Raw genomic sequence first — 57,671 nt, forward strand, 5'->3', positions numbered from 1 at the left:
TCAATAATTTTTCTTTTGGAACAGCCCCCAAAAAACAGGTTGTTTTAAAAGAAAAATTATGGGGTGAGGCTTGCTTTTTAGCTCAGTTCTTTGTTATAGCCAGTTTTTTATTCATCTCCAGTCGTAATTATTGGATAATCTTTAATTCTATCTTGCGTAGTGAAATACTCCTTAAGCACTTCTTTTTTATTTATTTTGATAGTCCATAAACCAATTTCTTTTTCTTTATCAACCCATTTGAATCTCAATTCACCATTCTCCGGTTTTTCTCCATTCAGTCTTGCACCAAACGTATATTCTCCGTTACATTCAAATGAATTTAATTTCGATGAAAGGTATTTCTCAATATTAAATACAATTAAACTTTGGTCTGCTATAAGTTGTACTTGCATTGAGTCTCGAATTTGTAAAAATGTACTTCCCATATCATAGTGAGTCTCATGAATAAAACCAGAGTCTGTTTTAGTTAGATTTACCCAAGTCTCTGGAAGTTCTTCGACAGTCAAATGTCTCTGAGCAGAACAACTTGCTACTATTAGAAGAAATATTGGTATTACGATATTCTTCATTTTCAAAATTGGCTATAACGGTCACTTGTATGTGGTCGGGCGGGATTTCGAAGAGAAATCCTGTCAGACCCGCAGGAAAGTGGGCAGAAGGTTTGACTTGTCAAACCGAGATGACCCCCGCCTGCCATATTACAATATGTTACCTGTAGTTGTTTTTTCATTTTTTTAGTAGAATTGGAATAATTAATTCGGAAGCAACAGGTTTGTTTGCTTCGTATCCAACTTTCCAAGTCCCTGTGTCCCTTAATATTTTTGATATTTGATTTTCTATTGCGATTAATTCATTTGTCTTATTTGAGCCATAAGCCCCATTGGCATGAAATTCACCGTTCTTGTCTATTATTGCTTTGATATGAATTAGGTATGAATCTCCACAACTCATAAAAGTCGGGGGAATAACTAAATTCTCATTTACAATTTTATTTAAGGTCTTGAAGTCTAAGGTATTTTGTGGGAGTCTGTCACAATTTGACATATACTCAAGCCCGTCTTTTGTTTTTCTTAGATTCTTTTCAGGCCTTTGAGCGGGATAGTCCAGGGGATTTAAAACCAAATTTTTTATGTATTGATAATCGTATTTTTTCTTTTCCTGTTCGTAATTCCATCCAAATATTTTTCCAGTAACTTTTCCGTTTTCCACAGGGACATAGAATTCTCCACAAATTGAAATTTCATACTCAACTTTTCCCTCCTTATTCAGTTTGTTCAGAGCAAGAATCCAATTTGTATTTGGTTTAAAATGTTCAATGTATGGTCTGCAATCAGCACCGTTATCACCCCAGACAATTATTGTGTCTCTATTCTCAATACCTCTCAATTTTTCTTTGATTAGGAATTTCATTGAATAGGGATTATCTGGAGAGTCGTGTGTCCCAATAGAATCGTATTCTAATACAGTTCCATAGACAACAATATCTGCCGCCTGATTAGAATAAACGAATCCTCCAAGATAACCGCAATCACATGCAATTGCCTTGAAACTTCCAATCAATAAAATCAGTGTCAATATGTGGATTCTTTTTTTCATTCAATTACAGGTAACGTTTATAATATGGGGCGTTTGGCACTTCAAAGCTCCAAAGTATCAAACCGCTATATGTTTTATTAAATGTATACATGCTTAAATTTAGCTCTATCTGCCAAATGACCTATATTTAGTGTTACCAAACGTTTTACTATGGAATGAATATCAATCTTTGTTTCACACCATCTGAATCAATTAACCAAGTAATTCCATACCCTCCAGCTCCATCACTATTCCATTGATCAACTATATAGGCGTCCAAATATTTGTAAACTTCAAATTTATTTGAACACTCAAATAAATCAGAAAATAAAATTTTTGGGACAGATATTTCTTTTCCACCCATAATAATTTCTATTGATTTAACTTCAATCTTAGGAGTTTCACCATCTGTTCCATAATAACGCCTTCCATTTATTTTTGAGATCCATTTATCATCAACATAGTCGACAATCTTGTTTTCAAATGAAAATGAGTCAAGTTTATATTTAAAACTAAAATCGTCTCCTTCGTATTTTTCTAAATCATAGATGTCAATAATCCGAGATGAATGCATATAGCCTTTAATATAATCCGATCCATCACAACCAAGAGCAAATTGATTTTTGGGGATATAAACTTCTAACCAATTTTCATTATTCTTTGCAGCCTCAAAAACAAAAAACAATTCAAAATTTTCTACTTTATAAATTACTGTAGAATCGTTATTCGGTCCACTCCTTACATTTGTAAATCCATCTTTATCCTTAATCATTGCAACTTGGGAAAAACTTGTAGTTGCAAGAAACACTAAAATTGCGAAAATGAAAATCTTTGTCATTATACAATGTTTAAAGTTTGGCACTAACCTAATGTTTGGTAACTAGTTTATATGTGTACTAAAAGTACCCAATATTTCCAATACGGGCGTGTTATGTGCACCTTGGGTATCTTATATATCAGGTCAGCCGAGTGGATTCTTAATCTTTTCAATAGGCTTCGGTCTGTCGTCATTTTGTTGGTTGTTAAGGCTCATCCAAGTTAACAAAAAAATTATTCGTCCATGACATGTTCTTGGTGCAACAGGGGAAGGGGTTGGGACAACTTCCGAAGTATTCAGGAGCACCCCAAAACTCGTTAGGACAAATGCAGAAGTCTTTGGGAGAACATCCGAAGAGTTTCGGACAACCGCAAAAGTGTTTCTGAGCGGAAGCGAAACCGTCAGGACAACATCGGAAGTCGTTAGGAGAGGTTGGAAAGCCTTCAAGGCAGGTGAAGAAGCCCTCAAGACGGGATTAAATGGCTTTGTCAGCAGCATTGAGCACTTTTGATGTGGCTTCAACGACTTCGTGTGATGCTTCAACGACTACAACCCATTCTTCAATGGCTTCGATTGATGTGTTAACGACTACAGTTCAGTCTACAACAGGTACGACTCAGTCTTCAACGGCTGCAAACCATTCTTCAGAGGTTACGGTTGATGTGTTAATGGCTTCAATTCAGTCTTCAGTGAGAACAATTCAGTCTTCAACGACTGCGATTGACTTAGTGGCAAGGGATGCCGGGGATTATTCATACCGCCCTCAAGGAAATAATACTTCTCCTGGCGGCTTAGTTTTGTTCTTCCGTACGAAATTCGATGATGCGCGTTGCCGGATGCTTTTTCAGGTAACTGCGAATGATTCCCTGGGTATCGCGGTTGTCCTGCCGGGAAGAGATGCAGTCGTGCAAAGCCTGAACGCCTTCGGTTGAGCTTTCCTCATCGACATAGCCAAAGCCGGTGTAGCGTCCGTTCTGCACTTTTACGATCGCCCATTCGCCTTTCCGGCGTCCTTCTTCCATGATGAAAAAATTGGGCGAACGAAATTGAAGCTTAGCAGCCGCCATTTCGGCCCGTTGGTTGTAATCATCAGGTGCTTCTTCACCAATGCACGCACCGTTACAGCTCTTTATTTCGTAGTGAAAGCATGAGCCATCGGTTTGGTACAGGCCACAGAGTTTCTGGCATAACCGGTATTGGTCAACCAAATCGTGCAAATATTCTTTGGCTTCAGCAGCGGAATAGAAACTGGTGAGCGGCAATTCGCCATCGATAATCTTCCTGACTTCGAAGCGCTGGTAACCGGCTTCATCCTGGTAAGTAAACAAGCCGTAATGAAAACGGGTACGTCGTTGCGCCCGGTTGTACAATGGCTGGTGACTTTTTATCTCATCCGATTCCAGCAACAGCGAAACCAACTCACTGCCGGTAATTTGCCAATCGACGTCCACCAGTTTGCTGCGCATTTCGATGGCCTTTTTCGTGCTGTTGTTGGCCAGGTGCGAAAGAACCCGTTGATGAATGTCCTTGCTTTTCCCGATGTAGATGATTTCTCCCGAGTCATTCAGGAAGTAGTAAACACCGGTTCGCCCGGGAAGCGCTTCGAGTTTTTCTCTGGGAAGTTCTTTGGGAGCATTCGTAAACAGATTCTGCGTTTGCTCGTTATTCTGCTGCATTAGAATCTCGAACAGTTTCACGGTAGCGAACGCATCGCCGCCGGCCCGGTGACGACCGTTGATAGAGATATTCAAATCGGAGCAGAGGTTTCCCAGCGAATAGGAGCGGTGTCCCGGCAACAACTTCCGGCTGAGCTGAACGGTGCAAAGCGTTTTCCGACGGTAGTCGTACCCAAGCCGTTTGTATTCTTCCTTCACGAAGTTGTAATCGAATGCCACGTTGTGCGCCACGAAAATCTTCCCGGCCGTGATTTCTACCAGCTGTTTGGCTACTTCGTAGAACTTGGGTGCATCGGCAACCATCTCGTTGGAGATACCTGTCAACCTGGTAATGTTGTATGGAATGTAACACTCCGGGTTAATCAGGCTGACGAATGAATCGGTCACCTGCCGGCCATCGTGGATGTATACAGCGATTTCCGTAATTTTCCCGTTTCGGTGACTGGTTCCGGTCGTTTCGATATCGATTATGGCGTACATCAGGTGCAAAGATAAATGATATCTCCATTAGATGAACAGCGAATTGGGCAGGCAGTTGAACTTTCCTATCTTTACCGGGTTTGAAAATATGCTATGGAGAAATTCGAACCCAAATCAATGTTGAAACCTGCCATTCGTGCAGCGTTGGAGGCTGGTGAAGCTATCATGAAAGTTCACCGTTCGAGAGACCTGGAAGTGGAGTATAAGGAAGATGACAGTCCGGTTACGTTGGCTGACAAAGAAGCCAGCAAAGTAATCATCGAGATGCTTTCTCCGTACGGCTTTCCGTTTTTAAGTGAAGAAGAAAAATTTCCTCCATACGAAGAACGGGAAAAGTGGGACTATTTCTGGATGATTGATCCGCTCGACGGGACCAAGGAGTTTATTCGCAACGGCGATGACTTTACAGTAAACATTGCGCTCATCGATAAAAACCGGCCCGTTTTAGGAGTCATCTATGTTCCGGTTACCGGCTATCTCTATTTCGGCAGCATTGACAAAGGTGCTTATCGCACAGCGAATGCCGATACGCTTTCGGTAGAGCAGATATTTGCCAAAGGAGTTCCGCTTCCGCTGGAAGATGAGCATGAGAAGTTCACGCTGGTCGGTAGTATGTCGCACATGAATACAGAAACAAGAGAATATTTCGACAAGCTGATGGCCGAAAAGGGTAAAGAAAACGTGGATGTGATTATTCGCGGTAGCTCCCTGAAGATGTGTATGGTGGCCGAAGGAACCGCCGACTGTTACCCGCGTCTAAGTAACATCATGGAATGGGATACAGCGGCCGGACATGCCATTTGTGAAGCTTCGGGGTGTGAAGTAACCCAGTGGAACGGAACGCCCATGGTGTATAACAAAGAGGATTTTTACCAACCCTGGTTCCGGGTCAGCCGTTGATTACTGCATGTCAATGGTGACCGTATCTTCCCAGACCTTTTTCCCGGTAGGTACCGACTTCATTTGGTAATGAACACGATATTTCCCGTTTCCCGCTTTGCGAACGACCTCGCCGGTTAACAGAAAACCGGCCTTTTGGTTGGCAGCCCAGTTCAATTGTGCGCTTTCCGATGGGAGCGTGGTGGTCGTAAAAAGCGTGGCTCTTCGGTCTCCACCATGAATCACCCGCAATAATCCGGAGCCCGCCAGTTTGGCTTCCACTACGGGAACAACTGCTTTGGGAGAAGTTCCAAGGGAAGTGGGAATGGCAATACTTCCGACAATACAAACCGGCCGTTCAGCAGTCGCGTCATTTCTCACACTCTTCAGCCAGTTGGAATTAAACAGGCTGTGCTGAAGCTTAGACGGAAAATAGACAATGCTCAACGCCGGATCGGGTGTTTGCATTTCAGGTTCCTGCACCTGCTGCGAAACCTGAGGGCTGCAAGCCTGCAACAGGCCCGCCAGAATGATTATATAAAAGGCAGTAAATCTCATATCGTTTGGTCCGGCAAGATAACGATTACTCGTCAGCTATCCGTTGATCTTTTTCATTTCTTCGGTAATTTCCCGGTAAATGATTTCGCCGATGGGTGTCAAGGGCAGGCGTAAAACGTTCTCTACCTTACCTTTGACATTCAATGCCGCTTTAATCCCTCCGGGGTTACCTTCAACAAAAAGAAGATTGAAAAGGTTTAAAAACTGCATATGCTGGGCAGAAGCTTTCCGAAAGTCTCCGTTGGCTGCTGAATGGACCATGTCGGCTACTTTCGCCGGAAATCCGTTGGCAATAACGGAAATAACGCCATCGGCACCTAAGGAAATGGCCGGAACGGTCAGACCATCATCTCCCGAAAGGACAGAGAAGTTCTCCGGCCGGTCGCGAAGAATGTGTGCCAGCTCCGTCAAATCACCGGACGCTTCTTTCACAGCGACAAATTTATCGGAAGCTTCAGCCAACCGGATGGTGGTGGCGGCATTCATATGCATTCCGGTACGACCGGGTACATTGTACAGTATAATGGGTACGGGGCTGTTTTCGGCAATTTGCATGAAATGCCGGTAGATGCCTTCCTGCGTGGGTTTGCTGTAGTAAGGAACGACGGAAAGGATCCCATCTACTTTGCCGGCATCAATGTTTTTCAATCCTTCCACCACTTCACGCGTATTGTTTCCACCAGCACCAACGACAATAGGAAGCCGGCCGGCATTTTTTTCAGCCACAAAATCGACCACGCTTTTCTTTTCTTCTGCCGTAAGGGTAGCTGTTTCAGCCGTGGTTCCCAGGACAACGAGAAAGTCGATGCCTCCGGAAATCATATCTTCCACTAATTCCCCAAGTGCTTCAAAATCAATTGTACTGTCTTTCTTAAATGGTGTTATGAGGGCGACACCTGCTCCGCGAAACTTTTGTCCCATAAAATCTTAACCTTTTCGATTGATGTATTCCAAATAATGAATAATCTGTTCGGTCAGATAACGACAATTCTTTTTCCCTGAGATTTCTACGGTCAAATCGTAGAAATTGTTTTCCGGCTCTTTCCAACCAACCTTAAAACTCGCCACCGAGTCAACCAATATGCTTTGCAGCGGTAACAGTTCAGTAATAGACAAGTCCAGAAGCAAATCGAACCGGGTATCGACAAAACTCTTCAAATCATCCGATTTGGGATCTCCTTTCCAGTCGATTTCTTTTCCGGTAAAAAAGCGCGAATGTGACGCTTTACTGAACGTTTCCTTTTCCTCGGCCGAGTTGACAACCGCCAGTCCCCGGGTACTAATGCCGTGCTCTGTCAGAACTTTTCTCATATGTTCGTAACTCTCCATTGCTCCGTCATCTTCGGGATACCACAGAATGGCTGCAGTTTTCGCCGTGTTGAAAGTATGGACCAGCACGTTACGCCCTGGATTCCGGTACTTTTTATGCAATCTTTTCAGCGTAACAGTTTGGAGAGCTTTTTTAAACATATTGGGACAAATTTACGAATTCGTTGATTGGTTATTCTTATTTAAGATGAAGAGCTATCATATTTATGCTTACGATTTGTAAGTAAATAGCTGAAAATATTTTCAATTTAAATACTTACGTCTTTCGATTGTGTCTGATTTTAATTGAGACGTTTTCCTTTTCATATCTGTTTTCTATTGGCGTCTTACGATTCAATCATTTTTAAAAATTCCTGCTCATCGATGATGGGTATTTTCAACTTTTCGGCCTTTTCTCTTTTTGCTGGCCCCATTTTATCTCCGGCCAACAGGTAATCTGTCTTCCCGGTAATGGAACCGGCATTTTTCCCCCCGTTCTGTTCGACCAGTTCACCCAACTCTTTTCTGCGTTGCGAGGTCCCGAAATTTCCGGAAATCACGAACGTCAGTCCTTTCAGCTTTTCGGAGGTCGGGAGAGAATCCTCATCAACTTCCATGGTGAGACCGGCCTTGCGTAATTGCTGGATTAAAATACGGTTTTTTTCGTCGTCAAAATAATTCCGGAGGGATTGTGCCATTTTCTCACCAATCTCATCAACGGCAATCAACTCTTCCAACGTGGCATCTTCCAGTTTTTCGATGGAGCCAAAGGCACGAGTAATTTTTTTCGCGGCCGTTTCACCAATAAAGCGAATCCCTAAACCGAACAGTACTTTTTCAAATGGTTGCTGCTTCGATTTTTCAATTCCGTTTACCAGGTTTTGGACCGATTTTTCCTGAAAGAAGTCAAGAACCAGAATTTGGCCCTGCTTTTCGGGTAAATCGTAAATGCTGGCCACATCGGTCAGCAAACCTTTGTCAAAAAACAACCGAATGGTTTCTTTGCCCAAACCTTCGATGTCCATAGCACCCCGGCTGCAGAAATGTTCGAGCTTTCCTTTCAGCTGGGGAGGACATCCGTTTTCGTTGGGACAGTAATACGCTGCTTCGCCTTCTGTACGCTTCAATTCGGTTCCGCACTCCGGACAATTGGTGATGAACTCGACTCTCGCCGCATCGTTTTTTCTGGAGCTCGTATCAACACCCACAATTTTGGGAATGATCTCACCGCCTTTTTCTACGTACACCTGGTCGTCGATGTGCAAATCGAGGTTGGCGATGATATCGGCATTATGAAGGGAAGCTCGCTTTACAATGGTACCGGCCAGCAGAATGGGCTCCAAATTGGCGACAGGCGTAACAGCGCCGGTTCGTCCTACCTGGTAAGTGACAGCTTTCAGACGGGTTGCCAACCGTTCGGCCTTAAACTTATAAGCAATGGCCCAGCGCGGCGATTTGGCCGTATAGCCCATCTCTTCCTGAATTCTGCGGGAATTGACTTTGATGACGACACCATCAGTTGCTACCGGAAGATTTTTCCGCTCTTCGTCCCAGTAATGGAGATAATCGAAGATTTCATCGACCGTTTTACAGGCACGCGTATGTTCGGAAATTTTGAAACCCCACTTCTTCGCTTTTTCCAGCAGTTCAAGGTGACCATCCGACGGGAGATTATCGCCCAATACATAATAGAATATGGCATCGAGATTTCGTTTGGCAACTTCCGATGAGTTTTGCAGTTTCAACGTTCCGGAAGCTACATTTCTCGGGTTGGCAAACGGTGCTTCTCCCGCTTCAGCACGAGCTTCGTTCAGCTTTTCAAACGAAGCAAAAGGCATCAGCACTTCGCCGCGTATTTCGAACTTTTCGGGAAAATCACCTTTCAGCTTGAGCGGTACACTCCGGATGGTTTTCACATTGGCGGTCACATCATCGCCCTGAACGCCATCGCCGCGGGTTACCGCACGAACCAGCTGTCCGTTCTCGTAAGTAACACTAATCGATGTTCCGTCGAATTTCAACTCACAAACATAGGTGAATGGCTCATCGACGAGTTTCCGGGTACGTTGGTCAAATTCCTGCACTTCACTTTCGGAATAGGTGTTGCTGAGCGAAAGCATGGGGTAGGTGTGACGCACCTGCGTAAACTGCTGGTTGATGTCACTTCCCACACGCTGTGACGGCGAATTGGGATCGTTCAGCTCAGGCGCTTCTTTCTCTAGTTCGATGAGTTCGTTCATCAAATGATCGAAAGTTTCGTCGCCAATGATCGGCTGATTTAAAACGTAGTAGTTGTAGTTATGCTGTTCGAGTTGCTCTCTTAATTCCAGTATGCGTTTCCGGGTCTTTTCCGAAGTCATTTTCTTCACATTTTAAAAAACTAAAAGTACTAAAAATGGACGTTCGGAAACATAAAAACATGCCATTCGCATTGAATTCTTTTGCCTCAATGAAATTGTGAAATCAAAATCAGATAGATAATAACGATTGCGCCGATCACAGCAAACCTAATCAGATTTTTCATCGTCCGGGGGGTAGTCATAAACAAAAATCTCTTAGCCGTATGTAAAAAAATTAAATGCTATTGTCGGCCCCAAGTAAGCAAAATATCCTGTTAAAAAATGATCAGATTTTGAAAATGTCGTATATCTTTGACGTGAATTTTGGTTTTTCAACCTCCGTTCGGGAGGACGAAAATGAAAAGGGAATCCGGTGAAAATCCGGAGCTGTTCCCGCAGCTGTAAGCCCGTAATTAATGGGTTTCCTGATCCGCATAACCACTGTTTCAGTTTGAAACGGGAAGGTGCAGGAAACCCGGGTGAGCCAGAAGACCTGCCACGATTCAACAACTAATTTTTGCTTTCGGGATAAATAGCAAAAATGAACTGCAAGCAATTGTTATTCATTTTTCACATTTGGAAGAAAGCCGGAAACAACCATTAATTAAATGTCATTATTATGGGAAACGTATGTCCGCGCTGTGGGTCCACCTTCGAATGTCAACACGATGATATTCAGAAATGTTGGTGTGCCCGTGAAAGATTGCCCGCCGCGTTGTGCGAAACGCTCAGGGAGAACTACGATGCATGCTTATGCCTCTCGTGCATCAGTGAACTTCAAAACGACCTCAGAATCAACGTAAATCAAACGACAAAAAAGGATTAATCATGAAGAAATTAAACGGATTGTTCATTGCAACAATTGCTTCGGCTTTGCTTTTTACTGCCTGTGACAAATCGGAAGAAACCATTACTGAAACGAAAACCGTCGATTTTGAAGACCTCCAGACACCTTCTTCAGGTTACTGGAATGGCAGCGATGCTTCAGGCGAATTTACTTCGGGCGATATGGTTTTCCCGAACAATTACAACGCCGATTATTCGACGTGGGACAGCTTTGCCTATTCCACATTGAATGATACGCAAACAGCCGGCTATGGCAATCAATACAGCGTGTTCGATGCAGCGAACAACGGTAACACATTTGCCATATTTTACCCTTCCTATTCAGGCGATGCGTATTTTTCATTTCAGAATGAGCAGGAATACCAACTGAAAAGCATCGAGTTGTGTAACGATACTTATTCGGCACTGTCGATGAAAGACGGAGACGCTTACAGTAAGAAATTCGGCGGTGATACGGGAAACGATCCCGACTGGTTCAAGGTCGACATTATTGGTTACGATGCAGCAGGCGATTCGATTGGTAACGTCGAGTTTTATTTGGCCGATTATCGCTTTTCGGATAATACACAGGATTACATTGTTAACCAATGGACTACAGTAGACTTAAGCAGCCTGGGCAAAGTGAACAAACTGGCCTTCCGTTTTGGCTCTTCAGACGTTGGCAACTATGGCATCAATACGCCATCTTACGTTTGTTTGGACAACCTTCGGTACGAAGTGGTATCGAAAGCAGAGTAGCGAATCATCAACCAGCAGGAATAGAACATTGTTTTTTTGTAACTGTTTAGCTTATACTATTCCTGCTTAACATACTTGATTGTAAAAAGGCGGATATCCCCGAAACAGGGGCATCCGCCTTTTTTTGTTGTCTTGATTTTCTTCAACGGATGGTAGTTATAGAAATTATTCAATAAGATTCATTATCAGCGATATAATAATGCGACGTCCTGTTTCGTTATAAAAATGAAATATCGCAATGTGTTGGTTGTTAGTGACGTTGGAAAGTGCGGTATTTTAACCAAACCAAAAAACACTTTTCCTATGTCAGTTCGTGTCAGTGTATTATTGTTGATGCTGAATTTTGGGCTTTTGCTACTACCCGATATAGCCCACTCAAAAAACAAAGAAATACCGGGGTTACAGGTTGAAGGAAAATTACGCACAGACGAAGGCGGCCTGAACGGCGCTACCATTGAAGTCTTCAGAGCAGATAGCGATGAGCTCGAACAAACTGCAACCGTTGATGAAACCGGCAAGTTTGCGCTGCAGTTGGATTTTCAGCACGATTATTACTTCGTTTTTAAGAACAGAGGATGCTATTCCAAAAAATTGCTCCTGAATGCCGTTATTCCTGAGAAAGTATTGAAGCGGGATCCGTATTTTCCTCCTATTAAAATCATTGTTACGTTGTTTCGGAAAATCCCGGAAATTGACCCGTCATTTTCTGAGAAACCGGTTGGGAAGATATTCTATTCGGCTGAACTGGATAATTTTGATTCGGAATCGTACTTCAACGATATACAGATACGTGAAAAAATCGATGATGAAGTGGCAACCACCTATTCAAAAAAGCTGGAAAAGGCAAAAGCCCTGGAAGTCAGTGGGAATCTCGCTGCAGCTATGGATGAATACCAGACAGCCACGCGTCTGAAACAAGATGATGACCTTGCTCAGAAAAAGATAGCATCGCTGAAAGAGCAAATTAAGCAAAAGGAACAAATCAGACAGGCTGAAGCTGCCAGAAAAGACAGCATGGACAAACAACTTTTGGCTGCGTCTTTGAAACCCGCAGATATGGTTGACAAAGAGCTGAAAGCTCGAGCAAATCAATTGGTTCCTGTTCAGAAGGTTTTCGAAGATACTGCCACAAACGAGACAAAAAATTTGGCTGAGCAAACTCGACCAGATTCTGCTGAGACCGCTGCCCAAACCGCAGAAGTTGAACCGAAGAAAATGTTCGAGGACTCTGCCCAAAAGGTGACAGGCGAAACTGAAAAACAGGAAGCCATTGCAGCAACAGAGAACACGAAGACTCAAAATACAGAACAGGAGAAAGCACAATCTTCGTCAATTGACGGTGAAGAAAAAAGTTTGGTGCAGGCGTCAATACAACCACACGAAAAACACTCCGGCAGTGGCGTTATCCTGATATCCGGATTGATATTATTTGCGCTGCTTATTCTTCTTTGGATAAGGAGGAAAGCAAAACAGAAAGATACCGTGGAAAACAAATAGCATCTGACAAGATATATTGCGTTGTAAATAGCTTGGACTGTTTAACTTGTTTTACAGATTCATAAGGTTGCATTTAAAAAGGCAGGTGAATCCTTTCCGGGACACCTGCTTTTTTGTTTGTCATACTGATTTTCTATCGTTTGACAGAATTTCTGTAAATTCCCGTTCAATTTAAACCGAACTAACAATGAAGAAATTTGCTTCTCTTGTATTGCTTTTCCTGATAAGTATTTCACTGTTTGCACAGGACCGGATAACCGGCAAGAATTTTGCTACACGTTCTGATGTGATGGCACGTCACGGGATGGTGTGTACCAGTCAGCCATTGGCGACACAAATCGGAATTGACATCCTGAAAAAAGGCGGTTCCGCAGTTGATGCAGCCATTGCAGCCAATGCGGCGCTTGGATTGATGGAACCAACCGGTAGTGGAATAGGCGGCGATCTGTTCGCCATTGTCTGGGATGCCAAAACGAAAAAATTATATGGACTGAATGCCAGCGGACGTTCACCCAAGGCTTTAACGTTGGCGATTTTTAAGGAAAAAGGGCTGAAGGAAATACCGCCGTTTGGTCCGCTTCCGGTAACGGTTCCCGGTTGTGTGGACGGGTGGTTTTCGTTGCACGACCGCTTTGGTAAACTTCCGATGAAAGATATTCTGGAGCCGACGATTCAATATGCGGAGGAAGGATTTCCGGTTACCGACGTAATTGGCTACTATTTTGGCCGTTCGGTAGAATATTTCAGCAAGAAATTTCCGAATGTAAAGGAGACTTACATGTCTGATGGTGAACCGCCTTATAAAGGGAAGGTATTCCGCAATCCGATGCTGGCCAATACCTACCGCAAAATTGCCAAAGGTGGCCGCGATGCCTTTTATAAAGGCCGTATTGCACATGTTATTGCCGATTTTATTCAGGAACAGGGCGGTTACCTTTCGTATGAGGATTTCGCTGCACACCATTCTGAATGGGTAGAACCCGTTTCGGTGAACTACCGTGGATACGATGTTTGGGAGCTTCCGCCGAATGGGCAGGGAATAGCTGCCCTGCAAATGTTGCAGATTCTGAAAGGGTATGATATTGCTTCCATGGGATTCGGCTCAGCCGACCACATTCATTATTTCACGGAAGCCAAGAAACTGGCCTTCGAAGATAGGGCAAAATATTACGCTGATATGGATTTTGCCAAAGTGCCGGTTCAGACCTTGATTTCAGAAAAATACGCGGCAGAGCGCCGGAAACTTATTCGTCCCGATAGAGCAGGGGAATATTCAGCGGGAGAAATCAGTCAGGGAGAAACGGTTTACCTGACGGCTGCTGACGATGAAGGAAATATGGTTTCGTTGATTCAATCGAATTATCGTGGAATGGGTTCCGGAATGGTGCCTCCGGGACTGGGGTTTATGCTTCAGGATCGTGGTCAGCTTTTCAACCTGGAAGAAGGACACTCGAACACTTACGAGCCAGGTAAACGGCCTTTCCATACGATTATTCCCGCTTTCGTTACGAAAGATGGTCAGCCTTTCATGAGTTTTGGAGTGATGGGCGGTGATTTTCAGCCACAGGGACACGTTCAGATATTGATGAACCTCATCGATTTTGGAATGGGACTGCAGGAAGCCGGTGATGCTCCACGCATCAGTCACGATGGCTCCACTTCGCCGACAGGTACACCGGCTGATGGTACCGGACGAATTTCGCTGGAAAGCGGCTTTGGTTACGAAGCAATCCGTACTTTGATGCAACGAGGTCATCGTGTTGGATATGAGAATGGAATTTATGGTGGTTACCAGGCAATTATGTACGATGCTAAAAACGATGTTTATTACGGCGCGTCGGAATCGAGAAAAGACGGTGAGGCTATTGGTTACTAATTAGCTACCCTGATGTGATTATTTGTGTTAAATTTAATCTAAATTAATGTACTTTTGATAGGTGATATTTGCATGATAGAATAGTTCATGCTTTCTTTGTACGACGCAAAATTTGTATTAAATAGCTTATTATGACAATCGCTAGAGATAAAATGGTTTCCCTCACTTATGAACTCAGAGTAGACGGGAAGGAAGGAGAAGTATTTGAGACTGCGGGAAAAGAAAACCCATTGACATTTCTGTACGGAGCCGGATTGATGTTGCCGATGTTCGAAGAGCGTTTGGCCGGTCTTTCTGACGGAGCTGTATTCGATGTGGAAATTGCCGCAAAGGATGCTTACGGAGAAGTGAACGAAGAGGCTATCATCAATCTGCCGAAGCACATTTTCGAAGTAAACGGTGAATTTGATAGCGAACTGGTGAAGCCGGGAAATACCGTTCCGATGATGTCTACTTCAGGACAGCGCATGAACGGAATCGTTCTGGCTGTTGAAGATGATACCGTACGTATGGACTTCAATCATCCGCTGGCCGGAGAAGATCTGTTCTTCAAAGGTGAAGTTCTGGAAGTACGCGATGCAACAGCTGAAGAACTGGCTGCTGTATACAACCAGGGCGGTTGTGGCTGCGGAAGCGGCGGCGGTTGTGGTAGCGGAAGTTGCAGCACTGATGAGCACGAACACGAGCATGCGCACGCAGGCGGTGGTTGTGGTTGCGGAAGCGGCGGCGGAAGTTGCGGTTGCTAAGCAAATCCAGAAAACATTTTCTTTTCCGAATAAAGAAATTAACGTATTTTTATCAACCCGGGACTTCCCCGGGTTTCTTATTTTAGCCTATGAACACTTTTGGACAAATATTCAGATTAACCACGTTTGGAGAATCACACGGCGCAGCAATCGGAGGCGTTATTGACGGGTGCCCGTCCGGTCTCGAATTGGATATAGAAAAGGTGCAGAAAGATCTGGACCGCCGCAAGCCCGGACAATCGCATATAACGACCCAACGAAAAGAAGGGGACAAGATTGAATTCCTTTCGGGAATATTTGAAGGAAAAACCACTGGAACGCCCATCGGCTTTATTATTCGGAATAAAGACCAGCATTCGAATGATTACAATAATCTCAGGGAGGTATTTCGTCCCTCACATGCCGATTATACCTACATCAAGAAATATGGCCGCCGCGATCACCGTGGTGGTGGACGTTCATCAGCCCGGGAAACGATTGCGCGTGTAGCTGCCGGAGCCGTTGCCAAACAATTGCTGCAGAATATTGGCGTAAATGTTCAGGCGTATGTTTCACAGGTAGGCGAAGTGGAAGTGCCTAAAAGCTACCTGGAATTGGATCTAGGTTTAACCGAATCAAATATTGTTCGTTGTCCCGATCTCGAGACGGCGGAAAAAATGATTGCCCGCATTGAAGAAGCCGGACATAATCACGATACGGTTGGCGGTGTCATTACTTGCGTAGCAACCGGAGCTCCTGCAGGACTGGGCGAGCCTGTATTTAATAAATTACATGCGGATTTAGGGCATGCGATGTTAGGTATCAATGCGGTAAAAGGCTTTGAATATGGTTCTGGTTTCGCCGGAACACGTCTGTCCGGTTCGGAGCACAACGACGTATTTGTGAAAGATGGTGACAAAATCCGGACGAAAACGAATCACTCCGGCGGTGTACAGGGAGGAATATCAAACGGTGAAGACATATACTTCCGGGTGGCGTTTAAACCCATTGCTACTTTGTTAAAAGAGCAGCATACAGTCGATAGTTCTTCAAAAGATGTAACGATCAATCCCAAAGGCCGTCATGATCCCTGCGTACTGCCCAGAGCGGTTCCCATTGTGGAAGCGATGGCCGCCTTGGTTTTGGCTGACCATTTCCTGATGAACAGCATCTCAAAACTCTAATATTCTAACCAATGGAAATCAGTGAACTAATCCTGCAAACCATGAACGAAGCCGGTCGTCCACTCAAGAGTGGCGAAATAGCCGAAAGCGCCGGCGTTGACAAAAAGATGGTCGACAAAGCCCTGAAAAAGCTGAAAGATGAAGGAAACATCGTGTCACCCAAACGTTGTTATTATGAACCTAAACGCCCTTAAGGTATGCGCATTTTAGGTAATATCATCTGGTTTGTATTCGGAGGCGTTTTCATCTTCTTCGAATACCTTTGGGGCGGTTTAATACTTTGCCTTACGATTGTTGGGATTCCATGGGGATTACAGGCATTCAAGCTGGGAATTGCCCATTTGGCTCCTTTCGGGAAACGCGTGGTGCCGACCGGTGACAGCATTCCGGTCATTTCATTTTTATTGAATGTTATATGGATCATTTTGGCCGGATTTTGGATTGCTGTTACTCATCTTCTGTTCGGCATTCTGTTTTGTGTCACTATCATCGGCATCCCATTCGGCCTGCAGCATTTCAAACTGATGCGACTGGGCTTCTATCCATTTGGCTACGACTTACGATAAAGATTTTAGACCATCCACATTTGAGCGTTGAAGTTGATTTCAACGCTTTTTTATGTGATATTGATGAGTGGTTGTTTCGACTTTCTCACGGTGAGATTGAAAATATCAGATCGTGAATAATGGCCTGCCACATCCAGTGAACAGCCCCGATCGGTTACATCTTGTAAGTCGTATTCTCCGTAAAGAATAGCTTTTGCCTGTTCCGATGAACATATATGAATATAAACAGGCAACTTCTGATGAATTCCTCCAAGAAAATTATGATAATACATTCTCCTTGCGGGAAAGTTGGGTAACTTTAGCCATATCAAACCAAATCAAAACCATTAAGCATGGAAGCCCGTCTGCTTGACCAAATAAAACCCTTTATCGTGATGGAGGTGCTGGAGCGTGCCAATGAACTGCAAAAGCAGGGCATCGACGTCATTCACATGGAAGTAGGGGAGCCTGACTTCGACGTACCGGAATGTGTGAAGGAAGCATGTGAAACCGGAATTCGAAGCGGTTATACTCATTATACGCACAGTCTTGGCGATCCCGAATTGCGCGAAGCTATTAGCCTGCATTACAAAAAAGAATATGACGTTTCGGTTAAACCGGAACAAATACTGGTCACATCGGGTACTTCTCCCGGAATTCTTCTGGCTTTGTCTGTGTTGTTAAATGCCGGAGACGAGGTAATTCTTTCTGACCCCGGATATGCCTGTTACGCTAATTTTGTGACCTATGCAGGTGGAAAACCGGTAACTGTGCCTGTTGATGCAGCGAATGGATTTCAGTATACTCCGGAAGGCATTTGTGAAAAGCTCACCGAACGAACCCAGGCTATTCTCATTAATTCGCCGATGAATCCTACTGGGAATCTGTTGACTCCGGAAACGATGAAAGCCATTGCTCAATATTCACCGTATATCATTTCTGATGAGATATACCACGGATTGGTATATGGAGAGAAGGCTCATTCCATTCTGGAATATACAGATAAAGCATTTGTGCTGAATGGATTTTCGAAATTGTATGCCATGACCGGGCTTCGTTTGGGCTATCTGATTGCGCCCGAGAAATACATGCGACATCTGCAGATACTGCAGCAAAACCTGTTTATCTGTGCTAATTCAGTCGCTCAACGGGCGGGAATAGCAGCTTTGGAGAAAAGCGGACCGGATATTGAGCGGATGCGACATACCTACGACAAACGGCGCAGGTATCTCATCAAGAGATTACGCGAACTGGGCTTTACCATTCCGGTAGAACCGACGGGAGCCTTTTACATCTTTGTAGACGCCAGCCATCTTTCAAACGATTCCTATAAACTGGCTTTCGATATGCTGGAAAAAGCACACATCGGTGTGACTCCGGGTATTGATTTTGGTTTAAATGGTGAAGGCTATCTGCGATTCTCATACGCCAATTCATTGGAAAACCTGGAAGAAGGGATGGACCGACTTGCCAGTTATCTGAAGAGCTTCAAAGGTCTGGATTAGAAAAAATCTATAGTTTATCTACTATTTATTTCAGACTATTCACATTAGTTTACACCGAAGTCGTTAAATTTGTGGCAGTTGCTAACCAATTAAACCTGACGTGATGAAGTTGAATAAGATTCTGCTGTCCTTAATATTGTTGTGCAGTTTTTCGTTGTTGCAGGCTGCCGATATACAATCACTCCGTTCGCCCGACGGGAAGATTACCGTTACTTTCCGGCAAACCGATAAGCTTTATTACGCGGTTAATTATAACGACCAGAATATTCTTTGGTACTCGCCGCTCAGTTTGACAGTCAACAATCAGAAACTCGGTTTTCAGGACGAAGTTATTAGTCAATTGACTCGTTCCAATAGCTCTGTCATTAAGCCCTATTGGTGGTTTCGGAGTGAAATTCCGGATGAGTACAACGAGTTGGATTTGGTATTCGAGGGGAAATACTCCGTTATATTCAGAGCCTATAACGACGGAGTTGCATACCGATGGAAAACAGATTTCAGAGGAAATGTAAAAGTGCAGAGTGAGGAAGTGGAGTACCGCTTTCCTAAAAACTACCAGCTGATTTCGCATCAGGTTGGCGATTTCCAGACTTCCTATGAGAAGAATTATACCAAAGCGCCTATCCAGTCATTGAAAGAGGCGGACTTCACATCTGTTCCGATAGTCATTGATGAAGGGAAGTTGAAAGTTGCTGTTACCGAAGCCGATTTATACGATTATCCCGGTATGTACCTGACGCATTATGACAACAACAATGGTCGTCCGTATCTCAACGGAATTTTCCCGGCGTACCCGGAAAAAGTTGAAAAAGGCGATCACGGCAGCTTCAATCTTCGGGTGCTGGAAAGAGCTGACTATTTAGCACAGACATCGGGTACCAGGGAATTTCCCTGGCGTGTGCTAATTGTTGCTCCGGAAGACAAGGATTTGGCAGCAAATGATATTGTGTATCGGCTGGCCCGGAAAGCACAATTTGATGCGTCATGGGTGAAGCCCGGAAAAGTGTCGTGGGAGTGGTGGAACGATTGGAATCTGGAAGGTGTCACTTTCAGGGCCGGGATCAATATGGATACCTATAAGTATTACATTGATTTTGCGGCCCGGCATCACATCGAATATGTGCTGATGGACGAAGGTTGGTCGGATCAGTTCGATATCTTATTGCCCAAGCCAGGCATCGATGTGCCGGAATTGGTTCAGTATGGACGAAAAAGAGGCGTGAGAATATTGCTTTGGACCGTATGGCATACCATCGACCGACAAATGAATGAGGCGCTTGCTTTGTTTGAGAAATGGAGCGTCGCTGGTGTAAAAGTTGACTTCATTGACCGGGACGACCAAATAGCCGTTAATTTTTATGAACGCCTGGCCGCCGAAGCTGCCAAACACCATTTACTGGTTGACTATCATGGGTGTTCGAAACCTACTGGTCTGGAAAGAACCTATCCGAACGTGTTGAATTTTGAATCGGTGAGGGGAAATGAATACAATAAGTTTACTACGCCTGATACACCGGAACATAACGTCGATATTACTTACATAAGGATGTTGGCCGGCCCGATGGACTATACGCCCGGGGCTATGCGCAATGCTGCAAAAGGACAGTTCTTTACGTCGTACAGTATGCCCATGAGCGACGGAACACGATGTCAGCAGTTGGGTATGTACATTTGCTATTTTGCTCCGTTACAGATGCTTTGCGATGCTCCGACGGAATACGAAAAATATCCCGATATTCTGAAATTCCTTTCGGAAGTTCCTGTGACGTGGGATGAAACCATTCCGCTTGACGGTAAGCTGGGCGAATATGTTGTATTGGCAAGAAGAAAAGGAAATATCTGGTACATCGGCGCATTGAACAATTGGACGGAACGCACTATTAAGATCGATCTGTCTTTCATCGTGGAAGGGCAGCATCAGGCACAGATGTTTGTTGATGGTAAGAATGCGGATCGGCGTGGAGATGATTATATGGTGATTTCGCAACGAGTGAGTAGAGGTACACCATTGGAAATAACATTAAAACCGGGTGGTGGAACTGCCATCCGGATTGACTAGTTGAATTGGCTCAACACTTAAACCTGCCCGGTTGAATTTCCAGGCAGGTTTTTTCATGTCGAAAAAGAGGAGAACCATTGAGAGGATTTCTGAAATCAGGGCATTCGTGCTAAAGGATGTTAATAGTAAGCAACCATCGTTCAACTTTATGGCGTCTTGAAGATGCATGCAAGGTTGTTTTCCGTAATTTAGACGGAAATTTAACCAGAGGAGTGAAATCATTTGTGTTGATTTCAATGGCCCCATGAACAGATTATACATTTAATGAAAGCAGATTTAATTACCATTGGCGATGAGATTCTCATTGGCCAGATTATCGATACCAATTCGGCCTGGATGGCCCGAAAACTTAATGACGAAGGAATTGCTGTCCGGCAGATTACCAGCATATCAGACGACCACGATCACATGCTGGAAACACTTTCCGATGCATCGGGAAATGTTGATTTAGTGTTCATTACCGGCGGTTTAGGACCGACAAAAGATGACCGGACGAAGGAGGCTATTTGCCAGTTCTTTGACACTCATTTGGTTTCTGATGAAAACGTACTCAAACATATCGAAGCATTGCTGGCTCCGCGTGGAGTGCAGATGAACGGTCTGAACCGTGATCAGGCTTTGGTGCCGGAAAGCGCGGTTGTGCTGCACAACCGGATGGGAACAGCGCCCGGATTGTGGATGGAAAAAGATGGATGTGTTTTTGTATTTATGCCGGGAGTGCCTTTCGAAATGAAAACATTGGTCAACGAGCAGATTCTGCCGCGAATTCGTACCCGGTTTAAAACCACACCCATCATTCACAGAACGGTGCTTTCTCAAGGACTGCCGGAGTCGATGTTAGCCGAACGTATTGCCGATTGGGAAGACAATCTGCCTTCGTTTATCAAGTTGGCGTACTTGCCCAACCCAATGCACATCCGGCTGCGGTTGAGTGCTTCCGGCGAAGACCGGGATATGATGAACAAGGTACTCGATGAAAAAGTGGAGGAGCTGCTGGAAATTATTCCGGAACAGATTTTCGGTTTCGAGGATGAAACCCTTACCGGGAATATCGGCAAGTTGCTGAAGCAACGTAATCAGACCGTAGGAACGGCGGAAAGCTGTACGGGTGGAAACATTGCCCACTTTTTTACGTCTGATGCAGGAAGTTCTGATTATTTCCGCGGAAGCGTAGTAGCTTATTCTAATGAGGTAAAAGAAAAGGTTCTCGGTGTACCGGAAAACGTGCTTATCGAGCATGGTGCCGTTAGCGCCGAGGTCGTGGAAGCGATGGCAATTGGTGCGCGAAAAGTGTTGGGTGTTGACTATGTCGTGGCTACGTCCGGAGTGGCAGGGCCGACAGGAGGGACGCCGGAAAAACCGGTTGGCTTGGTTTGGATAGCGGTTGCCGGTCCTGACGGAGTTATTTCAAAAAAATATAACTTTGGTAATGACCGGGGACGCAACATTGTTCGTTCGTCACAATCGGCCCTGAACCTGTTGCGCAATACTTTGTTGAAGTAAAAGACAGACAGTGGAATAACCAGACTGATTTCTTTTTGACTCTCAAAACTTCGCTTGTTTTCCGGTTAACCGGAATGAGAAAAATATGGATAAATAAAAAACGATGATATGAAAAAAGCACTCATCATTATTGGTGTGGTTGTGGTGGTTTTATTGGCTGCTATGATTGCCGTTCCTCTGATTTTCAAAGATCAAATTTATAAGAAAGCGCTTGATAAGGCCAATGAGATGGTCGACGCCAAAGTGGAGCTCGACGGTGCCAACTTGTCGTTGTTCAAAAGCTTTCCGAAGGTGTATGCCGAACTGAACGGGCTGCGAATTATTGGGAAAGGCGATTTTTCCAACGATACGTTGGTGAGTGTGGGCTCAGTGGCGACTACCATTAACTTGTCGAGCTTGTGGCACATGGACAAAGGAATTGATGTGAATGAGATTATCGTCGATAATCCGAAGGTGGCACTCAAGGTGAATAAGGCCGGTAAAAGCAACTGGGATATTACAACGCCAAGCGAGCAGCCAGGGACTACAGATACAACAGCATCAGAGATGCAGTTGAATCTGGACAAGATTTCGGTGCACAATTTATCGCTCAGTTATACAGATGAATCAACGCCCATGTCTTTCTCGATGAATGAAGGCGATTTCAATTTGTCGGGAACCATGGACGGTGCCAACAGTACCCTGAAGACGGATGCCCAGGTGAAAAACATCACCTTCGATTACCAGGGAAGCCGGTATGCGAAGGATATCAGTCTCGATATGAAAACAGTTTTGACTGCTAATTTCGATAAAATGAAGTTTGCGGTAGCCGAAAACGAGACGCATATCAATAAGCTGCCGTTGAAAATAGATGGAAGCTTTGCGTTGGCCGATTCGAGTTATGATTTTGATCTGAAATTTAGTTCGCCGGGCTCAGGATTCAACGAATTGCTGGGCTTTGTGCCGGAAGAATACCAATCGTACCTGAAAGGCGTGCAAACGAAAGGTGATGTGGCGTTCGGAGGTTTTGTAAAAGGAGCATATACAGAAAACAGCTACCCTGCGTTCGGCATCGACCTGAAGCTGGATAATGGTTGGTTGAAATATCCCGATTTGCCCAAAGCTGTTGAGAATATCAACCTGGCAGCCAGCGTGAAAAAGCCGGAAGGTGATTTGGATCTGATGACCGTGGACGTGAACAAATTCGAAGCGAATGCCGCCGGAAATCCGGTTTCAGCGAATCTCTCCATTGCTCACCCTATGAGCGACATGCAGTTAAAAGGAAAGCTGAATGGAAAAGTTGATTTTGCGACCGTATCTCAGGCGCTACCGATGGATTCGATGGATATCCGCGGACTGCTCAACGCTGACGTTCAGTTTAACGGACCTTACTCGGCTATTGACAAACAGCAGTATGACAAGTTTGAAACGGAAGGGAAAATTCAATTGAAAGGCTTCCGGATGGCATCGAAAGATTTGCCCATGCCGGTTAGCATATCGTCGGCGGATATGACCATGAACTCACGTTCTATTTCTCTTGCTTCCCTTAAAGGAAATATGGGGCGTTCCGACTTCTCAGCATCCGGTTCTCTTTCGAATTACTGGCCGTACATTTTGAAGGATAAAACCTTAAAAGGAAACCTGAACGTCAATTCCAATTTGCTTGATGTGAATCAATTGATGGCCAGTATGGCGACGACGGATACGACAAAGACCGATACAACTAAAATGGAGGCCATTCAAGTACCCGACCATATTGATTTTACAATGCAGGCCAGCATCAACAAAATCCTGTACGATAATATGGTGATTACCGGTACAAAAGGTCAGGTAATCGTCCGGAATAAGAAACTCTTGTTGGATGGGCTGAATATGAACATGCTAAATGGGCAGGTGACGATGGCTGGTTCATATGAAACTCCGCAACCTCAGAAGCCGAAATTTGATTTTAACCTGAAAATAAAGGGCTTCGACATTCCACAGGCTTATCGTTCATTATCGACGGTCCGGACCATGTTGCCGATTGCTTCGAATAGTACAGGAGAGTTTAGCACAGGCATGTCAATCTCCGGCTTTCTGAACAAGAATATGGAACCTGTTTTCCAGTCGTTTAACGGAAATGGTGATATTTCGACATCGAACATTCAGATTGTGGGAGCGAAGGTATTCCAGGAAATCGGCAAGTATTTCAAGAAGGACAAATTCGACAAGGTAGATATCGATAATTTTGCCACGAAATTCAAAATCGTGAATGGTGGTTTGGATGTTTCGCCCTTCAAAACGAAAATTGCCGGCCAGGAAGCAGTGGTTTCCGGGCACCAAACTGTCAGTCAGGATTTAGATTACAAGATTGATTTCAAGGTCAATAAGACCGATTTAAGCGGCGATATCAACAAATACCTGGGCTTTGTACCTGGAACGGAAAATATTCAGAAACTGCCGGTAGGAGTGACCATTGGCGGTACATTCAAAAAGCCCGATGTGAAAGTAGATCTGAACGATGCTAAAAAACTGGTAGAGCAGGAATTCAAGAAGTCATCGAAAAAGCAGATTCAGGATGCGGCCAAAAAACTGGGCAATGAGCTGAATAAACTGTTTAAGTAACGATTTTAGGAAAATATAAAAACAAAGGGCTGTCTCGTTTGATGCAGCTCTTTGTTTTTCCCTGTAGGGAAATGAGTTATCGCTTCAATTTTCCTGTCAATTCAATTCCTTCTTTTTGCAACTCTTCCGGTGTATACCGTCTGATTTTCCAATTAAGGTAGGCAACCAGAACCGTCATAATTGGGCTAATCAGGTTAAAAAAGGCATACGGCAGATACGCCAAAGTGGAAACGCCCAGAACGCGCGATTGGGTTGCTCCACAGGTATTCCACGGTATCAGAACAGAAACAACCGTTCCTGAATCTTCCAGCGTGCGGCTGAGCAATTCGGGTTTAAGACCGTTTTCCCGATAGGTTTGCGAGAACATTCGCCCGGGTACTACGATGGCGAGGTATTGATCGGAAGCAGTAAAATTGAAGAAAATACAGCTGCTGACGGTTGAAAACACTAATGAACCAGTGCTATGGGCGAATTTCAGAATCTCATGAGTAATACGCTTTAGCAGACCTCCGGCTTCCATTACTCCTCCAAATACCATCGCTGAAAGAATCAACCATATGGTGTCGAGCATTCCACTCATTCCGGAAGTATGTAACAGTTCGTTTACTGCAGCATCTTTGGTCGTCAGGCTAATATCACCGAACATCGATTGCATGACAGCTATATAGGCGTCTTTCAGGTAAATACCTGAGTCTCCGGATACACTGTGAATGATTTGTGGCTGGAAAATAACAGCGAACAGCGCTCCCAGAATGGTTCCGATGAAAAGTGCGGGCAATGGAGGCATTTTTCTGATAATGATGACCAGCAAGGTAATTGGGACTATAAAAAGCAGCGGCGTTGTATTAAATGTTCCTTCAATGGCGGCCTGAACATCATCGACGTTAATGGTAACTTGGGTGAAATCGTGGGTGATTCCCATAAACAGGAAGATGATGAGCGTGAGCGTCATCGTGGGAACCGTGGTATACATCATGTAGCGAATGTGCGTGAAGATATCGGTACCGGCCATAGCAGGAGCGAGGTTGGTCGTGTCGGAAAGCGGTGACATTTTATCGCCAAAGTAGGCCCCGCTGATAATGGCGCCGGCCACAACCGCCTCACTGAATCCGAGCGTCTTTCCAATGCCCAGCAATGCCACACCAATCGTTGCAACGGTTGACCAGGAACTTCCGGTGGCAACCGAAACAATAGCCGATACCACTACTGCCGAGAATAGAAACAATTTAGGAGAAATAATATCCAAGCCATAGTGAATCATAGCCGGAACCACACCACTAATCATCCAGGTGCCGGCAAGCGAACCGATCAGCAACAAAATGAGCATGGAGGGCATGGCTGAGCTGATATTCTTCAGTATACGCCCCTGTATGGTTGTCCAACTGCGTTTTAGCCGGTGACAAATGAGCCCTGCAATGGCAGCTGAAAGCAAAAGAGCAATCTGATTGGCACCCGCCAGCGTGTCTTCAAAAAACCATACATTCATGCTAAGCATAATGATCAGGAAGACAATCGGCAGTAGGGCTTGCCACAAAGCCGGTCGGATTAGGTCTTGTTGGGTTTCATTCAAAATCGAAAAAAATTAGTTAGTTGTTAGGTTATTCGCTCTGTGAAATATAATATATCCTGCGAATTACCGTTACAAAGAAAAGGTATTTTTACTTACTCATCGTGTTTTCATTGATGTTAATAAAGATACCCAAAGTTCAAATTCCTGATAATATTTTGTTCGGTAGAATTAAAGTTTTCCTTACTTTTATGTTCCGTATATTATCCGGTTTAGCCGTATTTATGAACTATTTCTACACTTTTCTGCGTAAGGCATTGATTCCGTTGTCACTGGTAATGATATTGTTGTCATTTCCGGAGTTTGTTCATGCCCAGAAAAAGAAGCCTCAAATATTAGAAGTGGGTGGAAAGGTGCGGTTGGATGAAGGTCGATTTGACCATGCCACTATTGAAGTACGGAATACGGACAACAACAAAATCGAAAAAAAGATAGAAGTAGAATCATCCGGAAAGTTTGACTTCCAATTACCTTACCAGCATAATTACCAGCTTTTTTTCAAAAGAGATGGATTTTATCCTAAAATGTTGATTCTGACGACAGTTATCCCTGAAAAGGTAATAGCCCGCGACCCATATTTTCCTCCCGTTCAGTTTGTTGTTACCTTGTTTAAGGTTGTTCCGGAAATCGATCCGGCGTTCTCGAAGAAGCCTGTCGGGAAAATATTCTATTCAGCCAAGGTGGATAATTTCGATTCGGAATCGTATTTCAACGACATGCAGATTCGTCAGAAGATTGATGACGAAAAGACCAAGCTGGCCGACAAGTCCTACCAAAAGAAACTCGATCAGGCAAAAGCACTGGAGGAAGCAGGTAAGTTATCAGAGGCCATTGCCATATATCAGCAGGCGGCAGACCTGAAACCGAAAGATGATTTCGTTAAAGACAAGATTAAACTGCTCGGCCAACAAATTAAGCTGAAAGAAGATCAGGCAAAGCTAAACGAAGAGTTTAAACAGCTGATGGCTGATGGCGATAATAAGGTGAACAACAAAGCCTATCGGGATGCTATCGACACCTACAACAAAGCACTGAAAATTAAGCCGGATAACCCGGATGCAAAGGCTAAAATCAACCAGGTAGACAGTTTAATCGCTGCACAGGAAGCAGCAGCTAAGCAGAGAGCGCTGGCAGAAGCCCGTCAAAAACAGTTCGATGACGCCGTTGCCAAGGGCGATAAGCTGTATGGCGAACAGTCGTATGCAGATGCTACTGACGCTTTCAATGAAGCACTGAAATTGCAGCCGGATGCTCAGCACCCAAAAGAGATGCTGAATAAGATTCAGGAAGCTTTGGCTGCTCAAAAGAAAGCCGAGGAAGAAGCTGCCCGTCAAAAAGCAATGGCCGAAGCTCGTCAAAAGCAGTTTGAGCAGACCGTTTCGAAAGGTGACAGTTTATTTGCTATACAGTCATATGCGGATGCTACAACGGCTTTCAACCAGGCACTTCAGTTGCAACCTGATGCAAAGCATCCACAAAAGATGCTGGAGAAAATAAAAGAAGCAGTTGCTGAACAAAAGAAAGCGGCAGAAGAAGCGGCGCAGCTAAAAGCGTTGGCGGAAGCCCGCCAAAAACAGTATGATGCAGCCGTTTCGAAAGGTGATAGCTTGTTTGCACAACAGTCATATGCGGATGCAACCGCCGCTTTTAACCAGGCACTGCAATTGCAGCCCAATGCTAAGCATCCGCAGGAAATGCTGGGGAAAATTCAGGATGCTTTAAATGCGTTGGCTGACCAGAAAAAAGCGAAGGAAGAAGCTGCCCGACAAAAAGCGTTAGCGGAAGCAGCCAAAAAACAGGCGAAAGCAGAGGCAAATCAACGAAAGTTTTCTGCCGCCGTGGCTAAAGGCGATAGTTTGTTCGGACTGAAACAATACGATGGCTCCATCGCTGCATTTAACGAAGCCCTGCAACTGCAACCTGACGCGCAATACCCGGCAACAATGCTTGAAAAGATTAAGAAGGCATTAGCTGAACAGAAAGAGTTGCAACAACAACGCGCTTTGGCTGAGAAAAAGCAGGCTGAAAAGGATAAACAATACAATGATTTAATCGCCAAAGCTGACCAGCAGGCAAAAGATAATCAGCTGATGGCGGCCAAACAAAGCTACACCGACGCGGGGAAAATGAAGCCTCAGGAGACTTATCCGATTCGGAGAGTGAATGAGATTAACGCATTACTGGCGGAACAGGCTCGAAAGGAGAAGGCAGCGAAAGAAAAAGCGCTGGCTGAACAGGTGAAGAAGCAGAAACATTCGACTTATCAGGAAGAAAAAGACACGCTGGATTTCCATTATACTGGTGTCGTAGAGGATTTGTATCTGAAGAACATCAAAAAGGCGGATGCCGCTTTCGCTGAATCGAAATGGACGGTTGCGCGTTTCTTCTATTTTGAAGCGCAGAAATATAAGCCCCAGAAGAAATATCCGAGAACGCAGGTTGATGCTTGCGATAAAGCTATCGAAGCAGAGCTTCAGGCTGAAAGAGAAAAGCAGTACCAGGGCTTCATCAGTAAAGCCGATGCCAGCCTGAAAACGGGAGAATTTACACTGGCGAAATTCTATTATCAGAAGGGGCTGAAAGTGAAGAGCGGCGAGGAGTACCCGAAAAAGCAACTGGTGGCCGTGGAGAAAGCGGTTCAGCAAAAGCATGCTTCTGAAGACGAAGCGCAGTTCCGTTCGTTCGTTAAAAAGGCCGATGATGCGTTTAATCAGAAAGATTTGTCGGTTGCCCGTTTTTACTACCAAAAAGCACTCGCACTGAAACCTGACGAGTCGTACCCCAAAACACAGCTGGACAAACTGAGAAATATGTAGCCCGACGTCAGGACATAAAAAAAGCCCCGCCGGGCTTTTTTGTTTTGTAAGGTGAGTAGAAGGATTTAAATAAATCCGGCGGGACCTTATTTCGTTATACAAAACTAGCATTATTCAGGTACGTGAAGCTGGTGTTCAAATCTTCCCAGATATCGCCTTTGCAACGATCTTCTTCTACGAAGAAATGCTTCATGCCCGCTTTCTCACGTGCGTCAAATATCGGTTTAAAATCGATAGTTCCGGTACCAACCGCTGCAAAAAATTGTTCCGGGCTGTTATCCATGTCTTTCACATGCCACAGTTCGAAACGGCCTGGGAACTTATCGAAATATTCAATTGGCGTGTGACCGCCTTTGGTAATCCAGTATAAATCCAGCTCACTTTTCACTAGGTTCGGGTCTGTATTGCTGAGCAGCACGTCCATCGGAATTTGACCTTCCATTGGCTCAAACTCAAAATTATGGTTGTGATAAGCTAGTTGAAGTCCGTGTTTTTTGGCAAATTGTCCGAGTGTATTTAGCTTATCAGCCGTATTCTTGTATCCATCCAGGTTCTCACGGAACTGTCCCGGCAAATACGGATAAACGATGTATTCGCATCCTGCCTCCGCATGAGCGGCACAAACTTCATCCGCTACATCCGGCTCGAATACAGTGTGGCTCGACAGAAACTTCATGCCCATATCGTTGAGCATCTTGGTAAATTCCTTCGGATCTTTTCCGTAAAAACGACCATTGGCATAGCCAGCTGCTTCAACAGAATTGTAACCTATTTCAGCAACTCTTTTGAGCGTACCTTCCAGGTCTTCGTTCAACTGATCGCGAACAGTGTAAATCTGCAAGCCAATTTCTTTCTGTTTTTTTCCACAGGATGAAAGAACTGTGGGTGCTACCATAGCGGCGGTTGTGAGCATGGCTGATTTTTTAAGAAAATCGCGTCTTGTTCCCATTTTAAATCGGTTTATAGTGTTAGTCAGAATGTAAATTTACACGATGATTTTTTCATTTTCAGCATCCCAGAACACTTTTTTGTTATGTTTATACGAAAGTGTCCCCATGTGAGCGGTAATGGCTTCTTCGAATCCCTGATCGATATTACAGCTGGGCTCTTCACCACTTCGGATGCAGTCGACCCACTCTTTCATGTGAAGGTGTGTCGTATCAACCCTTTTTCCGCCGCGATAGGTGTACAGCAGGCCTCTTCCGGCAAAATACTTCTCCGTAGCCGAGGTTACAGCGTCCACGTTTTTCCTACCGGGAATATAAGAATAAATAGGCAGTTCCGGGTCGATGATGCCTTTCTTGATTTTATCGGCGTATTTGGTCGATTGCACATCCGCATTGATGGTCAGCGTTTGTCCCAGTTCCATCCAGGCATCGTGTCCCATCACAACTTTTCCTCGCTGATGCTGACTGGAAAGAGTAGCACTGTAAACCAATGATAAGTCCTGTTTTGGGAATTCAAACACCGTATGCAATACATCCGGTACTGTCCGTCCATCTTTGTAGAAATAAATTCCTCCGGTCGACATGGCTGATTCGGGAATTCCCACATTCATAATCTGGTTAACGGCGTCATATTCGTGCGTCAGCAAATCGCCCGACAGGCCCGTACTGTAGTCCCACCAGCAGCGCCAACGGAAGAAACGTTCCAGACTGAATTCATGCCAGGGTGCAGGACCAATGAATTGTTCCCAGTCGATGGTACGTGGATTGGCATCCTCATGAATCGGGTAGACCCAGGCACCGTTTGGCGTGTTACGATTGGTCGTCACTTCCACCAGATTGATAGGCCCTAATACACCCTTTTCAATGGCTTCCTTGGCCTTTTGGTAACTATCGGTCTGTCGCCCCTGATGGCCGAGCTGGAAGGTAATTCCGCTCTTTTTCACCGCTTTCCTCACCTCGTAAGTTTCTTCCACAGTCCAGGTCATCGGTTTTTCACAGTAAACGTGCTTACCGTTCTTGGCTGCTTCAATGGTCATCGGGCCGTGCCAGTGATCGGGAGCGGCAATTACAATGGCATCCACTTCCGGTGCGGCACACAGCTCCTGGTAGTTCTTATAGATTGCAGGCATAGGCCCCATGTTTCCACCGGTTCCTTCCCGGTTGACATTGGCACCTGCTTCTGCACACATCCTCTCGTAGGTGTTGAAGATATCGCAAACAGCTGTAATCTGAATACCCAGGTTTTCCTGCTGAAGAAATTCTTCGTAGCGTTTGTCGTCTTTGTTAGTCATGGCGCCTTTTTTCCACTCATCCACCATGGTGGGGTGAGCAAAACCCAGGGCCTTGGCCAGCATCTTTCCACGGATGCCGTATCCGATCAAACCAACACGAAGTGGTTTTCCGTTCACATCCGAAGGGGGAGTGGCCGCAGGTTCTTCGTAACTCATACCAACCTCATTGGTAATGGAGTTACTCAGCAGCCGATCGTACTGTTTCTTCTTGTATACCCCGTAAGCAAACGCTCCCAACACGGGAACTGTCGCGAGACTCTTGATAACGTCGCGGCGGCCTACGTTTTTTTTATTTTCGTTTTGTTCCTTTTCCGGAGTTTGATTCTTGTCACTCATTGTTCGTTCCTCTCTGAAAATTTAGTTCTACTTTGTTTTTACCAGCAAACGGTCAAATCCGATAATTTTCCCGGCAGGAAAAAGGGACAATGCCCACATAGCAAAAAATTCAATAACCACCTTGTCAATAAGCAGATAGCTACCTTCTGACGGGAGAGCGTACTTCAATCCGATGAAAGGTGGGTGAGAGAAATAATACATGGCCAGCAGCAACATTCCTCCGTAAATGGCCCAACGGGTAAATAACCCCAATATCAAAGCGGTGCCGATGAGAACAAGGCCCCACTCGTTCAGCGCGTCGATAACCGGAAGTAATTTGGGCGATGCTGCCAGTGAATGATAAAATCCGGAAAGAAATCCTTTGGAATCCATCAAATAACCAACGGATGTCCAGTTGGGATTTAAAAGCTTGGTGATACCTTCATAAAGAAAATGCCAGCCGATAACAACGCGCAGAATTAACAGCGCAGTTACCTGTGCATTGGTAAGTTTCTGGTTAGGGTTTGACATGATGCGTTTAGTATTGATTAGGCTAAAAAAAATTGAGATACAAATCTCCCGAAAATTAATAAAAGGTGAGACATTGTAAAAAAACGTTAAATGTCATTTTGTGTTTATTACAATTATTTAACTTATGAAAGCAGGTAGATATGACAATGGCATCCCGCGTGAGATGCCATCTTTATTTTTTGGTGATATGTGATGTCCGGATTACTCCACGAGCATGGATTCTGCCAGTTTTTCCGCCACTTTTTTATCTTCCAGGAATTCGACAATTCTCAACGCAAACTTAATCGCAACTCCAGCGCCTCTTCCCATGACGATATTTTCGCATTGCAGTGTCGGTTCTGTCAGAACAGTAGCACCTTTCAGATGTTTTTCAAATCCGGGGTAGCAGACCGCTTTCTTACCCTCGAGAAGCCCCAGCTCACCTAAAACCATGGGCGCTGCACAAATCGCTCCGAGCGGCTTGTCACCAGCGGCAAAGGCTTTGATTTGGTTTTTCAGGCCTTCATGCTCGTTTAAGTGACGGGCACCCGGCATACCTCCGGGTAATACAATCATCTCAATATCGTCGTAATTGACGTCCTCGAATAGTTTGTCTGCTACAACTGGAATGTTGTGACTGCCTTTAACCTCTTTCTTCCCGGTAACGGAAACAGTTGTTACATCGAGACGTGCACGTCTCAAAACATCAATAATGCTAATCGCTTCTATCTCTTCAAATCCCTCGGCAAGGTGTACTGCAATACTTGTCATATCATTCGTGTTTTTTGATGATTAAAGGTAATCAATCGCTGGCATGCATACAAAAAGCCCGGTGAAACTATTGTTACACCGGGCCTCGAAGAAAAATTGAAGACTTATTGTTCAGCTAATTAAACTGCATAATCTTTTAACCATTTGCTGAGTTTCTTACGCGTAAAGAAAATGCGGCTCTTGACGGTACCCAAAGGCAAATCAAGTTTCTCGGCAATTTCTTTGTACTTGTAACCGCTCAGAAACATCTGGAAAGGCTCTCTGAATTCCTTCTCAAGCATGTCAATCTTTTTGTAAATCTCTTTCTCCGCATGAATCGAATCGGGAGCAGGATAATGGACATCCTTGGAAAGAGTGAGATGAAAGTTGTTGTTGGCTGAATCAAATGTTTTCTTCGCCTTTACGTTGCGTCGGTAGTCATTAATGAAGGTATTCTTCATAATGGTGTAAATCCACGCTTTGAAATTCGTGTTCGTCCGGAACTTGTCGCGGTAGGTAAGCGCTTTCAGGTAAGTCTCCTGAAGCAAATCCTGTGCTTTTTCCGGATCACTTGTTAAACTTAGGGCGAAATGATACAACCGGTCTTCCAGACTGATTAAGGTGTTTTGAAATTGAATCTGTGTCATGGTTTTTGATGATTAAAGTTCGTGTTGATTGACTAAAATGCGTGTTTGGTTGATCAAATGTACTATCAAAATTATCCTAAGTTTTTTGTTTTAGCAAACGAACGGAGGGGAATCTTTTCGTTAAATTGAACTTATTCTAAATAATAAATGATATAAATCACTGATATACTTCCATAAAGAAAAATATCAAAGATTCATTCTAAATTACAGTTCAAATGAAACATTTTTATACACTTTGGGGTATAGACGATGCTCTAGTTCAATAATGACAGAAGAAGTGCTGACCTAAAGCGCAGTAAAACAATTACATGTAAAAGATCCAAAATTGTTTAACTATTTTTTGTACGACGAGAATCTAACGTCGGCAGTTAGACCTTGCAAAAGGTAATGCAAGTTATGATAATTAAACAGGCGAATTCAACCGCGTAGTAGTGGAGGGAAACAAAAAAGCCTCCCGGCAGAGGAGGCTTTTTTGAAAAGTGACTGAGCTGGGGCTCGAACCCAGGACCCACGCCTTAAAAGGGCGTTGCTCTACCAGCTGAGCTACTCAGTCATCCTTTATAGTGCCTTTGTTTTTCAAAGGCGGTGCAAATATATTTTCTTTTCGTAAAAATGCAAAACTGAAAATATTTTTTAATTCTTATGGCCCAAATTCTTTCAATTTTCTGCCATAATCTAATCGAAAAAGAACGTTTTAAAGAAAGTGACTGAGCTGGGGCTCGAACCCAGGACCCACGCCTTAAAAGGGCGTTGCTCTACCAGCTGAGCTACTCAGTCATCCTTTGTTGTGCCCTTGTTTTTCAAAGGCGTTGCAAATGTAGAATCTTTTGTTAAAAAATCAAAAGCAGGATTCTGAACAGGGCAGAAATAAACGCTTTCAATGCCGTCAACTACTTTTTTTTCAGAAACTCAGAACAGCTGATTTTTTTTGAAATTATTTCTCACACCGTATCTTTTCGCAGTATTTCCGAAGATCGACAGGCAAGGAAAATCCTTTATCTGCGACCTACACTTCGCACATAAATACATGTTGTCAATCAAACTTGCATACTTTCAGCCGGAAACTTTAACTTGCTGATTCAATCCTAAACTGATAGCTATGAGAACAACGGCATTTTGGATTTTTGGAATTCTGCAAAGTATTTCACTGGGAGTAATTATTTTCCTGATATTTCGTTCGCTTAACATCATTAATGGAGGGAATGTGATTGGCCTGGACACGCAATCTGTTCTTAGTATTGTATTTCCCTTGTTCCTGTTGTTAACGGAATATATTATTTATTCGAAGAAGCAGCGCTGAAAACAGTTTTAAAGGTTTTCCAACCTGTTCATCACGGCATTTTTGTATGTCCGGCTCACCGGAACCATTTTTTGACCGATTTCAACGTATTCGTTAGTAAAAGAATCGAGTTTCGATAGCGAAACAATATATGCTCTGTGTGTTCGAATGAAATCCTTTTGTGGCAGCTTCCCTTCAATGCTGGTAATCGTTTCCCGGGTCACAACGGTTTTTTTATCCAGATGAATCTTCACATAATCGCTTAAACTCTCGATGTAAAGGATATCACTAAAATTTACCTTGATCATCTTCCGGTCGGACCGAACAAAAATGAAATCGCTCTGCTCTTCTTCTGTTTCCGTTGCGTTTTCCTGAATCGAGGCCAGGTTCTCATCGAAATATTTGTTGACCGCCTGAAAAAGCCGCGCAAACGAAATGGGTTTCAGTAAATAATCAACCGCCTGCAAATCGAAACCGTCGACAGCATATTCCCGGTAGGCGGTAGTAAAAATGACTTTAATATTTCGGTTAATGGATTTGGCAAACGAGAGGCCGGAAATGTCGGGCATGTTGATGTCTAGAAAGATCAGGTCAACCTTTTTCGAGTTGATAATCTGAAAAGCTTCCAGCGCATTTTTGCAACTGGCTTCAATGTGGATAGAGTCAATTTTTTTTAGGTGACTTTCCAGAATTTCGCGGGCAATGGGCTCGTCATCAACAATAATGCAATGAATGATTTTCGACATTTTTAGCTCTTTAAATCGGTTATGGTCAGGTCAACTGTGTACCAGTTTTCGTTTTTTTCAATTTTCAATTCGTGGCGTTCAGGATAATTCAGTTCGAGTCGTTTCCGGATGTTCTCCAGGCCAATGCCACCATTTTCATTATTTTCAACGTGGTTTCGGGTTGTATTCTGAATATGAAAACGCAGCTGTCCGTCTTTGAAAACGATCGTCATATCAACGGTCAGAAATCCATCCACGATGTTCCCGTGTTTAAACGCATTTTCCACAAAGGGAATCAGCAACATGGGAGCAATCTGTACGTCATTGTCGATTTCTGCTGCCTGAATGGAGACTTTTAAAGTATCCTGAAAACGAATTTTCTCTAACTCGATGTATTCTTTTACGTGCAGAATCTCTTCGCTTAAATTTACGCGTGGTTTATTCACCTGGTAAAGAATGTAATCCAGAATATTGGACAGTTTCAGGATAATTTCGGGGGTTTGTTTCGACTGTTTTAAAGCGAAGCCGTAGAGCGTATTCAGGGTATTAAACAGAAAATGCGGATGGATTTGTTTTTTCAAGTATTCCAGTTCCTGCTCCTTAAACTGCAATTGTGCTTCCAGTATTTTCTTTTCCAGTTCACGGTTGCGTGACTGTATGCGAAAGTTATTATTCAGTAAACTGACAGAACTGATGATACCGACAATCAGATACACCAAAATCAGGATGAATGCGTAATTGCGACTCATCAGTGGCATGTCGGAAATGTGGATATTGGATAGAAAAATAAAGCTTGCCATGATTGTCACGACAATCAGATAGGTCGACAGAATGAAAGTGTAGATACCGTAAAGAGCGAAACGCCAATACTTTTTTGTTAGTAAATATCTTGGAATCAGAAAATAAACAACAAAGTAAGTGACAGCCATAGTCACCGGCAACAGGAAGCTGGCAAACCAGGTCACATAGGTAATATTGTCGGTTTTGTAACTGAAGAAGTAGACATAGAAAAACCAGACTGCTACCCAAAACAGTGTGTGTAGTAATACCGACCGAAGTTTTATGGTTGTTCCCTGAAACATGACGATAATGATAGGGAATTTAGCTGAATCTGCGGTTTTTTATAGACGAAATACCAAATTATATCCTGATTTTGCAGAAATAACCCCGAAAATTCGTTTTATCTTGCTTATCTGGTCGAAAACCAGCGTTGACTGTTCGTTGGTCGCAAAAAATATTTTTGGGCACTAAACCATGGTACATTTGGTTTAGTGTTTAATCAAAACAATAAAAATTATGGCTGCATTCTTTGCTAAACTGAACGAGGGAGGTCCACTCTTCATGTATGTGATTTTATTCCTGCTAATCCTGATACTGGTGCTTTTGGTAAAAGGATTTCTGGAAAAAGGAAATAATCAAAAAACACTTTCCCTTATTGGTTCCATTGGTTTGTTTACGATGGTTTGGGGATTCCTGGGACAAACGCTTGGTTTGATTGGGGCCTTCCAGGCTATTGAAAAAGTCGGTGATGTCTCGATGGCCTTACTGGCTGGCGGGCTGAAGGTCTCCTTATTGGCGCCCATATTTGGATTGATCGTGTTCCTGATCGCCCGGTTGGGAATCATCGTTCTTACCTGGATGGGAAAAGAGACAAATCAATCATAAGGCTCAGGTTACACACAGAGGCTTACTATCGAAGTCTGTTACATTTATTTGTAGCAGACTTTTTTATGTTGTTTTATCCGGGCAATTTCAGCGGTTTCTCGAAACAAACACTGTTTTCGGCCTCTTTGTACTGTCCGTAGTTGGGAATACGGTCGTAGCTGTTTTTCGTGTACAGCGCGATGGCTTCCGGTTGCTTCACGCCTGTTTCCAGAATGCATTTTTCATATCCAAGTTCCGCGGCCCATCTTTCCAAGGCATTCAGGACTTCTGACGCAATACCCGCTCCGCGCAGTTCCGGAAGGACAAACATCCGCTTGATTTCCATCGTGCTGGCATCATAAGGTTTTATCGCGCCACAACCTACAGGCTTCTCATCCCGGTAGGCTACAATTACATGTCTGATTTGATCAATCTTGTTGAATTGTGCGTAAAACGCGTGTTCGTCGCCATCGCGCACCCGTAAATCGGCATCGAGTAGTGTGACGAGCTGCATAAAATCGTTGTCTTCGGAGTCGGTTCTTTTCAGGGAAATCATCTAAATGCTTCAAAAAAGTTGAACAGCGAAAGTAAAAAGGCGAACAGGAGTGAAATTCCTTGTCCGCCTTATATTTTATTCCGGAAAAGTCAATTATTCCCGGGTAAGTTTATCGTTTTCGTAACTGAACAGCAACGGAACGCCGGTGGGAATTTCCAGCTTCAGTACTTCCTCTTTTGACAGTTCTTCAATAAACATTACAATGGAACGAAGACTGTTTCCGTGGGCCGAAACCAAGACGTTTTTGCCTTCCTTCAACTGCTTCAGAATATTTTCCTTGAAGAAGGGGATAGTACGCTCAGCCGTATCCTGCAGACATTCGCCGTTTGGCGGCGGAACGTCATAGCTTCTTCTCCAGATATGAACCTGCTCGTCGCCGTAGGTTTTAGCCGTTTCGGCTTTGTTCATTCCCTGGAGTTCACCATAGTAGCGTTCGTTCAGGTGCCAGTCGCGGTAAACCGGAATGACATTCTTGCTCATTTCTTCGCTGTAAATAACGCCCCATTCGCTCATTTTACCATCAGGATGAATCACTACCGGGGTTTTTTCGCTCTTGTTCTTCGCCATGGCAATCATAGCCGTTTCGAGGGCACGAACCTGCACCGAAGTATAAACCACGTCGAATTCGAGATCTTTCAGCGTTTCACCAGCCTTCAGTGCTTCTTCAATTCCGACAGTTGACAGCGGGACGTCAACCCAGCCGGTAAATACGTTCTTCTTGTTCCAAAGGGATTGTCCGTGACGGACCAATACCAGTTTTGCCATTTTTTCTTTTTTTATTGAATGGTTTAAAATTCTTTTTTCAGGTTATTTCTCCGGTTTAACAACTTTAGGGCAGTAGAGGTTGAAAAAAATTGAGGAATAGTGAATTTTGTTTATTGAAGGGAAAATCTGTGTTTAATTAACGCTTATATGTTAATTAAGAAACCTTCTTTTTCCAAAAGACAAGAGAGAAAAGTATAGTGTAGAACGCCAATTTTGAATGCTTTCAAATCACCGTATATTATCCCTATTTTAAAACTTTCGAAAACCTCGCTGGTTGTACATATTGTAAGGATTTAATGGATGATTTATTTGTAAATTTGGTAGTTTGATTACTAATAATAAAAGGATTTGACGATGAGAAAGACTTATGGCGCTGGTATTGATACGAAAAAACGTACTGTCAACAAGAAAAAGAAGATTCAGTACATCAATCTGAAGTTGGCTGCGCTTGGGTTTCCTTATTACCAGGATGAACGAACGGCTCAGTTTTTAGACATAGCCACCCCTTTACTGGATAATTACAAGGAACAAACCCGTTTGCTGTCCAGTCATTTATCTCCAATCGGAAAACGGATTCAGACCTTCCTGAATGATTACCTGGCTGAAGTACCCGGCAAAAAAAATATTTCCCTCCCGGGAAATTCATTTGTGCTCGACACACATGGTCTGGCCCGCATGATGTCTATTTCCCCGAATAAGGATTGTTACGAAACGGATATTGTTCGGTCGTACCGGACAGCCCAGGGAATATTGCACAACCCGAAACATGATAAACGTACTACCAAAGGCGTTTTTCACGTGGTAGAGGGTGGCTTGCCGGTTCCGAACGACAAGAAAGCGGTTCCGAAACAGACATTTGCCAAACTGCTGGAAGCGGCTTTGGATCCACCGAAAGATTTGATGGAACTCCCGTTTACTTCGGACCAGGAAGATAAGGCTGAACTGTTTTTAAGCCTGATGTTGCGTCCGGTTGTTGTGCCTGAAGTTCCGGGCCTCACAAAGGAAAAGGCGATGGAAGTGCTTTTCCTGGCACCGGGAAACCTGATTAGTAACCTCGATTTCGTCGAATCCATTTTTGGTAATGCCGGCGACCCGAATCTTCCTGAAAATGATGCCGCTCTCGATCCGGAAACATGGACAGGCCACTCGGGATGTGTAATTCTGGCAACACATCTCATTCACATGAAGAAAAAAGATCTGGGACTTCCGCACTACGATGATGCTACCGAAAGGCAGCGTCGCGACGGAATGTGCTGGAAGGACGAGAATGAGCTGTACAACGACGGTGGCGCATTTAAAATCACAGCCCGTGACGAGCGGGGAGTAGTGGTGACCATTATTGCCGACAACTACTTCGGGTACTGTAAAAAGGAGGTCAAAACGCAAATCAGTTATTCAGCCAACTTATACGGACTTTGCGAAGAAGAACATGCCGGTGGAGCGCTTGCTTTCCAAAGCTACGATTTAGGAGAACGATTCATGCTGGATGATCGTCTGCCTACCAATAACCTCACATTTAAGGAAATGACCAGCCTTTACAGTGATTTGATGAATGTTCAACCGGAAGGGTACGGTATCGATAAGAATAATCCGGATATTCTGTACATTCCTGAAAACGCTGAGTTCAATATCTTCGAACAGTCGGTTAGCTGGACAAATGGCAACAGCAATCACAGCATTAAGCTGCTGCCGACAAAACACTATATTCTGCCGTCAGGCTACCGCATACAAATGCGGAAGCGAATGAATGGTCACCATTGGCACCTCACCGGTGCAGTGGCCGAAGGAACACTTTGTCACAAGCCTTGTACCGTTTCCGGTGGTGGAAAATCAGAAATCTCGAAATCCATTAGAGATGCCATGATTCAGGGCTCAGTGATCGTTTCCGACGATTTGCAGAAAGACTTGAATATGGTAGAGGAAATCATGGGAATGGATTTTTCCAACCGTTTCAAAGAACCGTATCAATATACAAAGCCATCCCGCAGTATTCTCGACTCGACCCGCTCGTTAGGTTCGGTCATTAAACTATTGACACCCGCCGATGAGTATTCCGATGAATACAACTTGTGGTTGCAGTCTGTTCCGCAACGAATTAAAGACTTGATTTACATTGTCAAACGTCGTTATCACAATGAGTGGGACAAGCACTGGCGTGAATTCTTCTCGGTCGACCAGATAAACGGAAGCCCGGGTAATGAACTGAAATTCATGGGGCGTAAGTTGATTTCCAACTATCTGCGTGTAGGTCACGACCTCGACAATTCCTGGCGCATTTTCCAGGTACGTCAGGATTTTTATCCGGCACAAAAAGTGCAGGTGGAAGATGATATTACCGCGTCCATCATTGTAAAAACCGATCAGCTGTCGGATTTGAACCCGCAATATTCGAATCCCAGCGTGAAATTGCTGACCAACTGCGAGGCCCGGCTCTTTCAACGCCCGGATGATTGTGTGATTAAAGGATACGATAAACAAGCTGAGAGTGACTTGGCAAGCCCGAATACGTTCTTGTCCAACTTCGAGCCGTTGACAAGGGAACAGGTGAAGGAGATTAAGGAAGACACCATTGGATTTGACTTCTACACCCAGCCGGTGAAGGATTTGATCAACAACTTCCTGGAAAATGATGAGCCCAATTACCTCGTTGTTCCTTCCGAACCTCGTCTGGTGAACGGCGTTCCATCTCAGAATCCGCGTTACCTGCAGGTTCGCCCCGATCTGGTAGAGCCGACAGATAAATACATTGCTGAAGTCTGTGAACGAATTTTCCGCAAGATTCCAACAAGTAAACCGCTTTACCTTCCGGTGAATAGTGTCCTTCCGGGACGTAGAAATAATCCGGCCGATCCGAAAAATAACGTTCCGCCGTTGGCTATTTACAACCCAATTCATTACCAGGAATTGCCGGAGTTGTTCATCGATTTTATCTGTAGTATTACGGGTAAATCGCCGTCTACCACCGGTTTCGGTTCAGAAGGTGCGCTGACGAAAGGACCGTTCAACAACCTGTTGGTGGCAGCAGACTTGAACAATGCGTTGCTGTCGTACATTCTTACGGGATATGAGCCACTTTCATCGGCTGCTGGTTATGTTGGTCCAAAATACAAAGTCGACCACGATATCAGCTTGTTGATGCCTGAAATTATTTCCCGCATGTCGGTCGAAGAGCGTGACCCGAAATATCTGATCGAGAACGGATATCTTGAAAAAGTGGAGAATATTGAACATGAGGGAGAAGTGATTGAGGCAAGTCTGCTTGGCTACCGAATCACCATCAAGTTCGTTCACCATTTCCTCGGCCGTATTTTCAATAATCCTGATGCGGTTTTCACGAAGGACATGCTGCGGCCTGAAATGCAGGATAAAGAAACATTCGTGCATTCGCTGAAAAACCTTTCCATTACGCAAAAACGGGTAGCCGAAGGTTTGATGACGGACGGTACTTACGAAGCACTGTGTCCGCCGTTGCAGGCACTTGTATCCATTATGGTTAACGGTGAGTACGAAGGTAAGGACCGCGAACATCCCGATGTTCGTCAATTGTTTACCCGCGAATATGTGATGAACAGCGACTGGTACAAGCATCGTCTGAAAGTGAAGCAGGAAAGGGACATTAAGTTCTGGAACCAGACCATCACGTACCTGGAAGACGCCCTTGATCGTGAGAATTTGGAAGAAGCTGCACAAAAGCTTGACCTGGAAACAAAATTGAAAAAAGCCAGAGAAGAGTTGACTCATGTGCAGTCGGATGCTTACATCGACGAATTGTACGGTACACTCGGAGCTGATCCATTGAAATAGAACAGTTTCAATATAACGAAGAAAGCCACTTCCTGTTTTAAAGGGAGTGGCTTTTGTTTTAGTTACAAAGTGCTGTTTTACAGTAGAAAATAAAGAAGTACAAGCATTCCGAGAACAATTAAAATCGTGTACATAAACAGATTTCTTCTCCTGCTCATTCGGTGTTCTTCAATCTTCAGCGAAGCAATACTTTCGTCGTCAAGGTCTTTGATGGCTTCCGTCAACTCTTTTAACTCGTTACGGTAATTTGCCCATTGGGCTCCCAAAGAGATGATAAATGCAGCCAACAGAAATAAATACAACACAGGGTCCTCCCAAGGCGTTCCCATCCTGATTTCATGGTATTTAAATTGAAAATAGAAGAAGAAACCTGTTACCACGAAAATCGGATTGGAGAACGAGCTGTTGATGATAAAGTTCCGATAGGTATTTTTGAAGTAATGCAGTTGGTTCTTCAGGTTATTCATCACTGCATCAGTTTCTTTTATCTTTTCCAGCTTTTTAAGATAAATAAAGTTCATACCAAGTAGTATCGCCGTGACGCTTATCAGAACAACGATAATTTGCTGATAAACGGGCTCTGCGACCTGAAATGTTATCAGGTATAGAAGTGCAAGGACAAGCAGGCCTTTAAAGCCCATATCAAAGTAAATAATCCTTTTACCACTCTGCGAAAATTGACGCGACTTCTTTTTCCGGTATTCCTGAATTTCTTTCAGCGAGTACTGTTTCCCGACAGTTTCATCAGTGTTGGCCGATTTCCAGATTTGTTTTATATCGTCTGTTTTCATGCTTCCGATGTTTTGAGATTGGTGCAAGGCTGAAGAATTTTTTCAAGCTTTCGTTTAATTCGGTGCAACTTAACGCCCGCATTCTTTTCGCTGATTCCCATGATGTCACCGATTTCACTATACGAATGCTCTTCGAGATAAAGCAGAATCAGTGCCTTTTCAACCGGCTTTAGCCGCTCTATTCCCGCATAAAGCATCTGTATTTGCTCTTCATCAACTGCATCTTCGTTCGAAATCAGGCCGTTGTGCTCAGGCAGCCTTTCCGTATAACGAATCAGATTTTTCCTCTTTCGCTGCGATTTTGAAATAGCCGTATTCAGGCTAACCCGGTAAATCCATGTTGACAATTTAGAATTCCCTTGAAACGACGGCAACCCCTTCCATAGGTTGATGGTAATCTCCTGAAATAGATCGTCCTTGTCGGCTTGTATTTTACAGAAGATGTTGCACACCTTTATCAGCACTGCCTGATTTTCGTAAACCAGTTGCTCGAATGCTATTTCGGACATTGGTTTTGTCATTTTCATCACTTTTTACACCCGATTAGACGAACGTTTTCCGGAATAACTACACTTTTCAAGCTTTTTCTTTCGCCGAAATACAATGGTCTGGTTTTTCTTATGCAGGTCGATTAGGTCTTCGCCCAGACGGATGTTTCCTTAAATTTACCATAAAAGCTAGAAATACAGACTGAGTTGCAGTGACGCCGGTTAGCATACTCAGATATCCGCGCGTTCTGTAGGAGAGAATTGAATGTAAAAGTGATTGGAGAGTAGGGGTGGCCTTACTCAGACGAGTATCGGTTCTTTCGGTTAATCATTCAAATTGAGCAGAGACGCGAATGCTCGTTCCTCTGCTCAATTTGGTGTTCTGTTTATTTTGGTATTCGAACTAATTGAATTTCATCCAATAAGAATCGGTTAATTTTACCATTCATGTTGGTGTTGCAATCGTTAAATTGAATGTGAAAATGGTGATTTCCCTTCTTCAGCGAAGCCTCCACCGTATTGCTCCATCCCCAGTCGGACCATTCGTTTTTCCCCCTTTGTGGGAAAACCAGGGCTCCCTGAAATTGATTGTCTACATAGAAAGAGCGGATACCACATTTATTGTCGGTATTTACCGGGCCACTACCATTCGCATATCGGAAACGGATGCGGTATTTTCCTGCAGAAGATAAGTTTATCATAAAACTAAACGGATCTCGTTGGTCCAGATTAAATTCAACGTAACCATCACCTTTATAACCACTTACTTTTTTCTTTAAGTGATAGTTGAAATGCTCAGCCTGAACCACTATGTCAGAAGATGTTGGCTGTATTTCAACCGGTTGACTTAAAAACGATGAAGTTCCGTCATTTTTCACTGCTGAAACCTGATAGGTTGCTGGTACATTTGTTTTAAAAATCAGGCTTGTGGTATCCTTTGTTTCCGAGATAACCGTTCCGTTTTTAATGACTCGATAGTTGGCAGCTCCTTCAATGGAATTCCATGTCAAAACGTCTCCCTTGAGCTTCGCCTCCGGAGTATTAGGAGCGATGATAAAAGGAGCCATCTTCACCGCTGGCCCATCTGGATGGTTGTTCATGGTCATCTCAATGGTATGTTTTCCGGTTAAACCGGAGGGAATAACAGGATTTTCAAGCTGTTTTCCATCTAAATAGAAAGATGAGATGGAATTGCCAAAACCTCTAACAGTCAATGATAAAATTGATTTCCGATAATGAAAGTTGTCTAGTTGGTAGGTTCCGCCAAAGTTTTCCGGAATAACCGGATGAAAATACAAACTGTCAGTTCCCGGGGTGATACCAAATATGATTCGGTAGGTCATGGCCAGTTGACCGGCAATGCTCCACAATTGACGACTGGAATTCAGTACGGTTCCGGCAAAATCGCCTGTTTCGGCAACCATATTTTCTTTATTTGTCAGAAACAAAGTAGCGGCCCGAAGTTGTGTTGCGTAACTATAAGCGACCATGCTTTGCTGCTTTTCTTTGGCTGAAGCCAATGTCCAGAAAGCTTGTACAAATGGCCAGCTGGCATCGTTGTGGTACGGCGAAATACCAGGTGTTTGTGGATTAATACAAGGAATCCCGTAGGGCAGGAGCGGTGTGTTTTCCAGTACTGACCGGCTTCTGGATGAATCGGCAATGCCGAAAAGCAAGGTAAATGCTTCGCCAAGGGATTCAGAACGGGGCGAAAGACTGAAGAAATTCCGACCATAAAGATATTGTCCGTAGTAACCCTTTTCTGCTTCCCAGAGGTGTGCATTTATGCTTTTTTTCAGTAAATCAGCTTTGGCACTCCATGAATCGCTTTCCCCTAGTTCTTTGGCCATTTTGCCCAACACCTTGAGCGTTCGGTAATGAACGGCATTGGTTCCCAGGCTCATCGAAGCATAAATGTCAATGGGTTGCATCCAACGGGGATAGGTTTGTTTCCGCCAATCGAGAAACGATGATTCGCCACGCATCAATCCGGTTGCCGGATCGACGATGGTCCGCTGATCACATTCTACCGAGTTACGGACAATCCTGTAGCTCGTTTTCAGCCACTTTTTGTCACCAGTGGTTTTGTATATCTCCCAGGCAGCTAACGACCACACCACGCGGTCAGACGATACCGGCCAGGCTCCTCCGGTCCCGGTATCCTGGATAATGTGACCGTCCCTGACCTTCTTCATCAGGCTTATTGGGGCCACTTCCGGTTCCAACATAGCCAGCGACAACACAATGCTGTAACTGATGTCCCGGGTCCAGACGCCTCCCCATTTATCTCCGGTGCGGAATGTGCTGTCCGCTTCGATGTCCTGTTTCAGTTCGTCCAGCGAAAGCCGGTAAATAGCGTTCAGTAGCGGAGATTCGCTACTAAAAACCGGATATTGAGCGATGTCGTTTTTCAATTTCCATTCTGGTCTTACATGCGCATCCGGATTGAATGCATTAAATACCAGTTGAACGCTGTAAATTCCGTCACCATCAGGATCAGTAAGTTCAAGTTGTTTGTTGTTTGGGAGGTTTTCGAAATCCCAATTCAATGGAAAAGCACTTCCGGCGATATAAACGCCTTTGAAATCTTTCCGGTAGATTTTATTTCCATGCACATCCTCGTAATACCCTTTGGTTTTAAAAGCATCTAAAACCGGACGCATATTGAGGTTGAACTGCACGTGAGTATTCTCCGGCAGATTCTTCACCAAGGCTTCTTTGACAGAAGGCTCGCTCTTCTGCCCAAAAACGATGCTGATAACAACAGGCTGGTCTCCATTCGGAGTCAAATCAGCCGTGTGATTAACGTTGTAGTCCAGTTCATTGTCTTTCCCATTGATGCTGAATTTAAATTGAATTACAGGGCTAAAAGCCTGCTTTGCCGGACTTTTATAGTTTGTTGCCATGTGCGTGTCCGACAGTGCTTTGCCAACAAAACTATCCTGAACCACGCGGTCGGAAAAAACCGTAAACGCGGGGCTTTGGTACAATATCTTCTCTTTTTTCCGGCAAGAAGAAGAGATTACGGCTAAAAGCAATCCCAGGAAAACTATCAGTAGTTGTTTCATATTTATGTCATTGACTGTCATTTCTCAATGGTTATATGTTCTACTTCCTGATTAGCCGGAATGTAGATAGTACAAACCCTTGTTTCTTTATCCCATGACCACTGGGGACGCTTTGAGGGATGTTTCTCAGAAGAATTCCAGGCTTCTCTCACCTTCTTCATCTTACCGTCCTGTGTGAGAATGGAATGAGGTGCTTCATTTAAATAAAGCCGATATACTAACTCCCTGGGAGTAACCTGATAACCATTTTCTACCTTAAGTGAATAGTTAATCGTGTAAGCCTCGCGGCTGGTGCTGCAAACCAGTTGCCTTTCGGCGAAGATATTGCGTTTGTAGTCATTACTTTCGCCATCATCTTCATAGACTGAAAAAGAGGCTCTTTTATTCACAGATGCAGGATAAACACGCAGGAGCAGTGGATAATGCGGATCTTGTTGAATGTATTGCATTACCGGCATCATGGGAACGATGGAGCCTTTGCGGACGAAGAGGGGCGTGGTTTTCAACGAAACGGGATAATCGATCCACTGCTTTCCGTCATAAATGGTTTCGGGATGGTCAAAATCAATCCATTTACCTTCGGGCAGATATACTTTTTTCGATGCAGCGCCTTCTTCCGTAACCGGAGCCACCAGCAATTCCTTTCCAAACAGGAACTCAATGTTCAGGTCGGCGGTTTCCGGATCATCCGGATATTCCAGCATCAGGGCACGCATTAACGGAAGGCCTGTGTCGTGCGCTTTTCGTGCATACGAATAAATGTAAGGAAAGAGCTGATACTTCCGTTCGATTGCTTTTTTGCAAATCGCCTCTACTTTAGGGCCGAAACGCCAGGGTTCCACTGCGTTGTTTCCTTCGTGATGGGTCCGACTGATGGGATTAAATACCCCGAATTGCATCCATCGGGTATAGAGTTCTCCTTCCGCCTGATAATCGGATATATCGCCGCAATAGCCAGAAATATCGCAACTCCAGAAAGGAATGCCGCCCATCCCGGCGGAAAGAGCTAGAGGAATCTGCCCGGCTAGTTTTTTCCAGCCTTTGGTCACATCTTCACCATTGCCGGCATCGCCTGACCAGCCAAAGGTGTACCGCTGCATTCCGGCGAAAGCCGAACGGGTCATATGGAAAATGCGGGTGTTAGGATTGTGTTTTTCGAATTCCTCAGTCACGACCTTGTCCCATGTAAGTCCGAAAACGTTGTGTATTTCGGCATGCATTCCCAGATAATGCTTCATGTTAAGGCGGTCTGTTGCCTCTTCGTTACTCCAGGCGGGCTCGCCCATGTCAGTCCAAAAGCCACGAACGCCCTGGTCGATGACCTTTTGTTGGTAATTGCCCCACCAGTCGGCTACTGCCGGATTGGTGAAATCAACGACGCCACAGTTTCCGCCCCACGGCCAGGGCATGTCATAACTTTTCCCGGTACGGATGTCTTTTACAAAGTAGCCCAGTGAATCGGCTTCGTTCCACTGCTTCTTATTGTTCTGCGACACAACGGGGTCTTGCGAAACAATTACTTTGAATCCCTGATTTTCCAAATCATCCAACATCTTTACCGGATCCATGTAGTTTTCCTTTCGCCAGTTAAAATCCTGCAAATATTGGGTCCAGCCAATGTCCTGAAAAATAATGTCACAGGGAATTTGGCGTTTGCGAAATCCGTTGGCAATCTCCCGCGTGAGTTTTTCGTTGGTCAACATACCACGCGATTGCGAGAATCCTAATGCCCAATCGGGCGGCATAATCGGATGTCCGGTCAGATTCATGTACCGGCCAATGATTTGTTTGTAAGAAGGACCGTAAATAAAGTAATAAATCATTTCTCCACCCGGCGTAGCAAAGGAATAGTTATCGGCTGATTCAGTGCCGAAATGGTAGGTCGTCTTGAAGGTATTGTCGAAGTAGATACCATACCCTTCACTGCTCATGAAGAAGGGGATGCTCTTGTACAAAGGGTCTTTATCGACCTGGTAACAGGGATTGTCGCTGTTCCACATTTTAAACTGATGCCCGACGCGATTGATGGGTCCATTCTTTTCGCCTAGTCCGTAGATGCGTTCCCCCGGACGAAGACTGATGTGACTAGCCATTTGTGTAGAATCCATCTCAAAGCCACGATTCTGATAATCATCCATCAGGAGTTTTTGATACTTGTTGAAAATACTGATGTGAAAAGGGGCTTTTCGTACCCGGATGATCAAGTCGCCGGTGTAAATTTCGTAATGTTGCGGTTGCTCCGAGATATTCAGCTTTTGATTTCCATTGGATTCGTCGGCTACCACTGCAAAGGATTGATTATTCCGATGAAAATCGTCGGTATCATACCAAATGCGGATGACTCCCGGACCAACTTCCTTTATCTGTACTTTGATGTTATTCTCACAACTGAAAACAGCCGTATTTCCATCGACAGTGTAACTCCGGCAATTTCCCGGATGAACAATATCTGAAGCTTTTGCAATTCCTGTTAAGAGGAAAACAAAGGCAACTGCCTGTATAATTCGTTTCTTCATTCTTCTAGTGTTATTCGATTCCGCGAAGGCAAAACACCTCCTGTAGAACCGATGATCCTTCTACTTTTTTATTTATTCTATATGGAATTTGGGGTTCCTCTGCTAATTATATTCTATTACCAACATTCCCCAGTACTGCATTTTAGGTACGGTACAGGTGAGGGTAGAACCGTCCTGCGTAAATACCAATTCTTCGGATGAACCGTAACGGTAATCCGGTGAAGCGTACCAGACCTTTTTTACTGTGTTGGTTGTTTCAATTTGAAGCGGCAGGTCTTTTATTACTGGCTGAAAAGGTTGTGTTCCCGATGCATCCCGCCAATTCAGACTGGTCGCATCCATGTAATTCAGCAGATTGATGACTTGCGTTGAACCCAAATCTTTTCCGGTTACCGTAACGCTTCCGGTTTGCGGCGGCCAGCTGTTGATGTTGATTTGTCCGTCGAGCGAAGTTACCGATGGTGTGTTGAAATCGCCGTTACCTTGTAGCAGGTTCTCATAGGCAACCTGAAAATCGTAATAGCGAGTCAGCGCTTCTTTCAAGTCGGTTCGCATCAGCAGGTTGTCGTTGGGAAAATATTCTTTGCCCAGCATGTGTTCTCCCAATTCCAAATGGCTTCCGCCGAAAGCGAAAATAACGGCATCAGTCATCAAAACCCCAGGCGTATTGAAATAGCCGGTAGAATTGGCTTTGTCGTAATCCATGTACGCGGCTAAAACAGTTTTGGTTCCTGCACCGCCCATCGTTGTATTATCCTGAATAATGCTTGCCAGATCTTCGTAAGTATCATTGGGTGACCAGACTTCCGTGTAAGCGAAGTCGACCGGCGTTGACAGAATATTGGCCTGGCCGTACTGATTGACAGCATTCATTACCATCTTTTTATTCGGAAAACGCTGGTTCATATTATTCAGGAACGAGCTGAAGCCGTATGGTAAATCAGCTTTCTGACCATTATAATCGTAAACTGTTCCGCGGTCACCTAGCTGGTCAAGATGCCAGCCGTCAAAGTCAAGGAACTGATATACCAATGCCGTTTGATCGTCGATGTATTTCTGCCAGTCGGGGTTGGCCGGATCGAGCACAAAAATGTCACTCAATGCCCAGTTGTTGTCCAGGTCGTGCTTGTTCACATTCTGATGATTCGCATCGTTATAAAGCATCCACTGAGCGGAAACGCCATCTGTTGCATAGTCGTCCCAGGCACCATATAGTAAATTGTAGAACATGGAGGCAATACCGTATTCGTGCGCTTTGTCAATGTAACCTTTCACCACGTCGAAGGAGACATCGCGTTTGGCAATATCCTGCCACTCAGCAGCAGGTTGTGAACCATCCATCTTTAAAGGCATGTGATGCTTGTTCTGCCAGTCGTAATATTGAAGGCCGTTGATATGATATCGTGTGAGTTTTGTCAGTTGTGAATTAATATCATCGGCTGTCACATCACCCGAAAACTCTGAAAGAAAACCGTATCGGGGAAAATGTGTCCAGTCGGATGAAACATCCACCCCAATACTCCCATATACAACTTCCTTTCCATCTACTGTTTCATACACATCCACCATGTATCCCATGAAATCGGTATTCGGAGCCGTCCATTGCCAGGTTTTCCCGGGAAAAGCCTCTTCTTTGATAACTTCATTTAAATGACGATATCTGATTTTTGCCGAGGAAGTTAATGTCTTGTCGGACGTAAACTGTATCACATCGCCGGGATGATACAAGGCTTTGTCGGTTGAGAGTTTTACCGCAGTGTTGGTAGTCGGATCATCCGGTCCATCAGGTGAAGGAGCCGGTGCTTCCGGTTTACTGCAACCTGCCAGCACGAATACGATAAGTAGGTAATAGATTCGATTAATTCCTGTCATCTTCGGTTAACTTGGGAAACGATGTTTTCACTCGGGAAATTACCGTTCGTTGTGAATTAGTAAATGCCGGCGGAGAGGACTCCTCTCCGCCGGTTTGTCAATTACTGTTTTTGAATATCGATGGTTAAATCCTGAACATTAAGCGTAAGGGTGTAGGTTCCTGCATCGGCTGCCGAAATAGTCCACTTACTATCATCCGGATCGCCACCGATGTGACGGTACATTTTGGTCGGGTCATTCGGATCCATCATGTACATATCCTGGCCCCAATCACTATTCCGGTTGACCGGGAATTTGAATTCGCCTTCCCCTAAATCTCCCTGGAATGTGAAAATATACCAGTTGTTCGGGTCCTGCGTCAATTCAATCGCGTTGGTGATATCCCATCCAATGGAAGTTGCCGATCCTACAATGTAGAGTTTCAACGGCTCGATGGTGATGGTCATTTTTTTCAAATCAACCATCACGTGGTACTGGTTTTCATTGGTTATCGTCCATTTATTGTCATCTGGATCTCCTCCGTTGTGCAGATAGATCTTCGTTGAATCGGACGGATCACGCATGTACATATCCTGGTTCCAGTCGGTGTTTGTATTCACTGGGATTTTAAACTCTCCGGGAGTCAGAACTCCATCGTAAGTGAACTGGAAGAGATTATCCGGGTTTTGCACCATTGGGGTGGCATTCGCAATATCCCAACCATTTGGCGTGGCATCACCAACCAGGTAGAGCTTATCATATGGAGGACCGGGTTGTTTGGTAATGCTGATCGTCAAATCAACCAGATTCAGTTTCACAATGTATATACCATCTTCTGCAATGGTAAACTGATCGTCCGGCTGTGTGTCATCTGTCCGGTACACGAGGGTGTTGTCATCTTTCCCTTTTTGGTACGAAGGAAGGAACGAACCCAATGTAGTAATGAACTTCAGATTCCCGGCCTTCAATGTTCCCTGGTAGGTAAAGGTTGTCGGATCGTTTTCATCCGGTGTCATCTCTATTGCATTGTTGGCGTCCCAGCCGTTAGGCGAAGCGTCTCCAATCAGGTAAAGGGTACTGGATACCGGTTCGTAGGGTGTTACCGTGAATTTAATGGGTTCAGTCACATCATCCGGTACATTTTCATTGGCAATTTTAGCAGTGATGCGGGCTTCCAACTTAACGGCGGTACCTGGTTGAATTCCCCAGTAATTCAACAGCAGATCATTCAGTTCTGCTACGGTAAAGTCTCGTTTATATACCGCTTTACCCATGTTGTACGATTTGGCATTGGCAAATCCGTTGCCATCCTGATCGATATCGAGCGTGTAGGAAATGGAACTCCCTGTTCCCTGATTACTGCCGGTTGTCCAGTTAATGCTTACAGCCACGTTGGCGTCATTCTTCTGCGAAAGCACAACATTGTCGGCTGATGTTGATATGGCTACTGGTTCTCCCATAGTAATATTAACCGGCTCGTCCTTGGTACATGAGTTCATCATGAACACCGAGGATATACCTAACAAAACGACCAGCGTTAAATAGCCGATATTTAACCTGGCTCGTTTCCGCTGAAATATATGGATATTGAATTTTTTCATGTTTCATTGATTTAATTGAAAAGGGGCAGAGCTTTCCCTGTTGTCAACAAAAGGATAGTCCGAATATAACTCTGTCCTTTTTCTTGAATTACGATTCAATTTATTCTACTCCGATCTAGTAACCCGGATTTTGTGTCAGGTTCGGATTGGCATCAATTTCCTTTTGCGGAATAGGCAACAAGAGGAATTTACTAGTTGCATTCACTTTCCCGATGGAATGCAGGAAGTTCAACCCGTAATCGCCATTATCGACGCGAATCAAATCGAACCAGCGCTGACCTTCGAATGCCAGCTCCATACGGCGTTCGTGAAGTACTTTTGCTTTGAAATCGGCTTGCGACAAACCGGTTACAGCCGGTAATCCGGCACGGGCTCGTACTTCATTCAGCGGAGCTTCCGCCTCGGTGGTTTTTCCCAAATTGTTCAGTGCTTCGGCTTTCATCAACAAAACATCGGCATAACGGAGGACCGGGAAATCCATAGGGCTATTGTCATATGAAGAAGCAATCGATTTAGGCACCAGGAATTTACGAAGGTTGTATCCGGTCGTAGAATAACCCGGATCGTAATCCATTCCGTCGAACTGAGGGCAGCCATCATACAAAATGGTCACATCTTTACGCAAATCGCCAGGTTCGTATGAATCGACAAATTCCTGGGTCGGCTGGTTCCATCCCCAGCCACCGGCTACCATGTTGGAGTTACGCGGACCGGTAAAAGTGCTCAACCAGGAAGCCTGGTTCGTGTTATCCCAGAAACCTTCTCCGGCATTCCCTGTATACTGAATTTCGAATAGTGATTCGACCGAATTCTTGTTATTTACATCGAAATTGTCGGCATAATTAGGATTGAGTGCATACCCCAGTGATTCCACTTCGTTTGCCAAAGTAACCACCTTGTCCCATTGTCCAAGCGTCAGGTATACTTTTGCCAGCAAGCCAGCTGCTGCGCCTTTTGATGCACGTCCAATATCGTTTCCTGAATACTCCGACCGGGGTGGAAGTAACTGCTCGGCATCGGTCAAATCGGCAATAATCTGCTCGTAAACTTTGGCTTTGTCGGTTCGCTTCGGACGAAGGTCGTCTCCGGGTTCCTGAGGGACTGTAATCAACGGAACATCACCAAAGAACCGAACCAGGATGAAATAATACAGTCCACGCAAAAATTTGGCTTCGCCGATGATCCGGTTTTTCAGATCCTTGTCGATGTTCATGTCAGGAACTTTCTGCAGAATAATGTTGCAACGCAGAATACCGGGGGCCGGTCCACGCCAAAGATCGAGTACGCCGGGATTATCAGTCGTGGTAACGAAATTGGCTTCGTCTTGTGTTTCAATACCATCAGTTCCGCCTCCGGCACCAACAATACTGTTGCCAGCCATGATGTCAGTAGTCCACATGCGCATGTTATACAACTTCGGCCATTGCAGTGGTTGATAAGCACCGTTGATGGCAGTGATGGCGTCTTCTTTTGTTTGGAAGAAATTCGCCGTATTGATAGAGTCGAGCGGTGCCTTTTCCAGGAAGTCCTTGCTACAGGCAACACTCATGAACGTTACTAATATGAGAATGATATATTTTTTCATGGTTGAATCTTTTTTCACGTTAGAAATTCATGTTGACGCCGAAACTGAATGTTTTGGTCACCGGATACAAGCCATTGTCAATACCGTTAACCGTTCCGGATCCCAGGCCGTTATCCTGTACTTCCGGGTCAAAACCGGTGTAGTTGGTCAACGTGTAAAGGTTTGAGCCAGCGAAATAAACTCTCAACTTGTTGATTCCCCATTTCGTAGTCAGATTTTCCGGAAGCGTATATCCAAATACCACATTTTTCAACCGCAAGTACGATCCGTCCTCAATCCAGCGGTCGGAAGGGCGTGTGTTCTTGTTCGGATCGTTGAAAACGGCGCGGGGAACATTGGTTTGATCTCCTTCTTTCTGCCAGCGTTTCAGTGTTTCTGTTGTTTGGTTAACTGCAACTGCCATTCCTTCGCTCCAAACACGATTGACATTCAGAATTTTATTCCCTTGCACTCCCTGGAAGAAGATCGAAAGGTCGAATCCTTTGTAGTTAAAGGTGTTATTAAGTGAAAAGATAAATTTTGGGCTTGGGTTTCCCAGATAGGTGCGGTCGGCATCATTGATAACACCGTCACTGTTCAGGTCCTTGAAACGAATGTCACCGGCTGAGGTGCGGTTATAAGGATCCAACCCGGGAACCTGCACGGCATGATTATCAACTTCCTGCTGATTTTGGAAGATTCCATCCGTTACGAATCCGTAAAACTCGTTTACCGGCTGTCCTTCAGCAATACGTGCTGCCGCGAAATTGAAGTTGAAACTACCAGTGGTCATCGGAATGGAATCATTCAGGTTGGTCACTTTATTTTCATTGTAGGAGATATTGAAATCTGTGTTCCATTTGAAATCACCTTTGTCGATGTTCCGGGAGGAAATTGTTAGCTCAGCTCCGTTGTTCTCCATTTTACCGGCATTGATAGACGGAACGTCTACATCGGAATAACCGGTTGAAATCGGAACCGACATAGGAACCAACATGTCATTGGTATTCTTCTGATAAACGTCACCAGTGATGTTGATTCGCTGATTCAGAATTGTTGCATCAAACCCCAGGTTGATTTGCTCCTGAGACTCCCATTTAACATTGGGATTGGGCATCATCCTTGGCACAACGGCACTGACAATGTTATCGTTGAAGTTATATTTTACCGTCTCCAGTTTTGAGGCAAAAGAATAGTTTCCGATTTCCTGGTTGCCGGTAAAGCCGATGCCTGCCCGAATCTTCAAATCATCAACGAAATGGACGTTTTGAAAGAAATTCTCCTGCGAAATACGCCAAGCAACGGAACCTGACGGGAAGATACCCCATTTGTTCCCGGAACCAAACCGGGATGATCCATCGCGACGAACGGTGGCTGTTACGAGATACTTGTCTGCGTAATTGTAGTTTACCCGCGCCATGTAGGAGAGAAGCGACCATTCGGAAGCATTTCCATCAAGGGTCACCTGGTCCGTTCCGTTGGCCAGTTGCTGCGTCAGATCGCTGGCAAAGTTCTGAATGGAACCGTTCATGAAATCGAAGCGGTTTTCCTGGGCACTGGTTCCCACCATCGCTGTCAGATGATGCACATCTTTGAACGTTTTGTTGTAAGTAAGTGTGTTATCCCAAACCCAGGTAATGCTCTTGTTCGAAGACTGATACAAATAAGATTGGTCCTGTGGATTAGGTTTCCAGTCATATTTGGGCGACCAGGTACGACCGTACCAGAAATTGGCTTCCAAACCGGCATTCGATTTCAGTACCAGGCCATCCAGCAAGGTGATTTCGGCATAAACTGCACCCCGAACGTTGTAACCTTTTGTGGAATTATCAATCAACTTAGCTGTACCAACCGGGTTACGAATATCACCATCCCATGACGGGCGTCCTTCAGGTCCCGCATAGGTTCCATCTGCATTGTAAATGGGCTGTGTCGGCAATGCTTTAATGGTGTTACCGATGTTGTAGTCACCTTTTGATTTGATATCGTGATTCAACGTGAGCCGGTTACCGAACTTGACATTCTTGAATACCTGAGATTCACTGTTAAACTGGACCGTGTAACGCTTGTAGTTGGTATTCAGAACAATTCCGTCCTGGTTCAGAATATTTCCGGATACGTAATAATTAGACTTATCGCTTCCGCCTGAATAGGAGACAGAAAGATTATTCATCCCGGCAGGACTAAAAACAGCTCCCAGCCAATCGGTTCCTTTGCCTAAGGAAGATGGATTGGCATACGCCGGATTCTGTTCCAAACCTGCATTGGCCATCATTTCGTTGTGGAGTGCAGCAAATTGTGACGCATCCAACACTTTAATCATGTTGGTCGCTTCCTGAATGCTGTAGCTATAGTCCACGTTTATCTGGCCTTTGCCGGACTCGCCCTTCTTGGTGGTAATAATGACGACTCCATTCGCACCTCGTGAACCATAAATCGCGGTAGCAGAAGCGTCTTTCAAAATCTGAACAGTCGCAATGTCATTCATATTTAACTGGTTGAGTCCGCTTGTTGTGGGAACTCCGTCGATGACCAGCAATGGGTTGTTGTTGTTAATGGTTCCCATACCACGAATGCGAATGGTCGCATCGCTTCCGGGCGCACCTTGCGAGATAACCTGAACACCGGCAGCACGTCCCTGCAATGCATCGCTGACACTTGGCACGGGAAGTGATTCCATGTCCTGTGTTTTCACGGTAACGATAGAACCTGTCAGATCCTTCTTCTTCTGATAACCATAACCTACGGCAACTACCTCGTCCAGACCGATGGTTTGTTCCTGCATCACGACATTCAGTGTCGGTTCGCCGGTAGAAACGATTTCCCGGGCTTTCATCCCAACAAATGAGAATACAAGTGTACTTCCTGCCGGAACATCAGCCATGTTGTAGTTGCCGTTCGCATCGGTGATGGTTCCGCTGGTGGTACCTTTAATAACAATGGTAACGCCGGGAATCGGCTCTCCTTTCGGGTTGGTCACTTTTCCTTTCAACGGATGTGCCTGTTGTTGCTTCGTGCCCGAGGGCTCGCCGTTGCTGCCTTTCGGAAAAAGGACGATGCGCCGGTCGATGATTTTGTAGCTGATGTTCTTTCCTTCAAACAACCGGTTCAAAACGTCTTCAATGTTACTCTCGTTCGCATTGATGCTAACCCGATCATTCAACTGAATCTGGTCGGCATTGTAAAAGAAGACAAATTGGGTTTGCTGTTCAATCTGATTCAAAGCATTTTCCAGCGTTGTGTTTTCGAGGTTAACCGAAAGCCGGGTTTCCTGCGAATAGACACTGGCCGAAACCTGCATTAGGCTCATTAGTAGAATGACGAACGTTAGTCGCATAATTAACCATAGTTTAATCATGCCATTCCGCGGAAAGGCAAGCAATCGAAACTTTTTTTTCATAGATTTGTAATGCTAAGTTCTACAAATGAATAGCTCCAACTATTCGTTTAATTTAACAGCCGGGAAGTGCTCCAACATTTCC

At 44.5% G+C, this 57,671-nt stretch carries 43 protein-coding genes, 2 tRNA genes and 1 riboswitch; of the genes, 17 read left to right on the forward strand and 28 right to left on the reverse strand.

Annotated elements, in window-relative coordinates:
* Positions 1-107: 107 nt before the first annotated feature.
* From CLV93_RS13310 to CLV93_RS13330, 4 genes are all read right to left on the reverse strand, one after another.
* On the reverse strand, positions 108-569 hold the full coding sequence (locus tag CLV93_RS13310; RefSeq protein WP_106542709.1) for a hypothetical protein: 462 nt from the start codon (positions 567-569) through the stop codon (positions 108-110).
* A gap of 157 nt (positions 570-726) precedes the next feature.
* Positions 727-1,596: a hypothetical protein gene (locus CLV93_RS13315; protein WP_106542710.1), complete on the reverse strand. Its 870-nt coding sequence runs from the start codon at positions 1,594-1,596 to the stop codon at positions 727-729.
* A 148-nt stretch (positions 1,597-1,744) separates the two neighbouring features.
* Entirely contained in the window at positions 1,745-2,413 is a 669-nt protein-coding gene (locus tag CLV93_RS13320) for an SH3 domain-containing protein (RefSeq protein WP_106542711.1), read from the reverse strand.
* Between the two features lie 770 nt (positions 2,414-3,183).
* A complete protein-coding gene (locus CLV93_RS13330; protein ID WP_106542713.1) occupies positions 3,184-4,548 on the reverse strand; it encodes an exonuclease domain-containing protein in 1,365 nt (454 codons plus the stop codon).
* 93 nt (positions 4,549-4,641) lie between these two features.
* Between CLV93_RS13330 and cysQ the strand changes: the two genes are divergently transcribed.
* The gene (gene cysQ, locus CLV93_RS13335; protein ID WP_106542714.1) at positions 4,642-5,448 is read left to right on the forward strand and encodes a 3'(2'),5'-bisphosphate nucleotidase CysQ; all 807 of its coding nucleotides are present in this window, start codon (positions 4,642-4,644) and stop codon (positions 5,446-5,448) included.
* On the opposite strand, the gene CLV93_RS13340 is transcribed toward cysQ, so the two are convergent.
* From CLV93_RS13340 to ligA, 4 genes are all read right to left on the reverse strand, one after another.
* A complete protein-coding gene (locus CLV93_RS13340) occupies positions 5,449-5,985 on the reverse strand; it encodes a hypothetical protein (RefSeq protein WP_106542715.1) in 537 nt (178 codons plus the stop codon). It lies immediately after the preceding gene.
* A 36-nt stretch (positions 5,986-6,021) separates the two neighbouring features.
* Complete coding sequence (gene dapA / locus CLV93_RS13345; RefSeq protein WP_106542716.1) at positions 6,022-6,906, reverse strand: 4-hydroxy-tetrahydrodipicolinate synthase; 885 nt, start codon at positions 6,904-6,906, stop codon at positions 6,022-6,024.
* A gap of 6 nt (positions 6,907-6,912) precedes the next feature.
* Positions 6,913-7,455, reverse strand: coding sequence for a DUF6913 domain-containing protein (locus CLV93_RS13350; RefSeq protein ID WP_106542717.1), 543 nt, complete (start codon positions 7,453-7,455; stop codon positions 6,913-6,915).
* A 185-nt stretch (positions 7,456-7,640) separates the two neighbouring features.
* Positions 7,641-9,653, reverse strand: coding sequence for an NAD-dependent DNA ligase LigA (gene ligA, locus CLV93_RS13355; protein WP_106542718.1), 2,013 nt, complete (start codon positions 9,651-9,653; stop codon positions 7,641-7,643).
* Between the two features lie 287 nt (positions 9,654-9,940).
* Positions 9,941-10,147, forward strand: a riboswitch (cobalamin riboswitch).
* 104 nt (positions 10,148-10,251) lie between these two features.
* Here ligA and CLV93_RS20675 point away from each other — a divergent pair.
* The 12 genes from CLV93_RS20675 (at position 10,252) to CLV93_RS13420 (ending at position 24,693) form a co-directional block, all read left to right on the forward strand.
* Entirely contained in the window at positions 10,252-10,458 is a 207-nt protein-coding gene (locus CLV93_RS20675) for a cysteine-rich CWC family protein (protein ID WP_106542719.1), read from the forward strand.
* A gap of 2 nt (positions 10,459-10,460) precedes the next feature.
* Complete coding sequence (locus CLV93_RS13365) at positions 10,461-11,216, forward strand: DUF4465 domain-containing protein (RefSeq protein ID WP_106542720.1); 756 nt, start codon at positions 10,461-10,463, stop codon at positions 11,214-11,216.
* A 303-nt stretch (positions 11,217-11,519) separates the two neighbouring features.
* Positions 11,520-12,713 (forward strand): hypothetical protein, encoded by a 1,194-nt coding sequence (locus CLV93_RS13370; RefSeq protein WP_146142025.1) that lies wholly within the window; start codon positions 11,520-11,522, stop codon positions 12,711-12,713.
* 187 nt (positions 12,714-12,900) lie between these two features.
* Entirely contained in the window at positions 12,901-14,589 is a 1,689-nt protein-coding gene (gene ggt, locus CLV93_RS13375; protein WP_106542722.1) for a gamma-glutamyltransferase, read from the forward strand.
* 131 nt (positions 14,590-14,720) lie between these two features.
* Complete coding sequence (locus tag CLV93_RS13380; RefSeq protein ID WP_106542723.1) at positions 14,721-15,335, forward strand: FKBP-type peptidyl-prolyl cis-trans isomerase; 615 nt, start codon at positions 14,721-14,723, stop codon at positions 15,333-15,335.
* Positions 15,336-15,424: 89 nt separating this feature from the next.
* A complete protein-coding gene (gene aroC, locus CLV93_RS13385; RefSeq protein WP_106542724.1) occupies positions 15,425-16,498 on the forward strand; it encodes a chorismate synthase in 1,074 nt (357 codons plus the stop codon).
* 11 nt (positions 16,499-16,509) lie between these two features.
* Positions 16,510-16,692, forward strand: coding sequence for a helix-turn-helix domain-containing protein (locus CLV93_RS13390; RefSeq protein ID WP_106542725.1), 183 nt, complete (start codon positions 16,510-16,512; stop codon positions 16,690-16,692).
* A 3-nt stretch (positions 16,693-16,695) separates the two neighbouring features.
* Positions 16,696-17,064 carry a YccF domain-containing protein gene (locus CLV93_RS13395; RefSeq protein ID WP_106542726.1) on the forward strand — a complete coding sequence of 123 codons (369 nt, stop codon included), beginning with the start codon at positions 16,696-16,698 and terminating at the stop codon, positions 17,062-17,064.
* Between the two features lie 332 nt (positions 17,065-17,396).
* Positions 17,397-18,548 (forward strand): pyridoxal phosphate-dependent aminotransferase, encoded by a 1,152-nt coding sequence (locus CLV93_RS13405; RefSeq protein WP_106542728.1) that lies wholly within the window; start codon positions 17,397-17,399, stop codon positions 18,546-18,548.
* Positions 18,549-18,651: 103 nt separating this feature from the next.
* Positions 18,652-20,607 (forward strand): glycoside hydrolase family 97 protein, encoded by a 1,956-nt coding sequence (locus CLV93_RS13410; protein ID WP_106542729.1) that lies wholly within the window; start codon positions 18,652-18,654, stop codon positions 20,605-20,607.
* A gap of 264 nt (positions 20,608-20,871) precedes the next feature.
* Positions 20,872-22,110: a competence/damage-inducible protein A gene (locus CLV93_RS13415; protein WP_106542730.1), complete on the forward strand. Its 1,239-nt coding sequence runs from the start codon at positions 20,872-20,874 to the stop codon at positions 22,108-22,110.
* 108 nt (positions 22,111-22,218) lie between these two features.
* Positions 22,219-24,693: an AsmA family protein gene (locus tag CLV93_RS13420; RefSeq protein ID WP_106542731.1), complete on the forward strand. Its 2,475-nt coding sequence runs from the start codon at positions 22,219-22,221 to the stop codon at positions 24,691-24,693.
* A gap of 76 nt (positions 24,694-24,769) precedes the next feature.
* On the opposite strand, the gene nhaC is transcribed toward CLV93_RS13420, so the two are convergent.
* The gene (gene nhaC / locus CLV93_RS13425; RefSeq protein WP_246187243.1) at positions 24,770-26,227 is read right to left on the reverse strand and encodes a Na+/H+ antiporter NhaC; all 1,458 of its coding nucleotides are present in this window, start codon (positions 26,225-26,227) and stop codon (positions 24,770-24,772) included.
* 224 nt (positions 26,228-26,451) lie between these two features.
* Between nhaC and CLV93_RS13430 the strand changes: the two genes are divergently transcribed.
* Complete coding sequence (locus CLV93_RS13430; RefSeq protein WP_170108949.1) at positions 26,452-29,076, forward strand: hypothetical protein; 2,625 nt, start codon at positions 26,452-26,454, stop codon at positions 29,074-29,076.
* Positions 29,077-29,170: 94 nt separating this feature from the next.
* On the opposite strand, the gene CLV93_RS13435 is transcribed toward CLV93_RS13430, so the two are convergent.
* The 7 genes from CLV93_RS13435 to CLV93_RS13465 form a co-directional block, all read right to left on the reverse strand.
* Positions 29,171-30,025, reverse strand: a complete 855-nt coding sequence (locus CLV93_RS13435) for a sugar phosphate isomerase/epimerase family protein (RefSeq protein ID WP_211297845.1) — start codon at positions 30,023-30,025, stop codon at positions 29,171-29,173.
* 36 nt (positions 30,026-30,061) lie between these two features.
* Positions 30,062-31,651 carry a Gfo/Idh/MocA family protein gene (locus CLV93_RS13440; protein WP_106542734.1) on the reverse strand — a complete coding sequence of 530 codons (1,590 nt, stop codon included), beginning with the start codon at positions 31,649-31,651 and terminating at the stop codon, positions 30,062-30,064.
* A gap of 27 nt (positions 31,652-31,678) precedes the next feature.
* Positions 31,679-32,161: a DoxX family protein gene (locus tag CLV93_RS13445; RefSeq protein ID WP_106542735.1), complete on the reverse strand. Its 483-nt coding sequence runs from the start codon at positions 32,159-32,161 to the stop codon at positions 31,679-31,681.
* 201 nt (positions 32,162-32,362) lie between these two features.
* Complete coding sequence (locus CLV93_RS13450) at positions 32,363-32,911, reverse strand: DJ-1 family glyoxalase III (protein ID WP_106542736.1); 549 nt, start codon at positions 32,909-32,911, stop codon at positions 32,363-32,365.
* A 119-nt stretch (positions 32,912-33,030) separates the two neighbouring features.
* Complete coding sequence (locus CLV93_RS13455) at positions 33,031-33,537, reverse strand: RNA polymerase sigma factor (RefSeq protein WP_025865617.1); 507 nt, start codon at positions 33,535-33,537, stop codon at positions 33,031-33,033.
* 480 nt (positions 33,538-34,017) lie between these two features.
* Positions 34,018-34,090: transfer RNA gene (locus CLV93_RS13460), tRNA-Lys, on the reverse strand.
* Positions 34,091-34,241: 151 nt separating this feature from the next.
* Positions 34,242-34,314: transfer RNA gene (locus CLV93_RS13465), tRNA-Lys, on the reverse strand.
* A 322-nt stretch (positions 34,315-34,636) separates the two neighbouring features.
* Here CLV93_RS13465 and CLV93_RS13470 point away from each other — a divergent pair.
* Entirely contained in the window at positions 34,637-34,837 is a 201-nt protein-coding gene (locus tag CLV93_RS13470; protein ID WP_106542737.1) for a hypothetical protein, read from the forward strand.
* A gap of 8 nt (positions 34,838-34,845) precedes the next feature.
* Here CLV93_RS13470 and CLV93_RS13475 read toward each other — a convergent pair whose 3' ends face one another.
* On the reverse strand, positions 34,846-35,562 hold the full coding sequence (locus tag CLV93_RS13475) for a LytR/AlgR family response regulator transcription factor (protein WP_106542738.1): 717 nt from the start codon (positions 35,560-35,562) through the stop codon (positions 34,846-34,848).
* Positions 35,563-35,564: 2 nt separating this feature from the next.
* Positions 35,565-36,623 carry a sensor histidine kinase gene (locus CLV93_RS13480; protein WP_106542739.1) on the reverse strand — a complete coding sequence of 353 codons (1,059 nt, stop codon included), beginning with the start codon at positions 36,621-36,623 and terminating at the stop codon, positions 35,565-35,567.
* Between the two features lie 214 nt (positions 36,624-36,837).
* On the opposite strand from CLV93_RS13480, the gene CLV93_RS13485 reads away from it, so the two are divergent.
* Positions 36,838-37,206, forward strand: a complete 369-nt coding sequence (locus CLV93_RS13485) for a MotA/TolQ/ExbB proton channel family protein (RefSeq protein ID WP_106542740.1) — start codon at positions 36,838-36,840, stop codon at positions 37,204-37,206.
* 73 nt (positions 37,207-37,279) lie between these two features.
* On the opposite strand, the gene CLV93_RS13490 is transcribed toward CLV93_RS13485, so the two are convergent.
* Together CLV93_RS13490 and CLV93_RS13495 are read right to left on the reverse strand one after the other, a co-directional pair.
* Positions 37,280-37,741, reverse strand: coding sequence for a GNAT family N-acetyltransferase (locus CLV93_RS13490; protein ID WP_106542741.1), 462 nt, complete (start codon positions 37,739-37,741; stop codon positions 37,280-37,282).
* 93 nt (positions 37,742-37,834) lie between these two features.
* Positions 37,835-38,506: a 2,3-bisphosphoglycerate-dependent phosphoglycerate mutase gene (locus tag CLV93_RS13495; RefSeq protein ID WP_170108950.1), complete on the reverse strand. Its 672-nt coding sequence runs from the start codon at positions 38,504-38,506 to the stop codon at positions 37,835-37,837.
* Positions 38,507-38,860: 354 nt separating this feature from the next.
* Between CLV93_RS13495 and CLV93_RS13500 the strand changes: the two genes are divergently transcribed.
* A complete protein-coding gene (locus CLV93_RS13500) occupies positions 38,861-42,310 on the forward strand; it encodes a PPi-type phosphoenolpyruvate carboxykinase family protein (protein ID WP_106542742.1) in 3,450 nt (1,149 codons plus the stop codon).
* 77 nt (positions 42,311-42,387) lie between these two features.
* Here CLV93_RS13500 and CLV93_RS13505 read toward each other — a convergent pair whose 3' ends face one another.
* The 8 genes from CLV93_RS13505 to CLV93_RS13540 form a co-directional block, all read right to left on the reverse strand.
* Positions 42,388-43,101, reverse strand: a complete 714-nt coding sequence (locus CLV93_RS13505; protein ID WP_106542743.1) for a hypothetical protein — start codon at positions 43,099-43,101, stop codon at positions 42,388-42,390.
* On the reverse strand, positions 43,098-43,622 hold the full coding sequence (locus tag CLV93_RS13510; RefSeq protein WP_170108951.1) for an RNA polymerase sigma factor: 525 nt from the start codon (positions 43,620-43,622) through the stop codon (positions 43,098-43,100). The genes CLV93_RS13505 and CLV93_RS13510 overlap by 4 nt, the downstream gene beginning before the upstream one ends.
* Positions 43,623-43,975: 353 nt before the next feature.
* Positions 43,976-46,657 (reverse strand): alpha-L-rhamnosidase-related protein, encoded by a 2,682-nt coding sequence (locus CLV93_RS13515; protein ID WP_170108952.1) that lies wholly within the window; start codon positions 46,655-46,657, stop codon positions 43,976-43,978.
* A gap of 17 nt (positions 46,658-46,674) precedes the next feature.
* The gene (locus CLV93_RS13520; protein ID WP_106542746.1) at positions 46,675-49,173 is read right to left on the reverse strand and encodes a glycoside hydrolase family 31 protein; all 2,499 of its coding nucleotides are present in this window, start codon (positions 49,171-49,173) and stop codon (positions 46,675-46,677) included.
* A gap of 102 nt (positions 49,174-49,275) precedes the next feature.
* A complete protein-coding gene (locus CLV93_RS13525) occupies positions 49,276-51,045 on the reverse strand; it encodes an endo-dextranase (protein WP_106542747.1) in 1,770 nt (589 codons plus the stop codon).
* Between the two features lie 101 nt (positions 51,046-51,146).
* On the reverse strand, positions 51,147-52,625 hold the full coding sequence (locus CLV93_RS13530; RefSeq protein ID WP_106542748.1) for a SusE domain-containing protein: 1,479 nt from the start codon (positions 52,623-52,625) through the stop codon (positions 51,147-51,149).
* A gap of 115 nt (positions 52,626-52,740) precedes the next feature.
* Complete coding sequence (locus CLV93_RS13535) at positions 52,741-54,210, reverse strand: RagB/SusD family nutrient uptake outer membrane protein (RefSeq protein ID WP_106542894.1); 1,470 nt, start codon at positions 54,208-54,210, stop codon at positions 52,741-52,743.
* Positions 54,211-54,229: 19 nt separating this feature from the next.
* Positions 54,230-57,526 (reverse strand): TonB-dependent receptor, encoded by a 3,297-nt coding sequence (locus tag CLV93_RS13540; protein ID WP_246187244.1) that lies wholly within the window; start codon positions 57,524-57,526, stop codon positions 54,230-54,232.
* Positions 57,527-57,671 lie beyond the last annotated feature (145 nt).

The sequence above is a fragment of the Prolixibacter denitrificans genome (assembly GCF_003014495.1).
Lineage (GTDB): Bacteria > Bacteroidota > Bacteroidia > Bacteroidales > Prolixibacteraceae > Prolixibacter > Prolixibacter denitrificans.

Coding starts and splice junctions, on each gene's coding strand:
- CLV93_RS13520 (WP_106542746.1), bottom strand. CDS start 49,173: ATGAAGAAACGAATTATACAGGCAGTTGCCTTTGTTTTCCTCTTAACA.
- aroC (WP_106542724.1), top strand. CDS start 15,425: ATGAACACTTTTGGACAAATATTCAGATTAACCACGTTTGGAGAATCA.
- CLV93_RS13525 (WP_106542747.1), bottom strand. CDS start 51,045: ATGACAGGAATTAATCGAATCTATTACCTACTTATCGTATTCGTGCTG.
- CLV93_RS13365 (WP_106542720.1), top strand. CDS start 10,461: ATGAAGAAATTAAACGGATTGTTCATTGCAACAATTGCTTCGGCTTTG.
- CLV93_RS13475 (WP_106542738.1), bottom strand. CDS start 35,562: ATGTCGAAAATCATTCATTGCATTATTGTTGATGACGAGCCCATTGCC.
- CLV93_RS13485 (WP_106542740.1), top strand. CDS start 36,838: ATGGCTGCATTCTTTGCTAAACTGAACGAGGGAGGTCCACTCTTCATG.
- CLV93_RS13410 (WP_106542729.1), top strand. CDS start 18,652: ATGAAGTTGAATAAGATTCTGCTGTCCTTAATATTGTTGTGCAGTTTT.
- CLV93_RS13315 (WP_106542710.1), bottom strand. CDS start 1,596: ATGAAAAAAAGAATCCACATATTGACACTGATTTTATTGATTGGAAGT.
- CLV93_RS13415 (WP_106542730.1), top strand. CDS start 20,872: ATGAAAGCAGATTTAATTACCATTGGCGATGAGATTCTCATTGGCCAG.
- CLV93_RS13390 (WP_106542725.1), top strand. CDS start 16,510: ATGGAAATCAGTGAACTAATCCTGCAAACCATGAACGAAGCCGGTCGT.
- CLV93_RS13515 (WP_170108952.1), bottom strand. CDS start 46,657: ATGAAACAACTACTGATAGTTTTCCTGGGATTGCTTTTAGCCGTAATC.
- CLV93_RS13320 (WP_106542711.1), bottom strand. CDS start 2,413: ATGACAAAGATTTTCATTTTCGCAATTTTAGTGTTTCTTGCAACTACA.
- CLV93_RS13380 (WP_106542723.1), top strand. CDS start 14,721: ATGACAATCGCTAGAGATAAAATGGTTTCCCTCACTTATGAACTCAGA.
- CLV93_RS13450 (WP_106542736.1), bottom strand. CDS start 32,911: ATGACAAGTATTGCAGTACACCTTGCCGAGGGATTTGAAGAGATAGAA.
- cysQ (WP_106542714.1), top strand. CDS start 4,642: ATGGAGAAATTCGAACCCAAATCAATGTTGAAACCTGCCATTCGTGCA.
- CLV93_RS13510 (WP_170108951.1), bottom strand. CDS start 43,622: ATGACAAAACCAATGTCCGAAATAGCATTCGAGCAACTGGTTTACGAA.
- CLV93_RS13350 (WP_106542717.1), bottom strand. CDS start 7,455: ATGTTTAAAAAAGCTCTCCAAACTGTTACGCTGAAAAGATTGCATAAA.
- CLV93_RS13455 (WP_025865617.1), bottom strand. CDS start 33,537: ATGACACAGATTCAATTTCAAAACACCTTAATCAGTCTGGAAGACCGG.
- CLV93_RS20675 (WP_106542719.1), top strand. CDS start 10,252: ATGGGAAACGTATGTCCGCGCTGTGGGTCCACCTTCGAATGTCAACAC.
- CLV93_RS13535 (WP_106542894.1), bottom strand. CDS start 54,210: ATGAAAAAATATATCATTCTCATATTAGTAACGTTCATGAGTGTTGCC.
- CLV93_RS13420 (WP_106542731.1), top strand. CDS start 22,219: ATGAAAAAAGCACTCATCATTATTGGTGTGGTTGTGGTGGTTTTATTG.
- ligA (WP_106542718.1), bottom strand. CDS start 9,653: ATGACTTCGGAAAAGACCCGGAAACGCATACTGGAATTAAGAGAGCAA.
- dapA (WP_106542716.1), bottom strand. CDS start 6,906: ATGGGACAAAAGTTTCGCGGAGCAGGTGTCGCCCTCATAACACCATTT.
- ggt (WP_106542722.1), top strand. CDS start 12,901: ATGAAGAAATTTGCTTCTCTTGTATTGCTTTTCCTGATAAGTATTTCA.
- CLV93_RS13470 (WP_106542737.1), top strand. CDS start 34,637: ATGAGAACAACGGCATTTTGGATTTTTGGAATTCTGCAAAGTATTTCA.
- CLV93_RS13395 (WP_106542726.1), top strand. CDS start 16,696: ATGCGCATTTTAGGTAATATCATCTGGTTTGTATTCGGAGGCGTTTTC.
- CLV93_RS13480 (WP_106542739.1), bottom strand. CDS start 36,623: ATGTTTCAGGGAACAACCATAAAACTTCGGTCGGTATTACTACACACA.
- CLV93_RS13330 (WP_106542713.1), bottom strand. CDS start 4,548: ATGTACGCCATAATCGATATCGAAACGACCGGAACCAGTCACCGAAAC.
- CLV93_RS13500 (WP_106542742.1), top strand. CDS start 38,861: ATGAGAAAGACTTATGGCGCTGGTATTGATACGAAAAAACGTACTGTC.
- CLV93_RS13370 (WP_146142025.1), top strand. CDS start 11,520: ATGTCAGTTCGTGTCAGTGTATTATTGTTGATGCTGAATTTTGGGCTT.
- CLV93_RS13505 (WP_106542743.1), bottom strand. CDS start 43,101: ATGAAAACAGACGATATAAAACAAATCTGGAAATCGGCCAACACTGAT.
- CLV93_RS13435 (WP_211297845.1), bottom strand. CDS start 30,025: ATGGGAACAAGACGCGATTTTCTTAAAAAATCAGCCATGCTCACAACC.
- CLV93_RS13340 (WP_106542715.1), bottom strand. CDS start 5,985: ATGAGATTTACTGCCTTTTATATAATCATTCTGGCGGGCCTGTTGCAG.
- CLV93_RS13490 (WP_106542741.1), bottom strand. CDS start 37,741: ATGATTTCCCTGAAAAGAACCGACTCCGAAGACAACGATTTTATGCAG.
- CLV93_RS13495 (WP_170108950.1), bottom strand. CDS start 38,506: ATGGCAAAACTGGTATTGGTCCGTCACGGACAATCCCTTTGGAACAAG.
- CLV93_RS13540 (WP_246187244.1), bottom strand. CDS start 57,526: ATGCGACTAACGTTCGTCATTCTACTAATGAGCCTAATGCAGGTTTCG.
- CLV93_RS13405 (WP_106542728.1), top strand. CDS start 17,397: ATGGAAGCCCGTCTGCTTGACCAAATAAAACCCTTTATCGTGATGGAG.
- CLV93_RS13440 (WP_106542734.1), bottom strand. CDS start 31,651: ATGAGTGACAAGAATCAAACTCCGGAAAAGGAACAAAACGAAAATAAA.
- CLV93_RS13530 (WP_106542748.1), bottom strand. CDS start 52,625: ATGAAAAAATTCAATATCCATATATTTCAGCGGAAACGAGCCAGGTTA.
- CLV93_RS13445 (WP_106542735.1), bottom strand. CDS start 32,161: ATGTCAAACCCTAACCAGAAACTTACCAATGCACAGGTAACTGCGCTG.
- CLV93_RS13430 (WP_170108949.1), top strand. CDS start 26,452: ATGTTCCGTATATTATCCGGTTTAGCCGTATTTATGAACTATTTCTAC.
- CLV93_RS13310 (WP_106542709.1), bottom strand. CDS start 569: ATGAAGAATATCGTAATACCAATATTTCTTCTAATAGTAGCAAGTTGT.